This window comes from Enterobacter sp. SORGH_AS_0287, from assembly GCF_031453695.1.
In the GTDB taxonomy this organism is placed as follows: domain Bacteria; phylum Pseudomonadota; class Gammaproteobacteria; order Enterobacterales; family Enterobacteriaceae; genus Enterobacter; species Enterobacter ludwigii.
Window position 1 is genome coordinate 2181262 of sequence record NZ_JAVIZW010000001.1, and the last position, 57671, is coordinate 2238932.

Genomic DNA, 57671 nt, shown 5'->3' on the forward strand with positions numbered 1-57671 from the left:
CGTGATATCGCGGCGTTCCGCCTGCTGTCCAAAATGCCGACAATGGCAGCGATGTGTTACAAATACTCCATCGGCCAGCCGTTTGTTTATCCACGTAACGACCTCTCCTACGCCGGTAACTTCCTGCGCATGATGTTCTCCACACCGTGTGAAGAGTACGAAGTGAACCCGGTACTGGAACGTGCGATGGACCGTATTCTGATCCTGCACGCCGACCACGAACAGAACGCCTCCACCTCCACCGTCCGTACCGCAGGCTCCTCAGGCGCGAACCCGTTCGCCTGTATCGCTGCGGGTATCGCCTCCCTGTGGGGACCGGCGCACGGCGGCGCGAACGAAGCGGCACTGAAGATGCTGGAAGAGATCAGCTCCGTTGAGCACATTCCTGAATTCGTGCGTCGCGCGAAAGACAAGAATGACTCCTTCCGTCTGATGGGCTTCGGTCACCGTGTGTACAAAAACTACGACCCACGCGCTACCGTTATGCGTGAAACATGCCACGAAGTGCTGAAAGAGCTGGGTACAAAAGACGATCTGCTGGAAGTGGCGATGGAGCTTGAGCACATCGCGCTGAACGACCCGTACTTCATCGAGAAGAAACTCTACCCGAACGTCGATTTCTACTCTGGCATTATTCTGAAAGCGATGGGCATTCCGTCTTCCATGTTCACCGTGATCTTCGCCATGGCACGTACCGTTGGCTGGATTGCGCACTGGAACGAAATGCACAGCGAAGGCATGAAAATCGCCCGTCCTCGTCAGCTGTATACTGGCTACGAGCAGCGTGATTTTAAGTCTGACATCAAACGCTGATGTTAACGGGGTGTGGCCTGATGTCCTCACCCCATCCCTCTCTTACTCCGAGAGAGTGAAGACATTAAAAACGGTAACCCCCTGGGTTACCGTTTTCATTTTACTTCTGGCAGTGCGGACACCAGTAAAACGGTCTCGACGACAGCGTGGTTTTCGCAATTATCCCGCCGCACCGTTCACACGCCTTCCCTTCACGATGAAACACCTTAAAGCGGAACAATGCCCCATGGTGCCTGTTGTCATCCACCACGCCACGCGTGTTGTACGACAGGCGCGGGATATCCAGCAGTGCGTGGGATAACGCCTCCAGCTGTTCATCACTGAGTTGCGATGCCTTATGCTGCGCCGCCAGGCCCACCTCCCAGAGGATCTCCACCCGCAGGTAATTTCCTAATCCAGCCAGAAACGCCTGATCGAGCAACAGTCCGGAAAACTGTCGGTTACGAAACCGAGGTGACACCAGACGGGCTTTCACCTCACCCGGGGTCAGGCTCATATCCAGCACATCCGGCCCGACGCGCTGCAGGAACGGGTGAGTAAGCAGCTGCTCTGGCGTTAACAGTTCGATATCGGATGCGCTGTAGAGCAGAACCGCGTTGTCTGCCGTCTGGAGCCTGACGCGCAGCACGCGGGTTGTTTGCGGCTGCTCGTTTGCCTTCACCACGCGCCAAACGCCGTACAGCTGATTATGGCTATATAACGTCAGGTTATGGGAGAAATGCGTGAGCAGCGCTTTGCCGCGCGTTTCAATGTGCGTCACCGTCTGCCCCACCAGCTGGGCTTCAAACGGTTTCAGTTGAGGAAAAGCAAACCAGACATCCGTCAGCGGTTTGCCCTTTATCGCCGCCTCGAGGCTATCCGCTGCACGGCGGATCTCCGGGCCTTCAGGCATTTTTCTGTCCTTATCGTTATGTCATGCACTCACGAGAATACCCTGTTCCGCAAAGGCCGCCCGTAAGCGGCGTGCAAACTGCAGCGCATGCTCACCATCGCCGTGTAAACACACCGTATCCGCCTGGACTCTGGCCGTTGAACCATCAATTGCCTTTACCGACCCCTCACATACCATCGCCAGCGTTTGCGCCAGCGCCTGTGATTCATCGGTAATAAGCGCACCGGGCAGTGAACGGGGAACCAGGCTGCCGTCCGGCTGGTACCCTCTGTCAGCAAAAACTTCCTGACGGGTGGTTAACCCCAGCCGCTGTCCGGCGCGAATAAGCTCGCTCCCCGCCAGCCCCACCAGAATGAGCTGCGGGTTGCAGTCCCGCACCGCGCGGGCAATGGCATCCGCGAGAGCCGGATCTTTGGCCGCCTGATTGTAGAGCATGCCGTGGGGTTTCACATGGCGCAGCACGCCCTGCTGGGAACGCACAATCGCCTCCAGCGCGCCCGTTTGATAGAGCGTCTGGGCATACACCGTCTCAGGAGGGAGATCCATTGCCGTGCGGCCAAAATTATCCCTGTCAGGAAAACTGGGATGTGCCCCTATCGCCACGCCGTGCTTAATCGCATTACGCACGCTGACCAGCATGGTTTGCGCGTCACCCGCGTGAAACCCGCAGGCAATATTGACCGAAGAGACCAGCGTCATCAGTTCAGCATCGGCACTTCCGCCCTCACCCAGATCGGCGTTTAAATCAATCTTTGCCATCGAGCCTCCATGCCAGTTGTTCCAGATAACGCTGCTGATCCTGGCGTGCCTTCAGCGCCTCCTCCAGCGAACATTGCACAAAATGAATCGGCTGTCCGAGAGGAATTTGCGCCAGATGGTAGCGATCCGCTTCAATGATGCAGGCAATACGCGGGTATCCCCCCGTTGTTTGCGCATCGTTCATCAGCACGATCGGCTGACCGTTACCCGGTACCTGAATGACACCAGGTAATAAACCGTGTGAGAGCAATTCCCGATCTGTCGTACGGGTCAATGGCTGCCCCTGAAGGCGGTATCCCATACGGTTACTTTGCGGGCTGATCTTCCACGGCGAACGCCAGAACGTCTCCTGAGCGACTTCATCGAACTCCTGATATTCCGGCCCCGGTAAGGCACGGATCTGGTTGGTCCATAACAGCTGTTTTACCCCCAGGGCCGTCGAGAAGTGGCGCGTTGAGGGTTTAACCGCCAGACGATCGCCGTCACGCAGCAGACGCCCTTCATGACCGCCAATGCCGGCTTTCTGATCGGTGCTGGATGAACCCAGCACTTCTGGCACATCAATTCCTCCCGCAACCGCAAGATAGCTTCGCACGCCGTGCACAGGACGTTTGAGGGTCAGACGCTGCCCGGCTTTCGCCCGCAGCCGCCAGCCTGTCCAGACCGCTTTGCCATCCAGCTCGGCGTCACAGGCGGCCCCGGTTAAGGCAAACCAGGTCTCCTCGCCGAATTCAATCACACACTGGCCAAGCGTAATTTCGAGTGCCGCCGTGCTGCCAGGGTTGCCCACCAACACGTTTGCAATCTCCAGCGCAGGCCTGTCCAGCGCACCACAGTAGCTCACGCCCGACTGGCGCATGCCAAAGCGGCCGGCATCCTGCACGGACGTGTAAAGCCCGGCGCGAATCAGCGTTAACATACCCCCTCCTTCTGCGGGATAAAGCGCAGGGTATCGCCGGGACGAAGGAGTATGGGAACCTCCTGCCCTGGTTCAAATAACGGCCTGGACGTATGCCCGATAAGCTGCCAACCCCCCGGTGACGTCAGAGGATAAATGCCGGTCTGCTCACCCCCGATAGCCACCGTGCCCGCCGGCACGCTCAGGCGGGGTTCGGCGCGACGCGGCGTATGCAACTGCGGTGAGAGTCCCCCCAGATAGGGGAAGCCCGGCTGGAAACCTAAGAACCAGACCACGTAATCAACGCAGGCGTGCAATTCAACCACCTGCTTTTCCGTTAATCCGCAGTGTTCCGCCACCACGCCAAGATCGGGTCCATGCTCGCCGCCATACACCACCGGGATCTCAATTGTCCGGGAATCCGGCTCCAGCGCCTCGCTCTCTTCCCACCAGCGCTGCAAACGTTCAATAGCATCCAGCGCCAGCGTATGCGGATTACGCAGCACCACGGTGATGTTATTCATACCCGGAATCGCTTCAACCACTTCAGGCACATCGGCCAGGCGCTGCGTTAGCCGCCAGATACGCTTTTGCGTGGCAAGGGTCACTGGCGGTTCCAGCTCCAGAACCACTGCCGTTTCCCCCAGAAGATAACAACGCGCTCGCTGCACTCAGATACCTCTCATCAGGCCGGGTTAGGGATATCAATAAACGTGACATCCAGATCGGTATTTTCGGTCAGCCATTCACTGAGGGCGCGAATTCCGCCACGCTCGGTGGCATGGTGACCTGCCGCATAAAAATGCAGACCTTGCTCACGCGCCGAATGGACGGTCTGCTCGGACACTTCTCCAGTGATGAAGGCGTCGACACCAAAGCGTGCCGCGCTATCAATAAAGCCCTGACCACCACCAGTACACCAGGCAACCCGCTTCACCGTATCCGGACCGGTGTCACCGCACCAGAGCGGACGGCGTCCCAGACGCGCTTCAATCCAGGAAGCCAGCTCCAGGCCGGGCACCGGCATGGCCAGCTCTCCCCAGGGCACCAGCGGCTCAATTTCACCCATTACGGTAATCCCCAACAGCTGCGCGAGCTGTACGTTATTGCCCAGCTCCGGGTGCGCATCCAGCGGCAGATGGTAACCGTACAGGTTGATATCATTTGCCAGCAGCGTTTTCAGGCGGTTTCGCTTCATACCGCGAATGATCGGTGCTTCGTTTTTCCAGAAATAACCGTGATGGACAATAACGGCATCCGCTTCCTGACGGACAGCTTCGTCCAGCAGCGCCTGGCTTGCCGTCACGCCAGTGATAATTTTCTGCACCGTTTCGCGTCCTTCAACCTGGAGGCCGTTCGGGCCGTAATCGCTGAAGGAGGCGCTGTTCAGTTTTTCGTTAATCAGGCTTTCCAGTTCGCTGTTTTTCATCATCACTCTCTTAAGCTTTGCGGGCGGCCTCGTACGCCGCCAGCGTGGCGACACGCGCCTGTTTATGGTCAACAATCGGACGGGGATAATCGAGCTTCACGCCCTGTTTATCCGCCCATGCCCACGGGTCGTGGATCGCTTTTGCAGGGACACTGCTCAGCGCGGGCAACCAGCGGCGGATAAACTCACCGTCTGCATCAAATCTTTGTCCCTGCGTGGCAGGATTAAAAATACGGAAATAGGGCGCGGCGTCGGTTCCGGTGGACGCCGCCCACTGCCAGCCGCCGTTATTCGCCGCCAGATCGCCATCGATCAGCTGAGAAATAAAATACCGCTCCCCGACACGCCAGTCGATAAGCAGATCTTTCACCAGGAAGCTGGCAGTAATCATTCGCAGCCGGTTGTGCATCCATCCGGTTTCATTGAGCTGGCGCATCGCGGCATCAACAATCGGGAAGCCCGTTTCGCCTTTCTGCCAGGCCTGTAAGTGGCTCTCGTTGTGTTGCCATTTTACGTTATCAGTCCAGGGTATAAACGGACGATGCTTACATAAATCAGGGTGATACGTCATCAAATGGCGATAAAATTCGCGCCAGATAAGTTCGTTAAGCCAGACGGAGCCGGGCCCCCCGTCCAGTGCCTGCGGTTGTTCCGCCAGAAGACGATGCAGACACTGGCGCGGAGAGAGCACGCCCAGTGCCAGACAGGCCGATAAACGGCTGGTGCCCTCAGTCGCGGGAAAATCCCTGCGCGCGTCGTAATCGCCTGCGCCCGCTTTACAAAACTGGCGCAGCTTCGCGATAGCGTTTTTTTCGGTAGCCGGGAACAGAGTCTCATCAAACGCCTGTTGCGGATAGTCAAACTCCCGCTCGGGTATCTCCGTTATGGCGTCTCCCCTCACGGTGGGTGCAGCCACGCATTCCGGCAGTGCCTCCTTCAGTCTTTTAATGAAGGCATTTTTAAACGGCGTAAAGACTTTATACATCTCGTGGTTGCCGGTCATGACACTGCCCGGCGGCAGCATGACGCTGTCATCAAAACCCTGACACTCTACATCCTGCAGGATTTTCTCCAGCTGACGATCCCGCTGACGTTCATTGAATTCGTACTGATAGTTGTAAAAAAGGTGGGTGACATCGTACTGCTCACAGATTGCCTTCACAGCCTGGCATTGCGCGGAGAAGTCACTGACCTCTTTATAAATGAGCGGGATCCCTTTTTCGGCAAGCGAACACTGCAAGCCATTCAGATGTGAGCTGAGGTAAGCCGCCTGGCGTGGTGCCATAGCATGCTGCTGCCACTGCCCGGGGGTGGCGATAAACACCGCCAGCACGCGGGCTTCCGGGGAGCGGCAGGCAGCCGCAAGGGCGAGATTGTCATGTACGCGCAGGTCCGCGCGAAACCAAACCAGATGGGTGGGCATAAAACTCCTGGCAATTATCCATTATGTCCGTAAGGCCATGCCACTAAAGAGAAAATGCGGCTGGCTTTTATCTACTTTGCCATGAAGTGTAGACGCGATGAAATAAAAAAGGCCGCCCGGGGCGGCCTTAACGCTACGTATCTTGCGCCATCATGGTAAAAGCAATAAACACTGTCGGTTCATCACGTCTTACCACGAGTACGCTGGCGACAATGAACGCAATGCAAAAAGAGCGTTTCATCATGCGGTCCCTGCTGCTAACCGCTCCACCGTTCACCACCGGTGATAAGTCGGTGGACACACGCTCTGACGAGAGCCCAAAAACGGTCCAACGGACCGCGGACCCTGAGGAATAAAAAAAACCGCCACATTGCTGTAGGCGGTTTTTTTATTGCTGGTGTGTCGTCTTCGTATCAGTAAAAATCGCAGGTCGCTTTCTCGGCCTGATCCATCCACACCGGCTTCTCGCTGGTTTTGGCCCAGACGCGGTGCAAATAGCTATAAAAACGTGCGCGGTCTTTCCAGAAGAGCATCACCGGCAGGGCCAGCACGCCAGCCACTACGGCGAAAGTGCGACGCATGAAAACGATATGAGCCGGATACGCTTTATAAAGATCCATATTTTCTCCCCTATAGTTGGCCGGAAACATGCTCCGGAAAATTTGAAATCTGTGATCTGGCTAAAATAATACCGCTTTGTTTGTAATTTTACTACTCATCAGACCAGTTATTTTCATCCATTTAGTGAATATTTACATTTCCGCCGTAAGTAAGTTACAAAAAAGTTAACGATTTACTTACCAATAGTTAAATTGTGCCTTTTCCATTTTTATACTTTTTTTACACCCACCCTGCCGATTTTTGCGAAATCTTTGCGCCATAAATCCTACCGTTAACACAAATACAAATGTCACTCGGAGGTGGATTGTGAGTGCAGGTCTGATTACCGGCATCGTGCTGGTGTTCCTGTTATTGGGTTATCTGGTCTACGCCCTGATTAATGCGGAGGCCTTCTGATGGCTGCTCAGGCGTTTTTACTTATAGCCAGCTTTTTACTGGTCTTATTGGTGCTTGCCAGACCGCTGGGAACGGGGCTCGCGCGGCTGATCAACAACGTGTCCTTACCGGGTACGGGAAGTATCGAAAAAGGGATCTGGCGCGTACTGGGAATACGCGATCAGGAGATGAACTGGCGTCAGTATCTGGTCGCTATTCTGCTGCTGAATATCGTTGGGCTGGTCGCGCTCTTTGTCATGCTGATGTTGCAGGGTAGCCTGCCGCTGAACCCGCAACAGTTACCGGGCCTGTCCTGGCATCTTGCGCTGAATACGGCCGTCAGCTTTGTCACCAATACCAACTGGCAATCCTACGCCGGCGAAACCACGCTGAGCTACTTCAGCCAGATGGTGGGATTAACCGTACAAAATTTCCTCTCAGCAGCCAGCGGCATCGCGGTTGTCTTCGCGCTGACGCGTGCGTTTGCACGTCAGAATATGGGTACGCTGGGCAATGCCTGGGTTGATCTCACGCGCATTACTCTGTGGGTCTTACTTCCAATTGCTCTGCTCATCGCGCTGTTCTTTATTCAGCAAGGTACGCTGCAAAACCTGCTGCCTTACGCCCCTTATACCTCGCTTGAAGGGGCAAAACAGCTTCTGCCGATGGGGCCTGTGGCCTCACAGGAAGCCATTAAGATGCTCGGTACGAATGGTGGCGGTTTCTTCAATGCCAACTCATCGCATCCGTTTGAAAACCCAACGGCACTGACCAACGCAGTGCAAATGCTGGCGATCTTCCTGATCCCCGCAGCGCTGTGCTTTGCTTTTGGCGATGTGGTGAACGATCGTCGTCAGGGTCGCACCCTGCTCTGGACCATGTCGCTAATCTTTGTCGTCTGTGTTGCGCTGGTGATGTGGGCCGAATGGCAAGGTAACCCGCATTTCCTGACGCTGGGCGCTGACGGCACCATGAATATGGAAGGGAAAGAGAGCCGCTTTGGCATTCTCGCCAGTAGCCTTTATGCCGTGGTCACGACGGCGGCATCCTGCGGGGCGGTCAATGCTATGCACGACTCCTTCACGGCACTGGGCGGCATGATCCCGATGTGGCTGATGCAGATCGGTGAAGTGGTATTCGGCGGCGTAGGCTCGGGTCTTTACGGCATGCTGCTGTTTGTTCTGCTGGCGGTGTTCATTGCGGGTCTGATGATTGGTCGCACCCCGGAATATCTGGGCAAAAAAATCGATGTCCGTGAGATGAAGTTAACCGCGCTGGCGATTCTGGTCACCCCCGCCCTCGTGCTGGCGGGTACCGCACTGGCACTGATGACGGAGGCCGGACGCAGCGGCATCTTCAACCCTGGCATCCACGGCTTTAGCGAAGTGCTTTATGCCGTCTCTTCTGCTTCTAACAATAACGGTAGTGCCTTCGCAGGCTTAAGCGCTAACTCACCGTTCTGGAACTGTCTGCTGGCGTTCTGCATGTTCGTGGGCCGTTTCGGGGTCATTGTGCCGGTGCTGGCGATTGCCGGGTCGCTGGTGAGCAAAAAAATTCAACCGACCACCAGCGGGACGTTGCCGACCCACGGCGCGCTGTTTATCGGACTGCTGGCCGGTACCGTGCTGCTGGTCGGCGCCCTGACCTTTATCCCCGCCCTCGCGTTAGGCCCGGTCGCGGAATACCTCTCTTTACGCTGATTTTGCGGAGAATTTGTCATGAGTCGTAAACAAATGGCCCTGTTCGAACCGTCGTTAGTTCGACAGGCCCTCATGGATGCGGTGAAAAAGTTGAGCCCGCGCGTGCAGTGGCACAACCCGGTGATGTTTATCGTCTGGATAGGGAGTTTACTCACCACCGCGCTGGCGATTGCCATGGGAACGGGTCATCTGCAGGGGAATGCGATGTTCACCGGCGCTATCAGCCTGTGGCTGTGGTTCACCGTACTGTTTGCCAACTTTGCGGAAGCGCTGGCGGAAGGCCGCAGCAAAGCGCAGGCCAATAGCCTCAAAGGGGTGAAAAAGACCGCTTTTGCGCGCAAATTACGCGAACCGAAATACGGTGCCCAGATGGACCATGTCCCGGCAGATGAACTGCGTAAAGGTGACGTGGTGCTGGTCGAAGCCGGGGACATTATCCCCTGCGACGGTGAAGTCATCGAAGGCGGCGCGTCGGTAGATGAAAGTGCCATCACCGGGGAATCCGCTCCCGTCATACGTGAATCCGGGGGTGATTTCGCCTCCGTGACGGGCGGGACACGCATTCTCTCCGACTGGCTGGTGATCCAGTGTAGCGTCAACCCGGGTGAAACCTTCCTTGACCGTATGATTGCCATGGTGGAAGGCGCGCAGCGTCGTAAAACACCAAACGAAATTGCCCTGACCATCCTGCTGGTGGCGCTGACGATTGTCTTTTTGCTGGCAACCGCCACGTTGTGGCCATTCTCCGCTTACGGCGGTACCGCGGTCACCACCACCGTTCTGGTGGCGCTGCTGGTCTGCCTGATCCCGACTACCATCGGGGGGCTGCTGTCGGCCATCGGTGTGGCCGGTATGAGCCGTATGCTGGGCGCGAACGTCATCGCGACCAGCGGACGTGCGGTCGAAGCCGCAGGGGATGTGGACGTTCTGCTGCTGGATAAAACCGGGACAATTACCCTCGGTAACCGCCAGGCGTCAGAGTTCTTACCTGCCCCCGGCGTGGATGAAAAAACGCTGGCGGATGCGGCGCAACTCTCTTCCCTCGCCGATGAAACGCCGGAAGGCCGCAGTATCGTGATCCTCGCCAAGCAGCGCTTTAACCTGCGCCAGCGCGACGTTCAGAGTCTCCATGCGACTTTCGTCCCCTTCACGGCACAAACCCGAATGAGCGGCATCAACATTCAGGACCGCATGATCCGTAAAGGCTCCGTCGACGCAATTCGTCGCCACATTGAAGCCAATAATGGTCATTTCCCACCAGAAGTGGACAACCTGGTCGAGAGCGTGGCACGTCAGGGCGCGACGCCGCTGGTGGTGGCTGAAGGGGCACATGTGCTGGGGGTGATTTCGCTGAAGGATATCGTAAAAGGCGGGATTAAAGAGCGCTTTGCCCAGCTGCGGAAAATGGGGATCAAAACGGTGATGATCACCGGGGACAACCGTCTGACCGCCGCCGCGATTGCTGCCGAAGCGGGCGTGGATGATTTTCTCTCGGAGGCAACGCCTGAAGCCAAGCTGGCGTTAATTCGTCAGTATCAGGCGGAAGGCCGCCTGGTGGCGATGACGGGTGATGGCACCAACGATGCCCCTGCCCTTGCGCAGGCCGACGTGGCGGTGGCCATGAACTCCGGTACCCAGGCGGCGAAAGAGGCGGGCAACATGGTCGACCTCGACTCGAACCCGACCAAGCTGATTGAAGTTGTGCACATCGGTAAGCAGATGCTGATGACGCGCGGTTCACTGACAACGTTCAGTATCGCCAACGACGTCGCAAAATACTTTGCCATCATTCCCGCGGCGTTTGCGGCCACCTATCCGCAGCTTAATGCGCTGAACGTGATGCATCTGCACTCGCCAGCATCAGCCATTCTCAGTGCGGTTATTTTTAACGCCCTGATTATTGTCTTCCTGATCCCGCTGGCGCTCAAAGGGGTGAGCTATAAACCGCTGACCGCGGCCGCCATGCTGCGCCGCAACCTGTGGATTTACGGGCTGGGTGGGCTGATTGTCCCCTTCATCGGTATCAAGGTTATCGACCTGCTGTTGACGCTGTTTGGGCTGGTTTAAAAGGTGAATCAAATGACGATGTTACGTCCCGCTATACTTCTGTTTATTCTGTTGTCGCTTATTACCGGCGGGCTTTACCCGCTGGTGACCACCGCGCTGGGCCAGTGGTGGTTTAAGGATCAGGCCAACGGCTCGCTGATCATGCAAAACGGTGAAAACCGCGGTTCGCGTCTGATTGGACAGAATTTTACCGACGCCCGTTACTTCCAGGGACGCCCTTCCGCCACTGCCGAAAGCCCGTATAATCCGATGGCATCCGGTGGCAGTAACCTGGCCGGCAGCAACCCGGAGCTGGATAAAGCCATTGCCGAACGTGTAGCCGCCCTGCGCGCCGCAAATCCACAGGCCAGCCGGGAGGTGCCTGTGGAGCTGGTGACGGCCTCTGCAAGCGGGCTGGACTACAGCCTGACGCCGAAGGCGGTGGCATGGCAGATCCCCCGCGTCGCGGCGGCCCGTCAGCTGACGGTGGAACAGGTGAGCAAGCTGGTCGCAGAGCATACGCAAAAACCGCTGGTCAGCTTCATCGGCATGCCCGTGGTGAATATTGTTGAGCTGAATCTGGCGCTGGACGCGCTAAGGAAAAACTAAATGACCGACGAGCCCATGCGCCCGGATCCGGACAGGCTGCTCGAACAGACGGCTGAAGCCCATCGCGGCAAACTGAAAATCTTCTTCGGCGCCTGTGCTGGCGTCGGGAAAACCTTCGCCATGCTGACAGAAGCCCAGCGGCTTCGGGCGCAGGGGCTCGATATTCTTATCGGCGTGGTGGAAACCCACGGCCGGAAAGAGACGGCAGCACTGTTGAAGGGGCTGGCGACACAGCCGCCTCGCCGTATCAGCCATCGTGGGCGTCTGGTCACGGAGTTCGATCTCGACGCCGCCCTCGCCCGCAGGCCCGCGCTTATCCTGATGGACGAACTGGCACACAGTAATGCTTCAGGCTCGCGCCACCCCAAACGCTGGCAGGACGTTGAAGAGCTGCTTGAAGCAGGCATTGATGTTTTCACCACGGTAAATGTTCAGCATCTCGAAAGCCTGAACGACGTGGTCAGCGGCGTGACCGGGATTCAGGTTCGCGAAACCGTACCCGATCCCTTTTTCGACTCTGCGGACGAAGTGGTGCTGGTCGATCTGCCTCCAGACGATCTGCGCCAGCGACTACATGAAGGAAAAGTCTATATTGCAGGTCAGGCCGAACGCGCCATCGAACATTTCTTTCGCAAAGGCAACCTGATAGCCCTGCGCGAGCTGGCCCTGCGTCGCACGGCGGATCGCGTGGACGATCAGATGCGCGCCTGGCGTGACCTGCAAGGGCAGGAGCGCGTCTGGCATACGCGGGATGCCATTCTGCTGTGTGTGGGTCACGGCAGCGGCAATGAAAAGCTCGTCCGCACCGCAGCGCGCCTGGCGGCCAAGTTTGGCAGCGTCTGGCATGCGGTCTATGTCGAGACGCCGCAGCTTCACGCGCTGCCTGAAAACCAGCGCCGCGCGATCTTAAGTTCGCTGCGTCTGGCACAGGAGCTGGGCGCAGAAACCGCCACTCTCTCCGATCCCCAGGAAGATAAAGCCATTCTGCGCTACGCGCGTGAGCACAACCTCGGGAAAATTGTCATTGGCCGTCGTCAGCATCGTCGCTGGTTTAGCCGCGAATCCTTTGCTGACAAACTGGCCCGGCGTGCTCCCGACCTCGATCTGGTGATTGTCGCACTGGATGACAAACCCACCCCTTTACCCAACCGCGCACCGGACAGCCGCACTTTTAATGATAAATGGCGAATTCAGATCCGCGGCTGTCTTGTCGCCGTCGTGCTCTGCGCGCTGATCACCGTAATTGCCAGCCACTGGCTGATTGCCTTCGATGCGGCCAATCTGGTGATGATCTACCTGCTCGGCGTGGTCGTGGTGGCGCTCTTTTACGGGCGCTGGCCCTCAGTACTGGCGACGTTCATCAACGTCATCAGCTTCGATCTGTTCTTTATCGCGCCCCGCGGAACGCTCGCCGTTTCGGATGTGCAGTACATTCTCACCTTTGCCGTGATGCTTACCGTTGGGCTGGTGATCGGTAATCTGACGGCGGGTGTGCGCTATCAGGCCCGTATCGCGCGCTACCGCGAACAGCGCACACGGCATCTTTATGAGATGTCTAAATCGCTGGCGGTTGGCCGTACGCCGCTGGATATTGTGCAGACCAGCGAGCAGTTTATCCGCTCGACCTTTCACGCCAGCAACCTGATTTTACTCCCGGACGAACACGGGAAACTGCGCCCGCTGACCTCGGCCTCAGGCATGACGCCCTGGGATGAAGCCATTGCGCGCTGGAGCTTTGATAAAGGACTTCCTGCGGGTGCAGGGACGGACACCCTGCCCGGCGTACCGTATCAAATTCTGCCGCTGCGCAGTGCCGATAAAAATCAGGGGCTGGTGATCGTTGAACCTTCGAATCTGCGCCAGCTGATGATCCCCGAACAGCAGCGATTGCTGGAGACATTTACCCTGCTGGTGGCAAGCGCGCTGGAACGGCTGGCGCTTACCGCCAGCGAAGAACAGGCCCGTCTGGCAAGCGAGCGCGAGAGCATTCGTAACTCATTGCTGGCCGCCCTCTCCCACGACCTTCGCACCCCACTCACCGTGCTGTTTGGCCAGTCAGAAATTTTGACGCTGGATTTGGCAGCGGAAGGCTCGAAACATGCGTTGCAGGCCAGCGAGATCCGCCAGCATGTGCTGAACACCACACGCCTGGTAAATAATCTGCTTGATATGGCGCGTATTCAGTCGGGCGGATTTAACCTCAAAAAAGAGTGGCTCACGCTCGAAGAGGTGGTGGGTAGCGCTTTGAAAATGCTGGAGCCGGGCCTCGGTGGGCGCCATATTGCGCTGAACATGCCCGAACCGCTGACGTTAATTCACGTTGATGGCCCGCTGTTTGAACGCGTGCTGATCAATCTGCTGGAAAATGCCGGCAAATACGCAGGAGCAAACGCCCGGATTGGGGTGGATGCCACGGTGGAAGATCACACGCTACGGCTTGACGTCTGGGATACCGGGCCGGGTATCCCTGCCGGACAGGAGTTCGCTATTTTCGAGAAATTTGCCCGCGGTAATAAAGAGTCGGCCATTCCCGGCGTGGGTCTGGGTCTGGCGATTTGCCAGGCGATTATTGACGTTCATGGCGGTACCATTTCGGCGGAGAATCGCCCGGAAGGCGGCGCACGTTTTTGTGTTAAACTTCCTCTGGAAGCCCCGCCAGAACTTAATGAATTACCAGAGGATTTGTGATCAACGTTCTGATTGTTGAAGATGAGATCGCCATTAGCCGGTTTCTGCGTGCTGCGCTGGAAGGCGATGGCCTGCGCGTTCATGACGCCGGCACGCTCCAGCGGGGTTTGATTGAAGCGGCCACGCGCAAACCTGATCTGGTGATCCTCGATCTCGGCCTGCCGGATGGCGACGGCATCGATTTTATTCGTGAGGTTCGACAGTGGAGTCAGATGCCCATTCTGGTGCTGTCAGCCCGTACCGAAGAGTCGGATAAAATCGCGGCGCTGGATGCCGGAGCGGATGACTATCTGATTAAGCCTTTTGGTATTGGCGAACTGCAGGCTCGCCTTCGTGTCGCGCTGCGTCGTCACAGCGCCACCACCCCTGCCGACCCAACATACACGTTTGGTGATATTCGGGTTGATCTGGCAGCACGGCGCATTGTTCGCGGTGAAGAGGAAATCCATCTCACCCCCATCGAGTTTCGGCTACTCGCCGTTTTGCTCAATAATCACGGTAAGGTACTCACCCAGCGCCAGCTGTTGAGTCAGGTGTGGGGGCCAAACGCCGTGGAACATAGTCACTATTTACGCATATATATGGGACACCTTCGACAAAAACTGGAAGTTGACCCCGCGCGTCCTCGTCATTTATTAACTGAAACCGGTATCGGTTATCGGTTCATGCTTTGAATAACTATTCAGTTTATTTTTAAATAAACACCTACCCTCCTATAAAATACGCGCGAAAATAATCTCCGGGTTATTTTTTGGTGTATTTATGTCCATTCAGCACATTCATAACACAATCCGTTAACGCAACATCAACATATCAGCATTTTGATCTGCGATATTCACCAAAAGCGAATATTTATTTCTGATTTGATCGGTTAACGGTGATCTGTTTCACAGTTAATCGCTTTTTCCAGGATAAAATGTCCATGCTTTCAATTACTGAAAGGAAATGAAACATGGAAAACAATAATCGTTTAATGCCCCATATAAGGCGGACAACTCATATCATGATGTTTGCCCACCGAAACTGTTTTGACTTTCATATCTTTAATGCCCGGTAGTCCTTCGACTTCTGGCGCACCCGCTTACAGGTCATCCTGAAAAACCCTATTTTACAGGCCCTTGCCTGTGAACCCGTGCGCTCATTCATCTTAATTCAGGCTCATCCGCGACCGGGCGGACTGAATTCTATTCAGCAAAAAACGCATTACTGATTTTTTTAATCAGCGGCCTCCTTTTGCTGTTTTCCGGCATATTATCGATTTCTTTTCTGCAAGAAATCGAGGGACTGTTATTACCTAAAATAAAGAGAGAAAGATGAAAAGTTTAAAAATTGCAGCCAGCCGCGCCTGCCCTGATTGCTTTACCACTCACCGTGAACTGGTGGATATCAACGCCACGGATTATATTGATGTTGCCGCCATTGTTCTGGCCGTCAGCGATATTTTCACTGGTCGTATAGAAGAAATAGAAGCAACCGGATTTGGCATTCCTGTGTTTGTCGCGACGCATAAAGAAGAAATTATCCCGGCAGAGTATTTATCGCGGATCCACGGCGTATTCGAAGCATCAGACACCAGCAACGACTTCCACGGACGCCAACTGGAAGCAGCCGCGCAGAAGTATGAAACCCAACTGCGTCCGCCGTTTTTCCGGGCTCTGGTCGACTATGTCAAACAGGGTAACAGTGCCTTCGACTGTCCGGGTCACCAGGGCGGGCAATTCTTCCGCCGTCACCCTGCCGGCAATCAATTTGTCGATTTCTTTGGCGAAACCCTTTTCCGCTCAGACCTGTGCAACGCCGACGTGGCGATGGGCGATCTGCTGATCCACGAAGGGGCACCCTGCATTGCGCAGCAGCATGCGGCGAAAGTCTTTAATGCCGATAAAACCTACTTCGTGCTGAACGGAACCTCATCGTCCAACAAAGTGGTGCTCAACGCCCTTCTCACTCCGGGCGACCTGGTCCTGTTCGATCGCAACAACCATAAATCCAACCACCACGGAGCACTTCTTCAGGCGGGCGCAACGCCGGTCTATCTGGAAACCGCACGTAACCCGTACGGCTTTATTGGCGGCATCGACGCCCACTGCTTCGAGGAGAATTATCTGCGTGAGCTGGTATCCGAAGTGGCGCCGGGCCGTGCCCGCGACGCGCGTCCGTTCCGCCTGGCGGTGATCCAGCTGGGTACCTACGATGGCACCATCTATAACGCTCGCCAGGTCGTGGATAACATCGGCCATCTGTGCGACTACATCCTGTTTGACTCTGCCTGGGTGGGTTACGAGCAGTTTATTCCGATGATGGCCGATTGCTCTCCGCTGCTGCTGGAACTGAATGAAAACGATCCGGGGATCCTGGTTCACCCAGTCAGTCCATAAACAGCAGGCCGGTTTCTCGCAGACCTCGCAAATCCACAAGAAGGACAGCCACATCAAAGGCCAGCAGCGCTATGTTCCGCATAAGCGGCTGAATAATGCCTTCATGATGCACGCGTCCACCAGCCCGTTCTATCCGCTGTTTGCTGCACTGGACATCAACGCCCGCATGCATGAGGGACAGAGCGGTCGCAACATGTGGATGGACTGCGTGGTGACCGGTATCGAAGCCCGTAAGCTGATCCTGCAGAACTGCCAGTATCTTCGCCCGTTCGTGCCGGAACTGGTTGATGGCCGTCCGTGGGAAAGCTGGGACACCGCTGAGATTGCCACGGACCTGCGCTTCTTCCACTTCGTGCCCGGTGAACACTGGCACGCCTTCGAAGGCTATGCCGAACATCAGTATTTTATCGACCCGTGCAAACTGCTGCTGACCACGCCGGGTATTAACGCCCGGACCGGTGAGTACGAGGATTTCGGCGTCCCCGCCACTATTCTCGCCAACTTCCTGCGTGAAAACGGCATCGTGCCGGAAAAATGCGATCTCAACTCCATCCTGTTCCTGCTCACGCCTGCCGAGGATATGGGCAAACTGCAGCAACTGGTCGCGCAACTGGTACGCTTCGAAAAACTGCTCGAGACGGATGCCCCCCTCAAAGAGGTACTGCCTTCTGTCTGTAAACAGTATCCGGAGCGCTATGCAGATTACACCCTGCGCCAGATTTGCCAGGAAATGCATGAGCTGTACGCCCGCCACAACGTGAAGCAGCTGCAAAAAGAGATGTTCCGCAAGTCTCACTTCCCGCGCGTCATGATGAACCCGCAAGAGGCGAACTATGCCTACCTGCGGGGTGAGGTCGAGCTGGTCTCGCTGCGCGATGCGGAAGGTCGCATTGCCGCCGAAGGTGCCCTTCCTTATCCACCGGGGGTGTTGTGCGTTGTGCCGGGTGAAGTCTGGGGCGGTTCCGTGCTGCGCTACTTTGCTGCGCTGGAAGAGGGTATCAACCTTTTACCGGGCTTCGCGCCGGAACTGCAGGGCGTTTACGTTGAGGAGTGTGACGGTCGTAAGCAGGTTCGTTGTAACGTCATCAAACACGCTGCCGCTCAGCCATCGCTGCTGAAAGGAGAAAAATTATGAGCAAGTCCAATAAAATGGGCGTGGTACAGCTGACCATTCTCACCATGGTAAACATGATGGGGTCCGGGATCATCATGTTGCCCACCAAGCTTGCGGAAGTAGGAACCATTTCGATTATCTCCTGGATGGTGACCGCCGTGGGGTCAATGGCACTGGCCTGGGCATTCGCCAAGTGCGGTATGTTCAGCCGCAAGCCCGGCGGGATGGGCGGCTACGCCGAATATGCCTTTGGCAAATCCGGTAACTTCATGGCCAACTACACCTACGGCGTCTCTTTGCTGATCGCTAACGTGGCGATTGCCATTTCCGCCGTGGGTTACGGTACGGAGCTATTCGGTGTGGCGCTGACCCCGGTGCAAATCGGGCTGGCGACCATCGGCGTGCTGTGGATCTGCACCGTGGCAAACTTTGGCGGCGCGCGCATTACCGGACAGATCAGCAGTATTACCGTCTGGGGGGTCATTATCCCGGTGGTTGGGCTGTGCATCATCGGCTGGTTCTGGTTTAGCCCCACGCTGTACGTCAACTCCTGGAACCCACACCATGTTCCGTTCTTCACCGCAGTGGGCTCTTCCATCGCCATGACGCTGTGGGCCTTCCTGGGGCTGGAATCTGCGTGTGCTAACGCCGAAGTGGTGGAAAACCCGGAGAAGAACGTACCGATTGCCGTGCTTGGCGGTACGCTGGGCGCAGCAGCCATTTACATTGTCTCAACCAACGTGATTGCAGGGATTGTACCGAACATGGATCTTGCCAGTTCCACGGCACCGTTCGGTCTGGCCTTTGCGCAGATGTTTACGCCGGGTGTCGGGAAAGTGATCATGGGGCTGATGGTGATGTCCTGCTGCGGCTCGCTCCTCGGCTGGCAGTTCACCATCGCTCAGGTCTTTAAATCATCCGCTGACGAAGGGTATTTCCCGAAAATCTTCTCCCGGGTCAGCAAAGCAGAAGCACCGGTTCAGGGCATGCTGGCGATTGTTATCTTCCAGAGTGGGTTATCTTTGATGACCATCAGCCCGTCGCTGAACAGCCAGTTCAACGTGCTGGTCAACCTGGCAGTAGTGACCAATATCATTCCATATATTCTGTCGATGGCGGCGCTGGTCATCATTCAGAAGGTGGCGAAGGTGGACGCAGGCAAAGCGAGGGTGGCGAATATTGTGGCGCTGATTGGGGCAATTTACAGCTTCTATGCGCTCTACTCTTCCGGCCAGGAAGCCATGCTGTATGGTGCGATGGTGACCTTTATGGGCTGGACGCTGTACGGTCTGGTATCACCACGGTTTGAATTGAAAAATAAACACAGTTAATGCAAAAGCAAAACGGCAACCCTGGGGTTGCCGTTTTGACTGCATCATGAGGGCATCAGCCCACCGCGATTTACGCGTTTTTCAGCACTTCGCTGACAATCTCTACCGCTTCTTTCTCAATCAGCTTACGGTGTTCGTCACCGAGGAAGCTCTCACAATAGATTTTGTACGCATCTTCCGTACCGGATGGACGCGCGGCAAACCAGCCGTTTTCGGTCATCACTTTCAGACCACCGATAGAGGCACCGTTACCCGGGGCCGCCGTCAGACGGGCCGTGATAGGGTCACCGGCCAGCGTGCTGGCACTGACCATCTCCGGAGAGAGTTTAGACAGCGCCGCTTTCTGCGCGGAGGTCGCGCCAGCCTGAATACGGTTATAGCTTGGCGCGCCAAAGCGTGCCGCCAGCTCGTTATAGTGTTCCTGCGGATTTTTACCGGTGACAGCGGTGATTTCCGCCGCCAGCAGGCACATGATGATCCCGTCTTTATCGGTAGACCATGGCGTGCCGTCGAAACGCAGGAAGGATGCGCCCGCGCTCTCTTCACCGCCAAAACCGAAGCTGCCGTCGTGCAGACCGTCAACAAACCATTTGAAGCCTACCGGTACTTCCACCAGCTTACGGCCCAGCGCCTCAACCACGCGGTCAATCATCGCCGAGGAGACCAGCGTTTTACCTACAGCCACCTCTTTGCCCCACTGCGGACGATGCTGGAACAGGTAGTTGATGGCAACCGCAAGATAATGGTTCGGGTTCATCAGCCCTGCCGGGGTGACAATACCGTGGCGGTCATAATCCGGGTCGTTGGCAAACGCCAGGTCAAATTTATCACGCAGCGCCAGCAGGCCCGCCATCGCACACTCGGAAGAGCAGTCCATACGGATTGCGCCGTCTTTATCCAGGTGCATAAAGCGGAAGGTCTGATCAACGTGATCGTTAACGATGGTCAGGTTCAGCTTGTAATGCTCTGCGATGCGTTTCCAGTATTCGATACCGGAGCCGCCGAGAGGGTCAACGCCCAGCTTCAGACCGGCTTTCTGGATGGCCGCCATATCGACGATATCCGCCAGACCTTCCACAAATGGCTGTACCAGATCCTGCTCTTTCACATGGCCGGATGCCATGGCCGCATCCAGAGAGAGGCGTTTCACCCCTTTCAGGCCATCCGCCAGCAGCGCATTGGCACGATCTTCAACCACTTTCGTGACGTTCGTGTCTGCCGGTCCACCGTTAGGCGGGTTGTATTTGATCCCACCGTCTTCCGGCGGGTTGTGTGATGGAGTAATCACAATCCCGTCAGCCAGCGCGCCGCCTTTTTTGTTGTGGACAAGGATCGCGTTAGAGACCGCAGGGGTCGGCGTGAAGCCGTTATTTTCCTGAACAATGACGTCAACGCCATTCGCCGTCAGCACTTCCAGCACGGAAATGAACGCCGGTTCAGACAGAGCATGGGTATCTTTTCCCACATAGCACGGACCGGTAACGCCGTTTTTAGCGCGCTCTTCCGCGATGGCCTGAGCAATAGCCAGAATGTGCGGTTCGTTAAAGCTATGGCGCGCCGCGCTACCACGGTGGCCAGATGTACCAAACTTCACTGCGTGTTCTGCGTTGCCCACGACCGGTTTCAGCACGTAATACTGCGCGGTCAGCTGAGCGACGTTAATCAAATCGCTTTGTTGTGCAGGTTGGCCTGCACGGCTGTGATTTGCCATTACCGGGTCCTTCTGATGCAAGGGTTAAATTGTACCGCAAACCTTTTCAATCAATTCCGCCGGGAACTGCATGGACTGCATGATGTGTTCAACCATGCTGCACTTGCGGCCCGTATTGGTATTGGTGATGACCCAGTACGGCGTGCCCGGGACATGTTTAGGTTTGGTTTGGTTGCCATTTTGCAGCAGCGTTTGCTCATCGCCCGCGAAATAGACGCGGGTACGACCGTGCAGCGACTCGGTCGCTTCAGCAAACGCTTTGTTATCCAGTGAATAGAGTGTAGACAGCACCAGCATGAAGCGGTTAACCGCTTTTTTCTGCTCGGCGTACTCATCAGAGAGCAGCAACTCGCGCATCGCACGTACTTTGTCTTTCACTTGCGCGACGGCAGGTTTTGCTTGTGCAACAACGTTTTGTTGAGACACGACATCTTTAGTGACTGGGGTAGCAGGCTGTGAGGCGGCGGAAATTTTAAGCATGCGCCGTAAAATGTCGGACGCACTCTCCCCGATATGCCGCGTCTGGCTGGCAATATACTGATAGAGTTCGTCATCAACTTCGATTGTTTTCATCTTAATCCAGTGCGATATCTTATCTGAATACAAGTCGTTGGGATTATAAAGTTAAATTCCAACAGCGGATAGCGTCAAACCAGGTTGGCGGCAAAAGTCAGATTAAACTGGAACCTTGCAGCCGGGCGGCAGAATGGTCAACATGATACCCTAACCTGACATACGTAAAAAAAGAACTTTGCCATGAAATTGAATACCCGAGCGCAAACTGCACAATCGCCGAACAATAATTCTCCCATCGTACTGGTTCACGGGCTTTTTGGCAGCCTGGATAACCTGGGGGTGCTGGCGCGCGATCTGGTTACCGATCACGATATTTTGCAGGTCGATATGCGAAATCACGGTCTTTCCGGGCGTTCAGAGGAGATGACCTACGCGGCAATGGCCCAGGATCTGCTCGATACGCTTGATGCCAACCATCTTCAGAAGGTGACGCTCATCGGGCATTCTATGGGCGGCAAGGCGGTAATGGCCCTGACGGCGCTGGCACCGGACAGAATCAACGGTCTGGTCGTGATCGACGTTGCCCCGGTGGATTACGACGTGCGTCGTCATGACGACATTTTTGCTGCCATCAATGCGGTGACAGAGGCTGGGGTTTCAACCCGCCAACAGGCCACAGCCGTCATGCGCGAATATCTTAATGAAGAAGGCGTTATTCAGTTTCTGCTGAAGTCGTTTGTCGACGGCCAGTGGCGTTTCAACGTGCCGGTACTCTGGGCGCAGTACAACAACATCGTCGGCTGGGATACGGTGCCCGCCTGGCAACACCCTACCCTCTTTATTCGCGGCGGTAACTCCCCTTATGTCACCGACGCCTACCGCGACACCTTGCTGGCGCAATTCCCGCAGGCGCGCGCCCATGTCATCGCCGGTGCCGGACACTGGGTTCACGCGGAAAAACCTGACGCCGTGTTACGCGCCATCCGCCGCTATCTCTCTGATACTGCGAATTGATTAAAAAGAGAGCGACTGGAAGGTTGCGGGCTTCCAGTCGTTGGCGTGCCGTTTTTGGTGATGTATGATGGCGCGCTCATCGCCCGGGCAATAGCAGGGCGGCTTGTTTCCCCCGAAGTCTCAGAATCATGGCCAAAGAACAAACGGACCGTACGACACTAGATCTGTTCGCGAATGAGCGTCGACCGGGACGACCGAAAACGAATCCGCTTTCGCGCGATGAACAGCTGCGTATTAATAAACGCAACCAGCTTAAACGCGATAAAAATCGTGGGCTTAAGCGTGTCGAACTGAAGCTCAATGCCGACGCCGTCGATGCGCTTAACGAACTGGCTGAAGCGCGTAATATCAGCCGTAGCGAGCTCATTGAAGAGATGTTGATCGCCCAGCTTGAGACGTTGCGCCGCCAGGCATAAGTCTGAAAATCCCCTTTCTTACCCTTTTCATGTAGCACAGAGTGCAGTCCTGCGCGATAGCTGTTTCCGCGGGGTTGCCAGTTCTGCTATTATTGCCCTTATCCGTGGACAAATTGCGCCACCATACCATTAAGTTTCAAGAGGTTATTTTACTCATGGCAATCATCGGCATTTTCTTCGGCAGTGATACCGGCAATACCGAAAATATCGCAAAAAACATTCAAAAACAGCTCGGTAAAGACGTTGCCGATGTGCATGACATCGCCAAGAGCAGCAAAGAAGATCTCGAAGGCTATGACATCCTGTTGCTGGGTATCCCAACCTGGTACTACGGTGAAGCCCAGTGTGACTGGGATGATTTCTTCCCGACGCTGGAAGAAGTGGACTTCAACGGCAAGCTGGTCGCCCTGTTTGGCTGCGGCGATCAGGAAGACTACGCTGAGTACTTCTGTGACGCGCTGGGCACTATCCGCGATATCATTGAACCGAATGGTGCAGTTATCGTAGGCCACTGGCCGACTGCAGGTTATCACTTCGAAGCGTCTAAAGGCCTGGCCGATGACGACCACTTCGTGGGTCTGGCGATCGACGAAGACCGTCAGCCAGAACTGACCGCAGAGCGCGTTGAGAAGTGGGTGAAGCAGATCCGCGAAGAACTGCACCTGGACGATATTCTTAACGCCTGATTGTTATTGTGGCGCAACCCCGGTTGCGCCCAGGAACCGGGTCAAACGATTAAATTAATCGCTACAATCTTTTAACTTTTTCGCCCAGACCTGTACAATGTCTCCCAGGTAAAATGGGGTGCCATTGAGTAAGTTTGTCGGTGATACCACGTTTTTATAAGCATACTTTGCCTGAGACTTGCAGTTTTCATTTAGCCATGGCAGTTCTATAATGAGACGCATTATTCCAGGTGCATTTTCTGTCACTTCCTCCAGAAGTGAATCGTTTAGCAACAGGACAGATTCCGCATGACTGACAACAATACCGCATTAAAGAAGGCTGGCCTGAAAGTTACGCTTCCTCGGTTAAAAATCCTTGAAGTGCTTCAGGGTCCAGACAATCACCATGTCAGTGCGGAAGACCTTTACAAGCGTCTTATCGACATGGGTGAAGAGATTGGGCTGGCAACCGTCTATCGCGTGCTGAACCAGTTTGATGACGCGGGCATTGTTACCCGTCATAATTTCGAAGGCGGTAAATCTGTATTCGAACTGACCCAGCAGCAGCACCACGATCACCTGATCTGCCTGGATTGTGGCAAGGTCATTGAATTTAGCGATGATTCCATCGAAGCACGTCAGCGTGAAATCGCTGCTCGTCATGGTATCCGCCTGACCAACCATAGCCTGTATCTGTATGGTCACTGTGCTGAAGGTGATTGCCGCGAAGACGATCACGCACACGACGCCAAATAAGTCGAACTTTCATACTCTGAGCCAGCCGCAAGGTTGGCTTTTTTTTGCCTGTCACCCGGCGAAAAAAAGCCCGGTAAGCACAGCGCCACCGGGCCTTAACACACTTAATTAATTTCCGTTGTTACTGCGTATTTCCTTCCAGATCTGGTCGCAACGCTTCGCCACTTCCTGATCGTTACCGGTTTTACGCGCCTGAATGCAGGCCTGATAGTCCATCACGCGAACATTTTCCTGCGTCGCAAACTGCTCATGCGCCTTCTCTTTCTTCAGCACATTCAGCACGCTCTGGCAGGCTTCAATTTTCTCCGGTGAGCCTTCAGCGGTGTTAATGCAGGCGCTGTAAGCCTCCTTCAGGCGAGAATCTTCTTTCGGTGCCGGGTCCTGGGCGCAAGCCACCAGCCCCGAGGCCAGCAACGCGACGATTACCATTTTTTTCATCATGTGCAGTCTCCATTCCGGCGGGACGGAACCCGCCGGAGCGTTCATCAGAAGATAGTGAATGGTGCGATAACCATGAATTTCACGTCACGTTCATCCTGGAAGATGTTGCCGTAACCGCCCGCGTAGCTTGGAATATCAGAGTGGTTGTCATACTGCGTGAAGTGCAGCTTGAACATCGTGCCTTTCGCACGTCCGTCCTGCACGGTATAGATGGCATCCAGGCTGTAAGAGGACTCTTTCAGACGGTAGTTCGGATCGTAGTACGCATCCGGTGTGGCCATGTCGCCCGGTTTGGCGTCCCAGGCATACGCGTAGGAGGCGCCCACCGCCCAGCCCGGCAGGTTCCAGTTTTTCAGGTCATACATTGCGCCGAAGAAGACCGCTTTTTCGCCATCGGCGTTGAAGTCAGAGCGGTTATCCCACCAGATATCCAGACGACCGTTGGAAGATGCGTAAGTCGGGGTCATACGCTGCAGGAAGTAGCCCTGCTGCCCTTCCGCCTTCACCCATGTCCCTTCCAGACGCAAATCCACCTGCCCCACTTTGTAGCCAAAGGTCAGCGCCTGCAGCCAGGCCGTGCCGTCATAAATATCGTTGACGCCACCATCGCTGACTTTGTCTCGCGTGCCGTAGAACTGGTAACTGGTACTCAACGGACTCCCTGCGATATCAAACTTGTAGCTGGCTTTGGCAAAATACTGATCGATATAACCTTCAGCCTGACCAAAGGCGGCTTCTAACACAAGGTCGTTTTTAAAATCGTACTTCGCACCCAGCGAGTGGAGGTAATCCACTTTGGTCTTTTTATCGTTCTGGTAAAACTTATCCATTTCGATATGCCACGGGGCTTTGTATTCGTTGGTCCACATATAGGAGAAACTCAACGCACCCGCATCACCGTAGTCAAAGTTAGCGCCGGCTTCAGCGCCCTGGTAAGTACCAGGCATAAAACTCCAGTGTGGCGCTAACAGGGTTTGGCCAGTTGGCTGAATATATCCGCCGCGCGCCCAGACTGGACCATATTTGAATTTTGCAGCGGCTTTATACAGGCTGATACCGCTTTTATCGCCGGACCAGTCTTCTTTATAGGCCTTATTGCTGGACGAGAAGGCAATTTCGTTCGGGTGTCCGCTGTCGCCATTTTCCGCCATTTCGATTGCCGTGAATGCGGCAATATCCAGGCCGAACATATCGGCGGCATAGCCTGACTGGAAGTCGAGGTTGGCATTCCAGGTAGAGTGAGAAAGGTTGGTTTTGTATTTGTCTTCGGTAACGTCTTTACGGTCACGTTCACGCTGCCAGTAATAAATACCGCCCGTGAGGGTAGAATCTTCGATGAAACCTGCTGCCTTAGCCTCTGGCGCAATCACCAGGCCTGACATTGCTGTCACACCGGCGATAGCCAGCGCCAGCGCACTACGTTTGCCACTGAACGTACGCATAGATTATTCCTCTTTGACGAATTAAAACGCCTGAACGGCGAAAAATATAAAAGACCAAAAGGTCAGGGGTAGTCAGAAATACCCTCGAATTAACTACCGCCTTTAGGTTATTTTTCGCGACGCGAATTATCAATGCTTTTCCGTGGGCAAAAGTCAGGATTATGACGAAGTGCACATAATTAGTAGTGCTTTGTAACATTTAGCGGGAGACGAGATTTGGCGGGGCAAGTCATTAAATTTAAGTCAGTAATTGTGTAAATTACTGGTTATTTTCAGGCCTTCACTATTTTCAGAAATATACAAACTTTTTTTAGAAAAATAAGTAGCACCACATTGACCTGAATATTGCGCAGACATTATTTTTGCTCGCGCTTAACGATATGATCATTCAATAAAAAAACGCCGCATTACGCGGCGTTTGTCTCTCATTGACCAGAGCAGCGTTATTATTCGCCGACTTTAGTCCAGGTATCACGCAGACCAACGGTACGGTTAAACACCGGTTTTTCCGAGGTACTGTGACGGCTGTCGAGGCAGAAGTAGCCTTCACGTTCGAACTGGAACGCTTTGCCCGCTTCAGCGGCTTTCAGAGACGGCTCAGCATAACCCTGCTTGATGACCAGAGATTCCGGGTTGATTGTCGCCAGGAAGTCTTCTGCTGCACCTGGGTTAGGCACGCTGAACAGACGATCGTACAGGCGAATTTCAACCGGCAGCGCATGTGTTGCACTTACCCAGTGGATCACGCCTTTCACTTTGCGGCCATCTGCCGGATCTTTGCTCAGGGTTTCAGCGTCGTAAGAGCAGAAGATGGTGGTGATATTCCCTTCCGCATCTTTCTCAACACGCTCAGCTTTGATCACGTATGCGTTACGCAGACGCACCTCTTTACCCAGCACCAGACGCTTGTACTGCTTGTTCGCTTCTTCGCGGAAGTCAGCACGATCGATCCAGATTTCACCGCTGAACGGCACGTCACGGGTCCCCATTTCCGGTTTGTTCGGATGGTTAGGCATGGAGACCATTTCGCTCGCGCCCTGCGGGTAGTTTTCGATAACCAGTTTTACCGGATCGATGACGGCCATTGCGCGCGGCGCGTTGTCGTTCAGATCTTCACGGATGCAGGATTCCAGAGAGGCGATCTCAATGGTGTTATCCTGCTTGGTCACGCCGATGCGCTTACAGAACTCGCGAATAGACGCGGCAGTATAACCACGGCGACGCAGACCCGAGATGGTTGGCATACGCGGATCGTCCCAGCCCTCAACGTGCTTGTCGGTTACCAGCAGGTTCAGCTTACGCTTGGACATCACCGTGTATTCCAGATTCAGACGAGAGAATTCGTACTGACGCGGATGCACCGGGATCGTGATGTTATCCAGAACCCAGTCGTACAGACGGCGGTTGTCCTGGAACTCCAGCGTACACAGGGAGTGCGTAATGCCTTCCAGCGCATCGCTGATGCAGTGGGTAAAGTCGTACATCGGGTAAATGCACCACTTGTTACCGGTCTGATGGTGTTCAGCGAACTTGATACGGTACAGAACCGGATCGCGCATCACGATGAACGGAGATGCCATGTCGATTTTGGCACGCAGGCACGCTTTACCTTCCTCGAAGCCACCCGCACGCATTTTTTCAAACAGCGCCAGGTTCTCCTCAACGCTGCGATCGCGGAACGGGCTGTTTTTACCCGGCGCGGTCAGCGTGCCGCGGTATTCGCGGATCTCGTCAGCAGACAGCTCGTCGACATACGCCAGACCTTTATTGATAAGCTCGACCGCATAGGCGTACAGCTGATCAAAATAGTCAGAGGAGTAGCAGATATCGCCAGACCAGTTGAAGCCCAGCCATTGCACGTCATTCTTAATAGACTCAACGTATTCGATGTCTTCTTTTACTGGGTTGGTGTCATCGAAACGCAGGTTGCACTGTCCCTGGTAGTCTTGCGCGATGCCAAAGTTCAGGCAGATCGATTTTGCATGACCAATATGCAGGTAGCCGTTTGGCTCCGGCGGGAAACGGGTATGAACTGTGGTGTGCTTACCACTGGCCAGATCTTCATCGATGATCTGACGAATAAAGTTACTCGGGCGGGCTTCAGCCTCACTCATCGTGGATTCCTCAAAGCGTAAACAACGTATAACGGCATATGATCTTATAAGCCGGACGTAGTGACAACCCTTAAAACGTCTCTGAAGAAAATAATGGGGGCAATTGCTGCAAAAAAAAGCGGCGGAGGAAAACCCCCGCCGCTTAAGGCATGACTCTACTCAGGAGCGATTACTTGCCTTTAATCTCATACAGTGGCGTCTGGCCCGCAACGACCTGACCTTTCGCCTGAATCACCAGGCCGCTGAAGTCGTCGATATTGCTGCAAACGACCGGGCTAATCATGGAGCGCGCGTTAGCGTTCAGGTAATCCAGATCCATTTCCAGAATCGGCTGACCTGCCACCACGTCGGCCCCCTCTTCCACCAGGCGAGTAAAGCCCTGACCGTTCAGCGCGACGGTATCGATACCCATATGGACAACGATCTCCGCGCCCTTTTCAGTTTCGAGGCAGAACGCATGGTTGGTGTTGAAGATTTTAACGATGGTCCCGGCAGCCGGTGACACCACGGTTTTGTCCGTTGGTTTCACCGCCACACCGTCACCGACAGCTTTGCTGGCAAACGCTTCGTCAGGCACCTGCTCAATCGCAACCACTTCACCGGTAATCGGTGAAACCAGCGCGGCAATGGTCGTTGCGTTAGGGACGGCCTGCGGTTTTGCCACCGGGGCTTCCGTCACTGGCGCGCTGTTCGCTGCAGAAGCCGCGATCGGTCCACGGGCAACCACTTTCTTCATTTCATCGCCAATCGATTCCGCTTTCGCACCCACGATAACCTGGATGGTCTGCTTGTTCAGTTTCACCACGCCGGATGCGCCAAGGCGTTTACACATGGCATCGTTAACGCGCGCAGAATCACCTACCGTCAGGCGCAGACGGGTAATACATGCATCGATAGCTTTCAGGTTATCCGTACCGCCTACTGCGGCAATATAATTGGTTGCCAGCTGGGTCAGCCCTTCTTCGGTATTGCTGTTAGCTTCGCCAGTAACGATGTCGTCTTTCGTATCTTCGCGGCCTGGTGTTTTCAGGTTAAACATACGAATGACTGCGCTAAACAGAACGAAGTAGATAACGAAGAACACCAGACCCATTGCGACCAGCATCCAGACGTTCTTGCTCGCCGCGGGCAGGTTGTACATCAACACGTAGTCGATCGCGCCGGCGGAGAAGGAGAAGCCCGCATGGATACCCAGCAGCGTTGCAACAAACAGGCTAATACCCGTCAGCACAGCGTGCATGAGGTACAGCAGCGGAGCCAGGAACATGAACAGGAATTCCAGCGGCTCAGTAACACCGGTCAGGAACGCGGTGATGGCAACTGACAGCAGCATCCCGCCAACCATTGGACGACGCGCTTTCGGTGCGGCCAGGTACATAGCCAGCGCCGCGCCCGGCAGACCAAACATCATGATAGGGAAGAAGCCCGACATGAACATGCCCGCGGTGCCGTCACCTGCATAGAAGCGGTTGATATCCCCGTGGAATACCGCGCCCGCGGCGTTGGTAAACTCACCAATCTGGAACCAGGCAATGGTGTTCAGCACCTGATGCAGGCCGGTTGGGATCAACAGACGGTTGATGAAACCGAAGATACCCGCACCCACTGCGCCAGCGGAAACAATCCACTCACCGCCCGCATGGATAGCGTGCTGCACCGGTGGCCAGATGTAGCCGAAGATCGCGGCCAGAATCAGACAGAAGAAGCCTGTCGCAATCGGCACAAAACGTTTTCCACCGAAGAAGCTCAGGAAGTCTGGCAGTTTGATCCCCGCCCAACGGTTATAAACAGCCCCGCCGACCAGACCGGTAATGATACCTGCCAGAACGCCCATGTTAATTTCTGGGTTTATCGTCACCATCGCTTTCGTCAGGATGAAGTAACCGACAGCCCCGGCCAGCGCCGCTGCACCCGCGCTGTCTTTTGACCAGCTGGATGCCACACCGATGGCGAAAATCAGCGCCAGATTGTCAAAAATCGCGCCACCCGCTTGCGCGATAAATGGCACATTAAGCAGATCGGGTTGCCCGAATCGCAGCAGCAGTGCTGCAACCGGTAGCACGGCGATAGGGAGCTGCAAAGCCCTACCGAGGCGCTGGAAAAAACCTAAAATATTCATCCTATTCCCCCTACGAGACCCTTATTAAGGCTCGTGCATAAACTATGTTTTTATTGTGTCGACAACGATAAATACAGTTGATGATTCACTGGCATTGTGAGTGTGTGAAAAATTAATTCGTATCGCAAATTAAACACGTATTTTTTGTGATTTTTGTCACCAAATATCGTTAATAACCCTCCCTTTCTCTGGCTAACAGTGAAAACTTATTTTATCATTCAAAAAATCAAGACGGATTGATCCGGCCTGAAAGGTTCCAGGTTACGCTTAGTTCAGGTTCCGATAGCCATCCGCCCACTCTTCTACTTTAACTCTTGAGGTGAACAATGAGACTGATTCCCCTGGCAACTGCTGAACAAGTCGGTAAATGGGCCGCCCGTCATATCGTTAACCGTATTAACGCGTTCAAACCCACCGCCGATCGTCCTTTCGTTCTCGGCCTTCCTACCGGCGGCACGCCGCTGACCGCGTATAAAGCCCTGGTTGAGATGCATAAAGCAGGCCAGGTTAGCTTTAAACATGTTGTGACCTTCAACATGGATGAGTATGTCGGCTTACCCAAGGATCATCCGGAAAGCTACCATAGCTTTATGCACCGTAATTTCTTTGATCACGTTGATATTCCGGCTGAAAACATTAACCTGCTGAATGGAAACGCGCCTGATATTGACGCAGAATGCCGTCAGTATGAAGAAAAAATCCGTTCCTACGGTAAAATCCACCTGTTCATGGGTGGCGTGGGCAACGATGGCCATATCGCGTTCAACGAACCGGCCTCTTCTCTGGCTTCCCGTACGCGTATTAAAACCCTGACCCATGACACGCGCGTGGCAAACTCCCGCTTCTTTGACGGTGATGTTAACCAGGTTCCAAAATACGCCCTGACCGTAGGCGTAGGCACCCTGCTGGATGCCGAAGAAGTGATGATTCTGGTTCTGGGCGGCGTGAAAGCGCAGGCGCTCCAGGCTGCCGTTGAAGGCAACGTTAACCACATGTGGACCATCAGCTGCCTGCAGCTGCATCCAAAATCAGTCATCGTGTGCGACGAACCGTCCACGATGGAGCTGAAAGTGAAAACGCTGAAATACTTCAACGAGTTAGAAGCTGAGAACATCAAAGGTCTGTAATTGAATAACCGCCTCTTCATCTAGAGGCGGCCGCTTTTTTTAACCGGGGGTCGTTATGTACGCTTTAACCCACGGTCGGATTTATACCGGCCATGATATTCTGGATGACCATGCGATTGTTATCGCCAATGGCCTGATTGAACGTGTTTGCCCGCTGGCAGAGCTGCCGCCGGGGATTGAACAGCGCTCACTCAATGGAGCAGTAATCTCCCCCGGTTTCATCGACGTACAGCTGAACGGCTGCGGCGGTGTGCAATTTAATGATACCGCGGAGGCGGTGACGGTCGACACGCTGGAAATCATGCAGAAAGCCAACGAGAAATCGGGCTGCACCAGCTATCTGCCAACCCTCATCACCAGCAGTGATGATCTCATGAAACAGGGTATCCGCGTGATGCGCGACTACCTGGCAAAACACCCTAATCAGGCGCTGGGTCTGCATCTTGAAGGACCGTGGCTGAACATCGTGAAAAAAGGGACGCATAACCCGGATTACGTGCGTAAACCTGACGCTGAGCTGGTCGACTACCTGTGTGCCAACGCCGATGTGATCACCAAAGTGACGCTGGCTCCTGAAATCGCGGGACCTGACGTTATCAGCAAACTGGCCGCCGCCGGGATTGTCGTTTCAGCGGGCCATTCAAACGCAACGCAAAAAGAAGCGAAAGCAGGTTTCCGCGCCGGCATTACCTTTGCGACGCACCTGTACAACGCGATGCCGTATATCACCGGTCGTGAACCTGGGCTGGTCGGGGCAATTCTCGATGAGCAGGACGTTTACTGCGGCATTATTGCTGACGGCTTGCACGTCGATTACACCAACATTCGCAACGCCAAGCGCCTGAAAGGTGACAAACTCTGTCTGGTAACCGATGCCACCGCACCGGCAGGGGCAAATATTGAGCAGTTCATTTTTGCCGGTAAAACAATATACTACCGCAATGGACTGTGTGTTGATGAGAACGGTACGCTGAGCGGTTCCTCCCTGACGATGATTGAAGGGGTGCGTAACCTGGTTGAACATTGCGGGATTGCGCTTGATGAAGTCCTGCGTATGGCGACCCTTTATCCTGCGCGCGCGATGGGCGTAGATAAACAGCTTGGCGGAATTGCACCAGGTATGGTTGCAAACCTGACGGCATTCACACACGATTATAAAATTATCAAGACCATCGTTAATGGTAACGAGGTCGTCACTGAGTAAGTAAAAGTATGACACCAGGCGGACAAGCTCAAATCGGTAATGTCGATCTCGTTAAACAACTTAACAGCGCGGCGGTTTATCGTCTGATTGACCAACACGGGCCAATCTCGCGCATTCAGATAGCCGAACAAAGCCAGCTTGCTCCCGCCAGCGTGACAAAAATTACCCGACAGCTCATTGAGCGCGGACTGATCAAAGAAGTCGATCAGCAGGCCTCCACCGGAGGCCGCCGCGCCATCTCCATTATTACCGAAACCCGCAATTTTCAGGCGATCGGCGTCCGTCTTGGTCGTCATGACACCACCCTTACACTCTATGATCTGAGCAGCAAAGCCATCGCGGAAGAACACTACCCGCTTCCGGAGCGCACTCAGGAGACGCTGGAACACGCGCTGCTGAATACCATTGAACACTTTATCGAGAACTGTCAGCGCAAAATCCGTGAACTGATTGCGATCTCGGTGATCCTGCCAGGCCTGGTGGACCCCGAAAGCGGCGTGATCCGCTATATGCCCCATATAAAGGTTGAGAACTGGGGGCTGGTAGATGCGCTGGAAAAACGCTTTAAAGTGACCTGTTTCGTGGGGCACGACATTCGCTCTCTGGCCCTGGCAGAGCACTACTTTGGTGCGAGCCAGGATTGTGAAGATTCGATTCTGGTGCGCGTACACCGGGGGACAGGGGCAGGCATCATCTCTAACGGCCGCATTTTTATTGGCCGCAACGGTAACGTCGGTGAGATTGGTCATATTCAGGTAGAGCCGCTTGGCGAACGCTGCCACTGCGGAAACTTTGGCTGTCTGGAGACGATTGCCGCCAACACGGCGATTGAACAGCGGGTGCGCCACCTGCTTGAACAGGGTTACCAGAGCCGCGTCACGCTGGACGATTGCAAGATAGGGACTATCTGCAAAGCCGCCAACAAAGGCGACGCGCTGGCCTGTGAAGTTATTGAGCAGGTGGGTCGCCATCTGGGTAAAACCATCGCCATCGCCATCAACCTGTTTAACCCGCAAAAAGTGGTGATCGCCGGTGAGATTGTGGAGGCCGAGAAGGTCCTGCTGCCCGCCATTGAAGGCTGCATTAACACTCAGGCGCTGAAAGCCTTCCGCCAGAACCTTCCCGTCGTTCGTTCTAAGCTTGACCATCGCTCAGCAATAGGCGCATTTGCGCTGGTTAAACGCGCCATGCTCAACGGTATTCTGTTGCAACATTTGCTGGAAAGTTGATCGGGTCTTATAGTAACGCCTTCTTTTTTTGATGTCGGAATGTCCATGACCATTAAGAATGTAATTTGTGATATCGACGGCGTGCTGATGCACGACAACGTTGCTGTACCAGGTGCTGCGGAGTTTCTTCACCGCATCATCGACAAAGGAATGCCTCTGGTTCTTCTCACGAACTACCCTTCTCAGACCGGTCAGGACCTGGCAAACCGCTTTGCCACAGCAGGCGTCAACGTGCCGGACAGCGTGTTTTATACCTCTGCCATGGCCACCGCTGATTTCCTCAAGCGCCAGGAAGGAAAAAAGGCCTACGTGGTGGGTGAAGGGGCGCTGATCCACGAGTTATATAAGGCAGGGTTTACCATCACAGATGTGAACCCGGACTTTGTGATCGTTGGCGAAACGCGCTCCTATAACTGGGAGATGATGCACAAAGCCTCCTACTTTGTTGCCAACGGTGCGCGTTTTATTGCCACCAACCCGGATACCCACGGCCGTGGATTTTACCCTGCCTGCGGCGCGCTGTGTGCCGGTATCGAAAAGATCTCTGGCCGGAAACCGTTCTACGTGGGCAAGCCCAGCCCGTGGATCATCCGTGCCGCGCTGAACAAGATGCAGGCACACTCTGAGGAAACGGTGATTGTCGGCGACAACCTGCGCACCGATATCCTGGCCGGATTCCAGGCGGGCCTGGAAACCATTCTGGTGCTTTCCGGTGTCTCCACGCTCGACGATATTGACGCCATGCCCTTCCGACCGAGCTGGATTTATCCCTCCGTCGAAGAAATTGATATTATCTGATCCCAAACCACGCCTCAGCGCGTGGTTTTTTATTTTCACGCCCGATAAACAAACCCACACCTAACAAAACAGCCGATTTATTGCATAATCATCAATAAAAGCGTTCATGAAGTGCTCGTTTTTCACTATTCGGCAATCAGCATTGCACTATTTCCGTTTTATCCCGTAAAACCCTTGCGCGCCCTCCCCCTTTGCGGCATTTTCATAAGCAAGCAACATTACAAAGCAACAGGGTTAACGGAGAAGGTTATGTGTTCAATTTTTGGCGTACTGGATATTAAAACTGACGCAGGCGAACTGCGTAAAAAGGCACTCGAATTGTCCCGCCTGATGCGCCATCGCGGCCCGGACTGGTCCGGCGTTTACGCCAGCGATAAAGCCATCCTGGCACACGAACGTCTGTCCATTGTTGACGTCAACGCCGGTGCGCAGCCGCTGTATAACGAGAAAAAAACACACGCGCTGGCTGTTAACGGTGAAATCTATAACCATCAGGCGCTGCGCGCCGAGTACGGCGACCGTTACGCCTTCCAGACCGGTTCTGACTGTGAAGTGATCCTGGCGCTGTATCAGGAGAAAGGCCCGGAATTCCTCGATGATCTGCAGGGTATGTTTGCCTTCGCCCTGTACGACAGCGAAAAAGATGCCTATCTGATTGGCCGCGACCATATTGGTATTATCCCGCTGTATATGGGTCACGATGAACACGGCAACTTTTATGTCGCCTCAGAAATGAAAGCCCTGGTACCGGTTTGCCGCACCATTAAAGAGTTCCCGGCAGGAAGTTACCTGTGGAGTAAAGACGGCGAGATCCGTCAGTACTATCAGCGCGACTGGTTCGACTATGATGCGGTTAAAGACAACGTGACTGATAAAGCCGAACTGCGTCAGGCGCTGGAAGATTCTGTTAAAAGCCACCTGATGTCAGATGTGCCTTACGGCGTACTGCTCTCCGGCGGGCTGGACTCGTCCGTGATCTCCGCGATCACCAAGAAATTCGCCGCGCGTCGTGTTGAAGATCAGGAACGTTCAGAAGCCTGGTGGCCGCAGCTGCACTCCTTTGCTGTGGGCCTGGAAGGCGCACCGGATCTGAAAGCCGCGCAGGAAGTGGCAAACCATCTCGGTACCGTGCACCATGAGATCCACTTCACCGTGCAGGAAGGCCTGGATGCGATCCGCGATGTTATCTATCACATCGAAACCTACGATGTGACCACCATTCGCGCTTCCACGCCGATGTACCTGATGTCGCGTAAGATCAAAGCGATGGGCATTAAGATGGTGCTCTCCGGTGAAGGGTCTGACGAAGTGTTTGGCGGCTACCTCTATTTCCACAAAGCGCCGAACGCAAAAGAGCTGCACGAAGAGACAGTACGTAAACTGCAGGCGCTGCATATGTTTGACTGCGCACGCGCCAACAAAGCGATGTCTGCCTGGGGTGTGGAAGCCCGTGTTCCCTTCCTGGATAAGAAATTCCTCGACGTGGCAATGCGCATCAACCCGCAGGACAAAATGTGCGGCAACGGCAAAATGGAGAAACATATCCTGCGTGAATGTTTCGAATCCTACCTGCCGGCGAGCGTGGCATGGCGTCAGAAAGAGCAGTTCTCTGACGGTGTCGGGTATAGCTGGATCGACACCCTGAAAGAGGTGGCGGCAAAACAGGTTTCCGATCAGCAACTGGAAACCGCGAGCTTCCGCTTCCCGTACAACACACCAGGCTCCAAAGAAGCGTATCTGTACCGTGAAATCTTTGAAGAGTTGTTCCCGGTGCCGAGTGCGGCGGAGTGTGTTCCGGGCGGCCCGTCCGTTGCCTGTTCTTCGGCTAAAGCCATTGAATGGGATGAATCTTTCAAGTCAATGAACGATCCATCAGGACGTGCGGTAGGCGTACACCAGTCTGCCTATAAGTAATCGAAAAGCATCCAATCAGGCCCTGCGGGGCCTGATTTTTTTTGCCCCCTATTTCACTCCCCAAAAACGATAAATAACCAATAATTGCCGAATATTCGGTCACGCTGTTCGCAACCTAACCAAACAGTCACATTCCGGCTATTTTCGTTGAAAAAGGTGTTGACGCTGCAAGGGTCTATACGCATAATGCGCCCCGCAACGCCGATAAGGTAACGCGAAAAAAAGATGGCTACGTAGCTCAGTTGGTTAGAGCACATCACTCATAATGATGGGGTCACAGGTTCGAATCCCGTCGTAGCCACCATCTTTTTTGCGGGAGTGGCGAAATTGGTAGACGCACCAGATTTAGGTTCTGGCGCCGCAAGGTGTGCGAGTTCAAGTCTCGCCTCCCGCACCATTCCCAGGTAAGCGTTGCACGGATGGGGTATCGCCAAGCGGTAAGGCACCGGTTTTTGATACCGGCATTCCCTGGTTCGAATCCAGGTACCCCAGCCATATTTCTTCGATTTTGCGGTTCTCCGCGGTATTGGGGTATCGCCAAGCGGTAAGGCACCGGTTTTTGATACCGGCATTCCCTGGTTCGAATCCAGGTACCCCAGCCATCGAAGATTGCAGTACTGGCTACGTAGCTCAGTTGGTTAGAGCACATCACTCATAATGATGGGGTCACAGGTTCGAATCCCGTCGTAGCCACCAAATTAGTCATCTGTCGAATGATTCGGTAGACGAGAAAAAATTGTTGGGGTATCGCCAAGCGGTAAGGCACCGGATTCTGATTCCGGCATTCCGAGGTTCGAATCCTCGTACCCCAGCCAATTTAAAAAGTCGTTAAGCACATTGTTTAACGCAATTGGGGTGTCGCCAAGCGGTAAGGCTCTGGTTTCTGATACCAGCATTCCGGGGTTCGAATCCCTGCACCCCAGCCACTTAGTAACAAAAAAGCCCGCTCTGCGGGCTTTTTTGTTTTTGTTGGATTATGTACCGCATCCGAAAGCCCTCTCCCGCAGGAGAAGGCCCCAGATTAAAGGCCTAATGCGTACTTCAGCGCCTGACGCTTCAGCCCACCGGCACGTTCCGCCGCCATCAAACCAATGTTACGCAGAATGCGCACCGGACCAAGATCGTTACTGAACCCGGCGTAAAACAGATCCATCCCCGACTGCATGATAAAGTTATCCGCCATACGTCGCGTCTGGTAACGTTTCAGTACCGGATGGCTGGCCCAGGCCTCCGCGTGAGCGCGCGCATTGCCCAGCACATCCAGTAAAGCCTCAACGTCACGGTATCCCAGGTTCACGCCCTGCCCCGCCAGCGGGTGAATGGTGTGTGCCGCATCCCCCACCAGCGCCAGCCCTGCACGGGCATACTGCAATGCATGGCGACGGGTAAGCGGAAACGCCCCGGCGGCAACCGGCATGACGTTGCCCAGACGGCGTGGGAAGTGCTGATGGATCTCTCGCTGCAGCTGCTCCATTGACAGCCCCTGCAACTGACGAATGCGCGCCGGTTTGTCATACCACACCAGCGACGCCCAGCGATCAAACAACGGTAAAAAGGCATGCGGGCCATTCGGGGTAAAGTGCTGCCAGGTGCTCTCACCCGGGTCATTCTCACACTGCACGGTGATCAACATGCACGCCTGCTGGTACTGCCAGGCATGAACGCCAATTCCCGCCATTTGCCTGACCTGTGAGTTGGCACCATCCGCTCCGACAACAAGCCTCGCGGCCAGATCATCACCCTTATCCAGCTCAAGCAAATACCCGCCTTCGTGGGGATGCAGTGCTTTAAGTGACGCCGGGACGCGCAGCGCCACTTTCGGATGCGCCTCCAGGGCTTGCCAGAGCGCCAGCTGGAGGACCGTGTTTTCCACCATATAGCCCAGGCGGGGCAGCTTCAGTTCAGCGGCATCAAACGCGACATGCGCATTCTCCCACTCCCAGGTTTCGAGACGGCTGTAAGGGTGCGCGCGCATCCCGAGCACGGCATCCCAGACGCCCAGCCCGCGCAGCAGATCGACAGAGGCGGCGCTGATAGCTGAAATTCGCACATCCGGCTTTGCCGTCGGGTCAAACGCAACAGGGGCAGCCTGCTCGATAACCGTCACCTCAAATCCCTGCTGCGCCAGCCCCAGCGCGAGTGCGCCGCCGACCATACCGCCGCCGACAACGGCAATTTCGGTTTGTTGGTGAGTCATGGTCAATTATCCTTAATGGTATATACCTTAAGTTTACCGGATTTTTTCGGTCTTGAGGTTGACAACCTTCATACTGGTCACAACCGCAGCAAAGCATTACAATACGCGCCCTGCATTCCTGAGCATGAGCAAGTCGATGACAAAAAAACTCCATATAAAAACCTGGGGCTGTCAGATGAACGAATACGATTCATCCAAGATGGCCGATCTGCTGGATGCCACGCACGGGTATCAACTAACTGACAACGCGAACGAAGCGGACGTGTTGCTGCTCAATACCTGTTCGATCCGTGAGAAGGCGCAGGAGAAGGTGTTCCATCAACTGGGCCGCTGGAAGCTTATCAAACGCAAAAGACCCGATGTGATCATTGGCGTGGGTGGGTGTGTGGCCTCGCAGGAAGGCAAACTGATCCGCCAGCGTGCTCACTATGTTGATATTATTTTTGGCCCGCAGACGCTGCACCGCCTGCCGGAGATGATCAACGCCGTTCGCGAGAATCGCCGCCCGGTGGTTGACGTAAGCTTCCCGGAAATCGAAAAATTTGACCGTCTGCCAGAACCACGCGCGGATGGTCCAACAGCCTACGTCTCCATTATGGAAGGCTGTAACAAGTACTGCACCTATTGTGTCGTACCGTATACCCGCGGCGAAGAAGTGAGCCGTCCGACCGACGACATTCTGTTTGAAGTGGCGCAACTGGCGGCACAGGGTGTGCGTGAAATTCATCTGCTGGGCCAGAACGTCAACGCCTGGCGCGGTGAGAACTACGACGGTACCACCGGCAGCTTTGCAGAACTGCTGCGCCTGGTGGCCGCTATCGACGGCATCGACCGCCTTCGCTTCACCACCAGCCACCCAATGGAATTTACCGATGACATCATTGATGTGTATCGCGATACGCCAGAGCTGGTGAGCTTCCTGCATTTGCCGATTCAGTGTGGTTCCGACCGCGTGCTGAACCTGATGGGACGTCCACATACGGTACTGGAGTACAAATCCATCATCCGCAAGCTGCGTGAAGCCCGCCCTGATATCCAGATTAGCTCCGACTTTATCGTTGGCTTCCCGGGCGAAACCACGGATGACTTTGAGCGCACGATGAAGCTCATTGGCGAAGTGAATTTTGACGTCAGCTACAGCTTTATCTTCTCAGCGCGTCCAGGTACTCCTGCGGCCGATATGGTCGACGATGTGCCGGAAGAAGAGAAAAAGCAGCGTCTGTATATTCTGCAGGAGCGTATCAACCAGCAGGCCAACGCCTGGAGCCGTCGTATGGTCGGCACCGTCCAGCGTATTCTGGTAGAAGGCACCTCCCGTAAGAGCATTATGGAGCTGTCAGGACGCACCGAAAATAACCGCGTCGTGAACTTTGAAGGCACGCCAGACATGGTCGGTAAATTTGTGGACGTGGAGATTGTCGACGTGCTGACCAACTCCCTGCGCGCAAAAGTGGTCCGTACCGAAGACGAAATGGGTCTGCGCATCGCACAGTCGCCGGAATCCGTCATGTCCCGCACCCGCAAAGAAAGCGACGCTGGCGTCGGTATTTACCAGCCATAACGCCATCCGGCCTGCCGTTTCGGCAGGCCTTGTATTTCCTCTCATCGCCCCCAATATCTTCCGCAACGCTTGCGCCTTTATTCTATGGCGTGAATAATTTCGGTAATGACCGTTTTATTACGCCAGGTGGCACCGGGTCAGTTAATCAATCAAAGAGGAACAGTTTGAACATAGATACGCGTGAAATTAGCCTTGAGCCAGCAGACAACGCTCGCCTGCTGAGCCTGTGCGGGCCGTTTGATGACAACATCAAACAACTGGAGCGACGTCTGGGTATCGAAATCAATCGTCGCGATAATCATTTCAAACTCACCGGACGCCCTCTCTGCGTCAACGCCGCTGCGGATATTCTGCGTAGCCTGTATGTGGATACCGCCCCAATGCGCGGTGAAATACAGGATATCGAGCCAGAACAGATCCACCTCGCGATCAAAGAGGCGCGCGTGCTTGAGCAAAGCGCAGAAAGCGTGCCGGACTATGGCAAGGCCATCAATATTAAGACCAAACGTGGCGTCATTAAGCCGCGTACGCCAAACCAGGCGCAGTACATCGCCAACATTCTCGACCATGACATCACCTTCGGTGTGGGCCCGGCGGGTACGGGTAAAACCTATCTGGCCGTTGCCGCGGCGGTTGATGCACTCGAACGCCAGGAGATTCGTCGCATCCTGCTGACCCGTCCGGCGGTGGAAGCGGGTGAAAAACTGGGCTTCCTGCCAGGCGATCTGAGCCAGAAGGTTGACCCTTACCTTCGTCCGTTATACGACGCGCTGTTCGAGATGCTCGGCTTTGAGAAAGTGGAGAAGCTGATTGAGCGTAACGTGATTGAAGTTGCCCCGCTCGCCTATATGCGCGGCCGTACGCTGAATGATGCATTCATTATTCTCGATGAAAGCCAGAACACCACCATCGAACAGATGAAAATGTTCCTGACACGTATCGGCTTTAACTCAAAAGCGGTCATTACCGGTGACGTCACGCAGATTGACCTGCCGCGCAGCACCAAATCGGGTCTGCGCCATGCCATTGAAGTGCTGGCCGACGTCGACGAAATCAGCTTTAACTTCTTCCACAGCGAAGACGTGGTCCGTCACCCGGTTGTGGCGCGCATCGTTAACGCTTATGAAGCATGGGAAGAAGCAGATCAGAAGCGTAAGGCCGAACTGGCCGCAGAACGTAAGCGCGAAGCGCAGGAGCAAGAACAAAAATGAGTCAGGTGATCCTCGATTTACAACTGGCATGTGACGATAATTCCGGCTTGCCAGAAGAGGCGCAGTTTCAGACATGGCTGGATGCGGTTATCCCCCAGTTTCAGGAAGAATCAGAAGTCACGATTCGTCTGGTGGATGAAGCCGAAAGCCATGAGCTTAACCTGACCTACCGCGGGAAAGATAAGCCGACCAACGTGCTCTCTTTCCCCTTCGAAGCCCCACCGGGAATTGAGATGCCGCTGCTGGGCGATCTGATCATCTGCCGCCAGGTCGTGGAACAGGAAGCTAAAGAGCAGCAAAAACCGCTGGAAGCGCACTGGGCGCATATGGTGGTACACGGTAGCCTGCATCTGCTCGGCTACGACCATATTGAAGATGACGAAGCGGAAGAGATGGAGTCCCTCGAGACAGAGATAATGCTTGCTCTGGGCTATGAGGATCCGTACATTGCCGAGAAAGAATAGTCAGTCGACCGACTGACTAACATGCCGCCGCGTAGGAAAATAGCGCGGCGGTAAACGTTGAACTAACAAGAGAACCCTTAACAAACGCCATGAGCGACGACAATTCACACAGTAGCGACACGACAAACACCAAAAAGGGATTTTTCTCCCTCATTCTGAACCAGCTTTTCCACGGCGAACCTAAAAACCGTGACGAACTGCTGGAGCTGATTCGTGATTCCGGGCAAAACGACCTTATCGATGAAGATACGCGCGAAATGCTCGAAGGGGTAATGGACATCGCCGACCAGCGCGTTCGCGACATCATGATCCCCCGCTCGCAGATGATCACCCTGAAACGTAACCAGCCTCTGGACGAGTGCCTCGATGTGATCATCGAATCCGCACACTCGCGTTTCCCGGTCATCAGCGAAGATAAAGATCACATTGAAGGGATTTTGATGGCGAAAGATCTGCTGCCGTTTATGCGCAGCGATGCCGAAGCCTTCAGCATGGAAAAAGTGTTACGCCAGGCCGTGGTTGTGCCGGAAAGTAAACGTGTGGATCGGATGCTGAAAGAGTTTCGCTCTCAGCGCTACCACATGGCGATTGTTATTGATGAATTTGGTGGCGTTTCCGGTCTCGTCACGATCGAAGATATCCTTGAGCTGATCGTGGGCGAAATCGAAGATGAGTATGACGAAGAAGAGGATATCGACTTCCGTCAGCTTAGCCGTCACACCTGGACCGTTCGCGCGCTGGCCTCGATTGAGGACTTTAACGACGCCTTTAGTACCCATTTCAGCGATGAAGAGGTCGATACTATTGGCGGGCTGGTGATGCAGGCCTTTGGCCACCTTCCGGCACGCGGCGAGACCGTTGACATCGACGGTTACCAGTTCAAAGTGGCAATGGCCGACAGCCGACGTATTATACAGGTTCATGTCAGAACGCCGGACGACTCACCGGTGCCAAAACTGGAAGATTAATGTAAATGGCATTTGCCCCATTACTTGAACGCCAGCGCGTACGTCTGCTGCTGGCGCTGTTACTCGGAGCCAGCGGAACGCTGGCTTTTTCTCCTTACGATATCTGGCCTGCAGCCATTCTCTCCCTGATGGGACTTCAGGGTTTAACCCTGAATCGTCGTCCCGTCCAGGCGGCAGCGATTGGCTACTTCTGGGGACTGGGGCTGTTTGGCTCCGGCATCAACTGGGTCTATGTCAGCATCGCTCAGTTTGGCGGTATGCCAGGACCCGTTAACGTCTTCCTCGTGGTACTGCTGGCCGCTTATCTCTCGCTCTATACCGGTCTGTTCGCGGGTATCCTTTCTCGCCTGTGGCCAAAAACCACCTGGCTGCGCGTTGCCATTGCTGCGCCGGTTGTCTGGCAAATTACCGAGTTCCTTCGCGGCTGGGTACTGACTGGCTTCCCGTGGCTGCAGTTCGGTTACAGTCAGATTGATGGCCCGCTAAAGGGGCTTGCTCCGGTAATGGGCGTTGAAGCGATTAACTTCCTGTTGATGGTGGTGAGCGGACTGCTGATCCTGGCGCTTGTCACACATAACTGGAAGACGCTGGTCGTGGCGCTGGTGTTGGTTGCCCTGCCTTTCCCACTGCGTTATATCCAGTGGTACAGCCTGGTGCCAGAGCGCACTACACAGATTTCAATGGTGCAGGGGAATATCCCTCAGTCAATGAAATGGGACGAGAAAGAGCTGCTGAACACGCTGAAGATCTACGCTAACGCCACCGAGGCGGTCATGGGTAAATCGCAGCTGATCATCTGGCCAGAGTCGGCGATTCCGGATCTGGAAATTAACCAGCAGCCGTTCCTGAACATGATGAACGATCTACTGCTGGCTCGCGGCAGTACGCTGGTTACCGGGATTGTCGATGCGCGTCTGAATCAGCAGAACCGCTACGACACCTACAACACCATCATTACGCTGGGTAAAGACAGCGAATACAGCTACAACTCCACTGACCGGTATAACAAGAATCACCTGGTACCGTTTGGCGAATTTGTACCGCTGGAGTCCATTCTGCGCCCGTTAGCACCGTTCTTTGACCTGCCGATGTCCTCATTCAGCCGTGGCCCGTACGTTCAGCCCCAGCTGCATGCGCACGGTTTTGCCCTGACGGCGGCCATCTGCTACGAAATTATCCTCGGCGAGCAGGTGCGCGATAACTTCCGTCCGGACACTGACTTCCTGCTGACTATCTCCAACGATGCCTGGTTTGGTAAGTCGATTGGCCCGTGGCAGCATTTCCAGATGGCGCGGATGCGCTCCCTGGAGCTGGCGCGCCCGCTGCTGCGTAGCACCAACAATGGCATTACCGCCGTGATTGGCCCGCAGGGCGAAATCCAGGCCATGATCCCGCAGTTCACCCGTGAAGTGCTGACGACCAACGTCACGCCTGCGACGGGCCTGACGCCTTATGCCCGCACCGGCAACTGGCCGCTGTGGATCCTGACCGCGCTGTTCGGATTTGGCGCGGTGCTGATGAGCTTGCGTCAGCGTCGTCGATAATTTCCCCTCCCTTCCCCTCTCCCGTTGGGAGAGGGCATTTCTGGCACGTCTCTTGCTTTATTTCCCCACGTAAACGCAGTTTGGCTTAACGTGCAACTTCGTCGCACCAGCGTAGATCACCGGTAGCACCGAAACGGTGCAACGAGAGATATTTGCCTCTGATTGGTGCGGCGCGCTTCGCAAAAATAAACAATAACGCAGCAAAATCTTTACATTAAGCCAGACTAAATGTTAACAAGCTTGCATAACACTGCACTCGCATAGCGCGAGATATAACAACATCACAATGGGTATCAATGCGTCACTGGCGCTGATAAGAAAGGAGTTGGGTATGCAATTACGTAAACTGGCCACAGCAATGCTGGTTATGGGGATGTCGGCAAGCGTCGTTCACGCTGAAGATGCTCCGGCTGCCGGGAGCACTCTCGACAAGATTGCCAAAAACGGCGTGATCGTGGTCGGCCACCGTGAATCTTCTGTCCCGTTCTCTTACTACGACAACACGCAAAAAGTCGTGGGCTATTCACAGGATTACTCCAACGCTATCGTTGAAGCTGTGAAGAAAAAGCTGAACAAACCTGACCTGCAGGTGAAGCTGATTCCAATCACTTCACAAAACCGTATTCCACTGCTGCAAAACGGCACGTTCGATTTTGAGTGCGGTTCCACCACCAACAACCTTGAACGTCAGAAACAGGCTGCCTTCTCTGACACCATCTTCGTCGTGGGCACCCGCCTGCTGACCAAGAAAGGCGGCGAGATCAAAGACTTTGCGGACCTGAAAGGCAAAGCCGTCGTTGTTACCTCCGGTACCACTTCCGAAGTGTTGCTGCACAAGCTGAACGACGAGAAGAAAATGGATATGCGCATCATCAGCGCGAAAGATCATGGCGACTCTTTCCGTACCCTGGAAAGTGGCCGTGCTGTGGCGTTTATGATGGATGATGCCCTGCTGGCAGGCGAACGTGCAAAAGCGAAGAAACCAGACAACTGGGATATCGTCGGCACGGCGCAATCTAAAGAAGCGTACGGTTGTATGCTACGTAAAGACGATCCGCAGTTCAAGAAGCTGATCGATGACACCATCGCTCAGGTTCAGACCTCCGGTGAAGCGGAAAAATGGTTCGATAAATGGTTCAAGAACCCGATTCCACCCAAAAATCTTAACATGAACTTCGAACTGTCTGACGACATGAAAGCGCTGTTCAAATCACCAAACGACAAGGCTCTTAACTAATTAGAACAACAGGGGCGGGATCTCCTGCCCTCTCGATTGTCGGGAAGCATGGACAGACTATACGTTGAGTGGTCGTTCCCCACTCAGCGCGAAAAATGAGCTTCTCACCAATCTTCGAGGGTAGCGCTGCTACCCTTTTTTTTCTGGAGTTTATTATGTCAATAGACTGGAACTGGGGCATATTCCTGCAACAAGCCCCGTTCGGCAACACCACCTATCTTGGCTGGCTGTGGAGCGGTTTTCAGGTTACCGTCGCCTTATCGATCACGGCGTGGATTATCGCGTTTCTTGTCGGTTCACTGTTCGGTATTTTGCGCACCGTACCTAACCGTTTTCTCTCATCTCTCGGCACCCTGTATGTGGAACTGTTCCGTAACGTTCCGCTGATTGTGCAATTTTTCACCTGGTATCTGGTCGTCCCGGAACTGCTGCCGGAAAATATTGGCATGTGGTTTAAGTCGGAACTGGATCCGAACGTGCAGTTCTTTGTCTCTTCCATGCTCTGCCTGGGGCTCTTCACCGCCGCGCGCGTTTGCGAGCAGGTGCGTGCCGCCATTCAGTCACTGCCGCGCGGACAAAAAAATGCTGGCCTGGCGATGGGCCTGACGCTGCCACAAACTTACCGCTACGTACTGCTGCCTAACGCTTACCGCGTCATTGTTCCACCAATGACGTCTGAGATGATGAACCTGGTGAAAAACTCGGCCATCGCCTCGACCATCGGTCTGGTGGATATGGCCGCACAGGCGGGCAAGCTGCTGGATTATTCCGCCCACGCGTGGGAATCCTTCACGGCGATCACACTCGCCTATGTTCTGATTAACACTTTCATCATGCTGGTGATGAACCTGGTTGAACGCAAAATCCGCCTGCCGGGCAATCTGGGGGGCAAATAATGTACGAATTTGACTGGAGTTCTATCGTTCCATCCATGCCTTACCTGCTGGATGGCCTGCTGATCACCTTAAAAATCACCGTGATTGCTATTGTGGTGGGTATCGTCTGGGGCACCCTGCTGGCGGTCATGCGCCTGTCGGCCTTTAAACCGTTCGCCTGGTTTGCCACAGCCTACGTTAACGTTTTCCGCTCCATCCCCCTGGTGATGGTACTGCTGTGGTTTTACCTGATTGTTCCCGGCTTTCTGCAAAACGTGCTGGGGCTGTCGCCGAAAACCGATATCCGCCTGATCTCCGCGATGGTCGCGTTCTCAATGTTTGAGGCTGCTTACTATTCAGAGATTATCCGAGCGGGTATTCAGAGTATTTCCCGTGGGCAGTCCAGCGCCGCGCTGGCGCTGGGGATGACGCACTGGCAATCCATGCAGCTCATTATTCTGCCGCAGGCGTTTCGCGCCATGGTTCCCCTCCTGCTGACCCAGGGCATCGTACTGTTCCAGGATACCTCTCTGGTCTACGTATTGAGCCTGGCAGACTTCTTCCGTACCGCGTCTACCATCGGTGAACGTGACGGTACGCAGGTCGAAATGGTGCTCTTCGCGGGTGGAGTCTATTTTGTGATTAGTTTAAGCGCGTCGCTGTTGGTCAGCTGGCTGAAGAAAAGGACTGTATAATGATTTCCCTGAAAAATGTTTCTAAATGGTATGGGCACTTTCAGGTGCTGACCGACTGCTCAACCGAAGTGAAAAAAGGTGACGTGGTGGTGGTATGTGGGCCATCCGGCTCCGGTAAATCCACGCTGATCAAAACCGTTAACGGCCTGGAGCCGGTGCAGCAAGGAGAGATCCTCGTCAATGGCACCAAAGTCAATGACAGGAAAACCAACCTTGCTCAACTGCGTTCCCACGTCGGCATGGTGTTCCAGCACTTTGAGCTGTTTCCGCACCTCTCCATTATCGAGAACCTGACGCTGGCGCAGGTAAAAGTGCTGAAACGCGATAAAAAGCTCGCGCGCGATAAAGGTCTGAAGCTGCTGGAACGCGTGGGGCTCTCTGCGCATGCTGATAAATTCCCGGCGCAGCTCTCTGGCGGTCAGCAGCAGCGTGTGGCTATTGCCCGCGCCCTGTGTATGGATCCGGTCGCCATGCTGTTTGATGAACCGACTTCCGCTCTCGATCCCGAGATGATCAACGAAGTGCTGGACGTAATGGTTGAGCTGGCGCACGAAGGGATGACGATGATGGTGGTGACCCACGAAATGGGCTTTGCCCGCAAAGTGGCGAACCGCGTGATCTTCATGGACGAAGGGAAGATTGTTGAAGACTCGCCGAAAGAAGAGTTCTTCGCCAATCCTAAATCCGAGCGAGCAAAAGACTTCCTCGCCAAAATCCTGCACTAATCTCCCCGGTGCGCAATTTGCGGATTGCGCACTGCTTCACGCTTTAGCTCTCTTCTTCTCGTCGGCGTCACATTGCAGCGTTAACCTTGTCACAAAATAATGCTACGTATGGAGCACGCTATGGCACAACCTATCCTTCTCGATTGCGACCCGGGTCATGATGACGCGATCGCCCTCGTCCTTGCACTTGCCTCCCCTGAACTGGACGTCAAAGCCGTCACGTCCTCTGCCGGAAACCAGACCCCGGAGAAAACGCTGCGTAACGTCCTGCGTATGCTGACGTTGCTCAAACGCACCGATATTCCGGTCGCCGGTGGTGCCGTCAAACCGCTCATGCGCGATCTGATCATTGCCGACAACGTGCACGGTGAAAGTGGGCTGGATGGCCCGGCACTGCCCGAACCGGGGTTTGAAGCGCAACCCTGCACCGCCGTAGAGCTGATGGCGAAAGTGCTGCGTGAAAGCGCGGAACCGGTCACGCTGGTGGCCACCGGCCCGCAAACCAACGTTGCGCTGCTGCTGAACAGCCATCCGGAATTGCACAGTAAAATCGCCCGAATCGTGATCATGGGCGGCGCAATGGGACTCGGGAACTGGACGCCAGCGGCGGAATTCAACATTTTTGTCGATCCGGAAGCCGCAGAGATTGTCTTCCAGTCTGGCCTGCCGATTGTCATGGCCGGCCTGGACGTCACCCTTCGCGCACAAATAATGGCGCACGACATCGCGCGCTTTCGTGCCATTGGCAACCCGGTGGCGACAACCGTCGCAGAGTTGCTGGACTTCTTTATGGCGTATCACAAAGCCGAGAAATGGGGTTTTCACGGCGCGCCGCTGCACGATCCGTGCACCATTGCCTGGCTGCTCAAACCGGAGATGTTTACCACGGTAGAACGGTGGGTAGGCGTGGAAACCCAGGGGAAATACACTCAGGGTATGACGGTGGTGGACTACTATTCGCTGACGGGCAATCAACCCAATACCACGCTGATGGTGGATATCGACCGTGAAGCGTTCGTGGATTTGCTGGCGGAAAGACTCAACTATTACAGCCAGGCCCGGTAAGCGATGGCCACCGGGCATGGTAGACTGCTCTGTGGCCTGATGCCCTCCCTCTGACCTGAAGGCAGAGGGCGGCTTTTACTTAGGGCTCAAACGGCCGACGCTGGAACTGATCGTGTCCACACTTTGGACACAGCGGCAACACATCCGGCGTATAGACTGCAATGTGGTGATGGCATTTCTCGCACACCAGATTCCCCAGTCCGACCACTTCTCCGCTGTGATAGACCCCGTGGTGGTTGAGGTCCTGAAAGACTTCACGCCACTCCAGCTGCGTTTTATCGGTGATATCCGCCAGCTCCTGCCACAGGCTTTCTTTAATTACCCGCATAAAAACGCTGTCGGTAACCTCGTTCTGACTCTCTTCGTAGCTTCGCGCAAACTCTTCCAGGTCGCGTCGTACGGCGCGCGTCACCTCTTCCACTTCGGTTCGCGTTAACTCACCCGTTTGCGTCACGCGGGCCCGCGCCTGTTCCACCAGCGCATCGATATCACGCTCGCCGTTACGCAGCCGTTCCGTCAGTGTTGTCACCAGTTCTCGGTAAAATTGAGCAACCTTGTTCATCATTTTGCCTCCCGGGTAAGTAACTGACTCTAATAATAGACCTTATTTCGCCACCGCTTTGCCAGGTGAACCACAGACCCGACAAATTCCTCACGCGTGCATTTGTGCGAAAGGCTGTTTTGGCGCGGGCGTTTGGGCTATGCTATGCGGATCTGAATTACCACATCCATTGGCTACATTTGTAGCTGTATTGAAAACAGGACCACTGGCTGCCATGCAAGAGCAATACCGCCCGGAAGAGATAGAATCAAAAGTCCAGCAACACTGGGACGAGAAGCGCACCTTTGAAGTAACCGAAGACGAGAGCAAAGAGAAGTATTACTGCCTGTCGATGCTTCCCTATCCTTCTGGTCGACTACACATGGGCCACGTGCGTAACTACACCATTGGTGATGTGATTGCCCGCTACCAGCGTATGCTCGGCAAAAACGTCCTGCAGCCAATCGGCTGGGATGCGTTTGGTCTGCCTGCAGAAGGCGCGGCGGTCAAAAACAACACGGCACCTGCCCCGTGGACGTACGACAACATCGCGTACATGAAAAACCAGCTCAAAATGCTGGGCTTTGGCTATGACTGGAGCCGCGAGCTGGCGACCTGCACCCCGGAATACTACCGCTGGGAGCAGAAATTCTTCACCGAGCTGTACAAAAAAGGCCTGGTGTACAAGAAGACCTCTGCCGTTAACTGGTGCCCGAACGACCAGACCGTACTGGCGAACGAGCAGGTTATCGACGGCTGCTGCTGGCGTTGTGATACCAAAGTTGAGCGTAAAGAGATCCCGCAGTGGTTTATCAAAATCACCGCCTACGCTGACGAGCTGCTAAACGATCTGGATAATCTGGAGCACTGGCCTGATACCGTCAAGACCATGCAGCGTAACTGGATCGGCCGTTCAGAAGGCGTGGAGATCACCTTCAACGTTGAGAACGACGATCGGACCCTGACCGTCTACACTACCCGTCCGGACACCTTCATGGGTGCGACCTATCTGGCCGTGGCCGCTGGTCACCCGCTGGCGCAGAAAGCCGCGGAAAACAACCCGGAACTGGCGGCCTTCATCGACGAGTGCCGCAACACCAAAGTGGCCGAAGCCGACATGGCGACGATGGAGAAGAAAGGCGTTGATACCGGCTTTAAGGCTATCCATCCACTGACGGGCGAAGCAATCCCTGTCTGGGCAGCCAACTTCGTGCTGATGGAGTACGGCACAGGCGCCGTCATGGCCGTTCCAGGCCACGATCAGCGTGACTACGAATTTGCCACCAAATATGGCCTGACCATCAAGCCTGTCATCCTCGCGGCTGACGGTTCTGAGCCAGACCTCTCCGCACAAGCCCTGACCGAAAAAGGCACCCTGTTCAACTCGGGTGAATTCAGCGGTCTGAGCTTTGAAGATGGCTTCAACGCGATTGCCGACAAGTTAGCGTCGCTGGGCGTCGGTGAGCGTAAAGTCAACTACCGCCTGCGCGACTGGGGTGTCTCTCGCCAGCGCTACTGGGGAGCACCTATCCCAATGGTGACGCTGGAAGATGGTACCGTGATGCCAACGCCAGAAGATCAACTCCCGGTGATCCTGCCGGAAGATGTGATCATGGACGGTATCACCAGCCCAATCAAAGCCGATCCTGAGTGGGCAAAAACGACCGTTAACGGCCAGCCAGCGCTGCGTGAAACTGACACCTTTGATACCTTTATGGAATCGTCATGGTACTACGCGCGTTACACCTGCCCGCAGTATCAGGAAGGCATGCTGGATTCCGATGCAGCAAACTACTGGCTGCCTGTGGACATCTACATCGGTGGTATTGAACACGCCATCATGCACCTGCTCTACTTCCGCTTCTTCCACAAGCTGATGCGCGACGCAGGCATGGTCAACTCTGACGAACCAGCAAAACAGCTGCTGTGTCAGGGAATGGTGCTGGCCGATGCCTTCTACTACGTCGGGGCGAACGGCGAGCGTAACTGGGTGTCTCCGGTTGACGCGATCGTTGAGCGCGACGAGAAAGGTCGTATCGTGAAGGCGAAAGACGCCGAAGGTCATGAACTGGTTTATACCGGCATGAGCAAGATGTCGAAGTCTAAAAACAACGGCATCGACCCTCAGGTGATGGTTGAGCGTTACGGCGCAGATACCGTGCGTCTGTTTATGATGTTTGCCTCTCCGGCTGACATGACCCTGGAATGGCAGGAATCGGGCGTTGAAGGGGCTAACCGCTTCCTGAAGCGTGTCTGGAAACTGGTTTACGAGCACACCTCTCAGGGTGATGCTCCGGCAGTGAACGTCGCGGCACTGACTGAAGATCAGCAGGCGCTGCGTCGTGATGTTCATAAAACGATTGCAAAAGTGACCGATGATATTGGTCGTCGTCAGACCTTCAATACCGCAATTGCGGCTATTATGGAACTGATGAACAAGCTGGCAAAAGCCCCGCAGGGCGGCGAGCAGGATCGTGCCTTAATGCGTGAAGCGCTGCTGGCCGTCGTTCGCATGTTGAACCCGTTCACCCCGCACGTCAGCTTCACCCTCTGGCAGGAGCTGAAAGGCGAAGGCGATATCGACAACGCACCGTGGCCAGTGGCTGACGAATCCGCGATGGTGGAAAACACCACGCTGGTTGTGGTCCAGGTTAACGGCAAAGTTCGCGGTAAAATTACCGTGGCGGTCGATGCTACCGAAGAACAGGTTCGCGAACGCGCAGGCCAGGAACATCTGGTTGCGAAATATCTTGAGGGCGTTACCGTACGTAAAGTGATCTACGTACCGGGTAAATTGCTGAATCTGGTCGTTGGCTAAGCGCGGGAGGAAACGTGCGACAACTGGCAACAATACTCTTATCTCTGGCGGTGCTTGTCACCGCTGGTTGTGGCTGGCATCTGCGCAATACCACGGCAGTGCCTGCTGAAATGAAAACGATGATTTTCGACTCATCGGATCCGAATGGTCCACTCAGCCGGGCAATTCGAAACCAGCTGCGTCTTAACGATGTTGAGTTGATTGAGAAAGGGACGTTACGTCAGGATGTTCCATCCCTGCGCGTTCTGGGCTCAACCTTAGCCAAAGACACGGCGTCCATTTTCCAGGACGGCCGTACCGCAGAGTATCAGATGGTCCTGTCGGTTAATGCCGCCGTTCTGATCCCGGGTAAAGACATCTACCCAATCAGCACGAAAGTGTACCGTTCGTTCTTCGATAACCCGCAGACGGCTCTGGCAAAAGACGCCGAGCAGCAGATTATCATTAACGAAATGTACGATAAGGCCGCAGAGCAGCTGATCCGTAAGCTGCCGGGCGTTGCCGCGTCAACGAAACAGGGTTCTGACATCATCGAAAAACCGGATGCCACCACGCCTCCTGTTTCTGCCTCCATGGGTAACTGATGATCAGGCTGTATCCTGAACAACTCCGCGCGCAGCTCAATGAAGGGCTGCGCGCGGCGTATCTGCTTCTCGGAAACGATCCGCTATTGCTTCAGGAAAGCCTGGATGCCGTCCGACAGGCGGCGGCCGCGCAGGGCTTTGATGAACACCACACCGTCCAGTTGGATAACAACACCGACTGGAATGCCCTCTTCTCGCTTTGCCAGGCGATGAGCCTCTTTGCATCGCGCCAGACCATCCAGATCCTGCTGCCGGAGAATGGCCCTAACGCGGCCATCAATGAACAGCTGGCAACGCTGGTCAGTCTGCTGCACAGCGATCTGCTGTTTATTGTGCGCGGCAACAAGCTCACCAAAGCGCAGGAAAACGCGGCCTGGTTTACCCAGCTCGCGGCCAATGCGGTTATGGTGACCTGTCAGACGCCTGAGCAAGCCCATCTGCCAAAATGGGTCGCGACAAGAGCGAAGCAAAACAATCTTCAGCTGGACGACGCCGCAAACCAGCTTCTCTGCTACTGCTATGAAGGTAACCTGCTGGCACTGGCTCAGGCGCTGGACAGGCTCTCCCTGCTCTGGCCAGACGGTAAGCTGACACTGCCACGCGTGGAGCAGGCCGTTAACGATGCCGCGCACTTTACGCCCTTCCACTGGGTGGATGCACTGCTGGCAGCGAAAAGCAAACGCGCCCTGCATATATTGCAACAGCTGCGCCTGGAAGGTAGCGAACCGGTTATTTTGCTGCGCACCCTTCAGCGTGAATTATTACTGCTGATTACGCTCAAGCGTCAGTCTGCACATACGCCATTACGTTCGCTGTTTGATAAACATAGGGTGTGGCAAAACCGTCGGGCGATGACCACCGAGGCCATCAACCGCCTGAGTCATGAACAGCTGCGTCAGGCCGTGCAGCTTCTGATGCGCGCTGAGCTTACGTTGAAACAAGATTATGGTCAGTCGGTCTGGGCGGAGCTGGAAAGTCTCTCTCTGCTGCTCTGCCATAAGGCGCTGGCAGACGTATTTATCGATGGATAGTATGCATTCTTTACAGGCCCTGTACGGTGGCACCTTCGATCCGGTCCATTACGGACATCTGAAGCCGGTTGAAATTCTGGCGAATCTGATCGGCCTTCAGCGCGTAATCATCATGCCCAATAATGTGCCGCCACACCGTCCGCAACCTGAGGCGAGCAGCGAGCAGAGAAAAGAGATGCTCGCTCTGGCCATCGCGGATAAACCGCTTTTTAGCCTTGATGAGCGAGAACTGCGCCGCGACACACCGTCCTGGACGTCGCAAACGCTGCAGGAGTGGCGAGCGGAGCAAGGGCCGGACACGCCGCTGGCCTTTATTATTGGTCAGGACTCCCTGCTCAATTTTCCCACCTGGCACCAGTATGAAACGATCCTGGAAAACAGCCACCTGCTTGTCTGTCGCCGTCCGGGCTATCCGCTGACCATGCGAAAAGAGCAGTATCAGCAGTGGCTTGAGGCGCATCTCACAGACAATATTGAAGACTTGCACAACCAGCCTGCCGGGAAGATTTATCTGGCAGAGACGCCGTGGTTCGATATTTCTGCGACCCTCATTCGCGAGCGTCTGCAGCAGGGATTAGCCTGTGACGATCTGCTGCCATCAGCTGTGCTGGACTACATTCACGCGCATGGGTTGTATCAGAAAAGCGCAGACGCATAGCGGGGGCGCATGAAAAAGCGGCGTAATGATTATCCTGCCTTGACAGGTTAAGCCATACTGTTATCCTCCGCTGCCAGACTTTCCCGCCGATCATTGCTTTACAGAAATTGTTTTACAAAAATGGCGATGCAATCTCAGGCGGAGGGTGGGATGATACCCGCCTTCAAAAGCCCGGCCGGAGACATTTGTCCCGACACTGGCGTCAGTTCAGGTATACTGTCTGGCCACGAATTCATAGTTATACAATCTCATTCACCCCAGGGGGAAAACTTGCAGGGTAAAGCACTCCAGGATTTTGTTATCGACAAAATTGATGACCTGAAAGGTCAGGACATCATCGCTATCGACGTTAAGGGTAAATCCAGCATCACCGACTGCATGATTATCTGCACCGGTACTTCAACGCGTCATGTTGTTTCGATTGCCGACCACGTTGTTCAGGAATCGCGTGCAGCAGGCCTGTTACCGCTTGGCGTTGAAGGCGAAGCGACCGCTGACTGGGTGGTTGTCGATCTCGGCGATGTGATTGTCCATGTCATGCAGGAAGAGAGCCGTCGCCTGTATGAACTGGAAAAACTCTGGGGTTAATGCGTGAAGTTGCAACTGGTCGCCGTCGGCACCAAAATGCCGGACTGGGTACAAACCGGTTTTACTGAATATCTGCGTCGTTTTCCAAAAGACATGCCGTTCGAACTGGTGGAAATTCCCGCCGGGAAACGCGGCAAGAACGCCGATATCAAACGTATTCTCGATAAAGAGGGAGAGCTGATGCTGGCTGCCGCAGGCAAAAACCGCATCGTCACCCTCGATATTCCAGGTAAACCCTGGGATACGCCGCAGCTGGCGCACGAACTGGAGCGCTGGAAGCAGGATGGCCGTGACGTCAGTCTGTTGATTGGCGGGCCTGAAGGGTTATCTCCTGCCTGCAAAGCGGCGGCAGAACAAAGTTGGTCTCTCTCCGCGCTGACGCTTCCCCACCCGCTCGTTCGGGTACTGGTGGCAGAAAGCCTGTATCGCGCGTGGAGCATTACTACCAACCACCCATATCACCGCGAGTAGTGACTGACCAGGGTAGATTAAGCAGCGGATGAAACTACAGAATTCTTTTCGCGACTATACGGCTGAGTCCGCGCTGTTTGTGCGCCGGGCGCTGGTCGCCTTTACGGGGATTTTGCTGCTTACCGGCGTGCTGATCGCCAACCTCTATAATCTGCAAATTGTCCGCTTTACCGATTATCAGACGCGTTCAAACGAAAACCGTATCAAGCTGGTGCCCATCGCGCCCAGCCGCGGCATTATCTACGACCGTAACGGCACTCCGCTGGCGTTAAACCGCACCATTTATCAAATCGAAATGATGCCGGAAAAAGTCGATAATGTGCAGGATACGCTTGAAGCGCTAAAAGGCGTTGTCGATCTGACCGACGATGATATCGCCGCGTTCAAAAAAGAGCGTGCCCGCTCCCACCGTTTCACCTCAATCCCGGTTAAAACGAACCTGACGGAAGTCCAGGTGGCCCGCTTTGCCGTGAACCAGTATCGTTTTCCCGGCGTGGAAGTGAAAGGTTACAAGCGTCGCTACTACCCTTACGGTTCCGCGCTGACGCATGTCATTGGTTACGTTTCCAAGATCAACGATAAAGACGTTGAACGCCTCGATAAAGACGGCAAACTGGCGAACTACGCAGCGACGCACGATATCGGTAAGCTGGGGATCGAACGCTACTACGAAGATGTCCTGCACGGGCAGACCGGCTATGAAGAGGTTGAAGTTAACAACCGTGGCCGCGTCATTCGCCAGCTCAAAGAAGTGCCACCGCAGGCGGGGCATGACGTCTACCTGACGCTCGACCTCAAGCTGCAGCAGTATATTGAAACCTTACTGGCGGGCAGCCGTGCTGCCGTTGTCGTCACCGATCCGCGTTCCGGCGGCATTCTGGCGATGGTGTCCATGCCAAGCTACGACCCGAACCTCTTTGTCGATGGTATATCCAGCAAAGATTATTCCGGTCTGCTCAATGACCCGAATACGCCGCTGGTGAACCGCGCCACACAAGGGGTTTACCCGCCAGCGTCAACGGTAAAACCGTACGTGGCGGTCTCTGCGCTGAGCGCGGGCGTCATCAACCGCAATACCAGTCTGTTTGACCCGGGCTGGTGGCAATTACCAGGCTCTGAAAAACGCTATCGCGACTGGAAAAAATGGGGCCATGGTCACCTCAACGTTACCAAATCGCTGGAAGAGTCTGCGGATACCTTCTTCTACCAGGTTGCGTATGATATGGGCATTGACCGCCTGTCAGAGTGGATGAGCAAATTCGGCTATGGACATTACACCGGCGTTGACCTTTCAGAAGAACGTTCCGGTAACATGCCAACCCGTGAGTGGAAGCTGAAGCGCTTTAAGAAGCCGTGGTATCAGGGTGATACCATTCCGGTGGGTATCGGTCAGGGCTACTGGACGGCGACCCCGATTCAGATGAACAAAGCGATGATGATCCTCATCAACGATGGCGTAGTGAAAGTTCCGCACCTGCTGCAAAGTACGGTTGAAGACGGCAAAAAAGTGCCGTGGATCCAGCCGCATGAAGCCCCAGTGGGTGACATTCATTCCGGTTACTGGGAAATTGCCAAAGACGGTATGTACGGCGTGGCGAACCGCCCGAACGGGACCGCACATAAGTATTTCGCCGGCACACCGTATAAAGTGGCCGCCAAATCGGGTACTGCGCAGGTCTTCGGTCTGAAAGCCAATGAAACCTATAACGCGCACCGCATTGCTGAACGTCTGCGTGACCATAAGCTGATGACGGCCTTTGCCCCTTATGATAACCCGCAGGTTGCGGTGGCGATGATTCTGGAAAACGGCGGCGCAGGTCCGGCCGTGGGGACCATCATGCGCCAGATCCTCGACCACATTATGCTGGGTGATAACAACACCGAACTGCCGGCAGA

Annotated in this window: 50 protein-coding genes, 7 tRNA genes and 1 pseudogene (2 of these 58 only partly in view); 43 read left to right on the forward strand and 15 right to left on the reverse strand. The window is 54.7% G+C overall.

Annotated features, from left to right (window positions below; translation table 11 throughout):
* Nucleotides 1-813, forward strand: partial view of a citrate synthase gene (locus QE396_RS10370; RefSeq protein WP_014169167.1) — the 3' portion only. Its footprint begins 471 nt before the window's first position; 813 of the gene's 1284 nt are visible here — the last part of the coding sequence; the start codon falls outside the window, past its left edge; the stop codon is at nt 811-813.
* Between the two features lie 100 nt (nt 814-913).
* Here QE396_RS10370 and nei read toward each other — a convergent pair whose 3' ends face one another.
* The 7 genes from nei to QE396_RS10405 all read right to left on the reverse strand — a co-directional run bounded on the left by nei (nt 914) and on the right by QE396_RS10405 (nt 6834).
* Complete coding sequence (nei, locus tag QE396_RS10375; protein WP_020884968.1) at nt 914-1705, reverse strand: endonuclease VIII; 792 nt, start codon at nt 1703-1705, stop codon at nt 914-916.
* A 21-nt stretch (nt 1706-1726) separates the two neighbouring features.
* The gene (gene pxpA, locus QE396_RS10380; RefSeq protein ID WP_020884969.1) at nt 1727-2464 is read right to left on the reverse strand and encodes a 5-oxoprolinase subunit PxpA; all 738 of its coding nucleotides are present in this window, start codon (nt 2462-2464) and stop codon (nt 1727-1729) included.
* Nucleotides 2451-3383, reverse strand: coding sequence for a 5-oxoprolinase subunit PxpC (gene pxpC, locus QE396_RS10385; protein WP_020884970.1), 933 nt, complete (start codon nt 3381-3383; stop codon nt 2451-2453). Before pxpC ends, pxpA begins: the two co-directional genes overlap by 14 nt.
* The gene (gene pxpB, locus QE396_RS10390) at nt 3377-4033 is read right to left on the reverse strand and encodes a 5-oxoprolinase subunit PxpB (protein ID WP_014169163.1); all 657 of its coding nucleotides are present in this window, start codon (nt 4031-4033) and stop codon (nt 3377-3379) included. Before pxpB ends, pxpC begins: the two co-directional genes overlap by 7 nt.
* A gap of 14 nt (nt 4034-4047) precedes the next feature.
* On the reverse strand, nt 4048-4791 hold the full coding sequence (locus tag QE396_RS10395; RefSeq protein WP_020884971.1) for a type 2 GTP cyclohydrolase I: 744 nt from the start codon (nt 4789-4791) through the stop codon (nt 4048-4050).
* Nucleotides 4792-4801: 10 nt separating this feature from the next.
* Nucleotides 4802-6214, reverse strand: coding sequence for a deoxyribodipyrimidine photo-lyase (phrB, locus tag QE396_RS10400; RefSeq protein WP_309950940.1), 1413 nt, complete (start codon nt 6212-6214; stop codon nt 4802-4804).
* A gap of 413 nt (nt 6215-6627) precedes the next feature.
* On the reverse strand, nt 6628-6834 hold the full coding sequence (locus QE396_RS10405) for a YbfA family protein (protein ID WP_014883027.1): 207 nt from the start codon (nt 6832-6834) through the stop codon (nt 6628-6630).
* Nucleotides 6835-7141: 307 nt separating this feature from the next.
* On the opposite strand from QE396_RS10405, the gene kdpF reads away from it, so the two are divergent.
* The 9 genes and pseudogenes from kdpF to potE all read left to right on the forward strand — a co-directional run bounded on the left by kdpF (nt 7142) and on the right by potE (nt 19076).
* Entirely contained in the window at nt 7142-7231 is a 90-nt protein-coding gene (gene kdpF / locus QE396_RS10410) for a K(+)-transporting ATPase subunit F (protein ID WP_015386886.1), read from the forward strand.
* Nucleotides 7231-8910: a potassium-transporting ATPase subunit KdpA gene (gene kdpA / locus QE396_RS10415; RefSeq protein ID WP_020884973.1), complete on the forward strand. Its 1680-nt coding sequence runs from the start codon at nt 7231-7233 to the stop codon at nt 8908-8910. Before kdpF ends, kdpA begins: the two co-directional genes overlap by 1 nt.
* A gap of 18 nt (nt 8911-8928) precedes the next feature.
* Nucleotides 8929-10977 (forward strand): potassium-transporting ATPase subunit KdpB, encoded by a 2049-nt coding sequence (kdpB, locus tag QE396_RS10420; RefSeq protein ID WP_014169157.1) that lies wholly within the window; start codon nt 8929-8931, stop codon nt 10975-10977.
* Between the two features lie 12 nt (nt 10978-10989).
* Nucleotides 10990-11565, forward strand: coding sequence for a potassium-transporting ATPase subunit KdpC (gene kdpC, locus QE396_RS10425; RefSeq protein ID WP_020884974.1), 576 nt, complete (start codon nt 10990-10992; stop codon nt 11563-11565).
* Nucleotides 11566-14253, forward strand: a complete 2688-nt coding sequence (kdpD, locus tag QE396_RS10430; RefSeq protein ID WP_014169155.1) for a two-component system sensor histidine kinase KdpD — start codon at nt 11566-11568, stop codon at nt 14251-14253.
* Nucleotides 14250-14927 (forward strand): two-component system response regulator KdpE, encoded by a 678-nt coding sequence (gene kdpE / locus QE396_RS10435; protein ID WP_014169154.1) that lies wholly within the window; start codon nt 14250-14252, stop codon nt 14925-14927. The genes kdpD and kdpE overlap by 4 nt, the downstream gene beginning before the upstream one ends.
* A 278-nt stretch (nt 14928-15205) precedes the next feature.
* Entirely contained in the window at nt 15206-15310 is a 105-nt protein-coding gene (gene speFL, locus QE396_RS10440; protein ID WP_106503839.1) for a leader peptide SpeFL, read from the forward strand.
* Between the two features lie 256 nt (nt 15311-15566).
* A pseudogene (gene speF / locus QE396_RS10445) lies at nt 15567-17766 on the forward strand (ornithine decarboxylase SpeF).
* Complete coding sequence (gene potE, locus QE396_RS10450; RefSeq protein WP_014169152.1) at nt 17763-19076, forward strand: putrescine-ornithine antiporter; 1314 nt, start codon at nt 17763-17765, stop codon at nt 19074-19076. Before speF ends, potE begins: the two are co-directional and overlap by 4 nt.
* 70 nt (nt 19077-19146) lie before the next feature.
* Here the strand turns inward: potE and pgm are convergent, their stop codons facing one another.
* The gene (gene pgm / locus QE396_RS10455) at nt 19147-20787 is read right to left on the reverse strand and encodes a phosphoglucomutase (alpha-D-glucose-1,6-bisphosphate-dependent) (protein ID WP_020884976.1); all 1641 of its coding nucleotides are present in this window, start codon (nt 20785-20787) and stop codon (nt 19147-19149) included.
* A 24-nt stretch (nt 20788-20811) separates the two neighbouring features.
* Nucleotides 20812-21360 (reverse strand): replication initiation negative regulator SeqA, encoded by a 549-nt coding sequence (gene seqA / locus QE396_RS10460; protein WP_020884977.1) that lies wholly within the window; start codon nt 21358-21360, stop codon nt 20812-20814.
* Between the two features lie 183 nt (nt 21361-21543).
* On the opposite strand from seqA, the gene ybfF reads away from it, so the two are divergent.
* The 4 genes from ybfF to fur all read left to right on the forward strand — a co-directional run bounded on the left by ybfF (nt 21544) and on the right by fur (nt 24154).
* On the forward strand, nt 21544-22317 hold the full coding sequence (gene ybfF / locus QE396_RS10465) for an esterase (RefSeq protein WP_020884978.1): 774 nt from the start codon (nt 21544-21546) through the stop codon (nt 22315-22317).
* 128 nt (nt 22318-22445) lie between these two features.
* Nucleotides 22446-22733: a LexA regulated protein gene (ybfE, locus tag QE396_RS10470; protein ID WP_014169148.1), complete on the forward strand. Its 288-nt coding sequence runs from the start codon at nt 22446-22448 to the stop codon at nt 22731-22733.
* Between the two features lie 155 nt (nt 22734-22888).
* Entirely contained in the window at nt 22889-23419 is a 531-nt protein-coding gene (gene fldA / locus QE396_RS10475; protein WP_008501067.1) for a flavodoxin FldA, read from the forward strand.
* Nucleotides 23420-23707: 288 nt separating this feature from the next.
* Complete coding sequence (gene fur / locus QE396_RS10480; RefSeq protein WP_014169146.1) at nt 23708-24154, forward strand: ferric iron uptake transcriptional regulator; 447 nt, start codon at nt 23708-23710, stop codon at nt 24152-24154.
* A gap of 108 nt (nt 24155-24262) precedes the next feature.
* Here fur and chiQ read toward each other — a convergent pair whose 3' ends face one another.
* The 4 genes from chiQ to nagE all read right to left on the reverse strand — a co-directional run bounded on the left by chiQ (nt 24263) and on the right by nagE (nt 30270).
* Nucleotides 24263-24592: a ChiQ/YbfN family lipoprotein gene (gene chiQ, locus QE396_RS10485; protein ID WP_025204664.1), complete on the reverse strand. Its 330-nt coding sequence runs from the start codon at nt 24590-24592 to the stop codon at nt 24263-24265.
* A 47-nt stretch (nt 24593-24639) separates the two neighbouring features.
* Entirely contained in the window at nt 24640-26037 is a 1398-nt protein-coding gene (gene chiP, locus QE396_RS10490; RefSeq protein ID WP_020884980.1) for a chitoporin ChiP, read from the reverse strand.
* Nucleotides 26038-26483: 446 nt separating this feature from the next.
* Nucleotides 26484-28151, reverse strand: coding sequence for a glutamine--tRNA ligase (gene glnS, locus QE396_RS10495; protein ID WP_040016939.1), 1668 nt, complete (start codon nt 28149-28151; stop codon nt 26484-26486).
* A gap of 169 nt (nt 28152-28320) precedes the next feature.
* Complete coding sequence (gene nagE, locus QE396_RS10500; RefSeq protein WP_032677692.1) at nt 28321-30270, reverse strand: PTS N-acetyl glucosamine transporter subunit IIABC; 1950 nt, start codon at nt 30268-30270, stop codon at nt 28321-28323.
* A gap of 326 nt (nt 30271-30596) precedes the next feature.
* Between nagE and nagB the strand changes: the two genes are divergently transcribed.
* The 12 genes from nagB to QE396_RS10560 all read left to right on the forward strand — a co-directional run bounded on the left by nagB (nt 30597) and on the right by QE396_RS10560 (nt 37468).
* A complete protein-coding gene (nagB, locus tag QE396_RS10505; RefSeq protein WP_008501061.1) occupies nt 30597-31397 on the forward strand; it encodes a glucosamine-6-phosphate deaminase in 801 nt (266 codons plus the stop codon).
* A gap of 55 nt (nt 31398-31452) precedes the next feature.
* Complete coding sequence (gene nagA, locus QE396_RS10510; RefSeq protein WP_014169141.1) at nt 31453-32601, forward strand: N-acetylglucosamine-6-phosphate deacetylase; 1149 nt, start codon at nt 31453-31455, stop codon at nt 32599-32601.
* An 8-nt stretch (nt 32602-32609) separates the two neighbouring features.
* Complete coding sequence (locus tag QE396_RS10515) at nt 32610-33830, forward strand: N-acetylglucosamine repressor (RefSeq protein ID WP_047366143.1); 1221 nt, start codon at nt 32610-32612, stop codon at nt 33828-33830.
* Between the two features lie 45 nt (nt 33831-33875).
* Nucleotides 33876-34628 (forward strand): ribonucleotide monophosphatase NagD, encoded by a 753-nt coding sequence (nagD, locus tag QE396_RS10520; RefSeq protein ID WP_020884984.1) that lies wholly within the window; start codon nt 33876-33878, stop codon nt 34626-34628.
* A gap of 249 nt (nt 34629-34877) precedes the next feature.
* Nucleotides 34878-36542 (forward strand): asparagine synthase B, encoded by a 1665-nt coding sequence (asnB, locus tag QE396_RS10525; RefSeq protein WP_010428626.1) that lies wholly within the window; start codon nt 34878-34880, stop codon nt 36540-36542.
* Nucleotides 36543-36769: 227 nt separating this feature from the next.
* Nucleotides 36770-36846: transfer RNA gene (locus tag QE396_RS10530), tRNA-Met, on the forward strand.
* Between the two features lie 8 nt (nt 36847-36854).
* Nucleotides 36855-36939 (forward strand) — tRNA-Leu (locus tag QE396_RS10535).
* Nucleotides 36940-36962: 23 nt separating this feature from the next.
* A tRNA-Gln gene (locus tag QE396_RS10540) sits at nt 36963-37037 on the forward strand.
* Between the two features lie 32 nt (nt 37038-37069).
* Nucleotides 37070-37144, forward strand: a tRNA-Gln gene (locus QE396_RS10545).
* Between the two features lie 17 nt (nt 37145-37161).
* A tRNA-Met gene (locus QE396_RS10550) sits at nt 37162-37238 on the forward strand.
* A 44-nt stretch (nt 37239-37282) separates the two neighbouring features.
* A tRNA-Gln gene (locus QE396_RS10555) sits at nt 37283-37357 on the forward strand.
* A gap of 36 nt (nt 37358-37393) precedes the next feature.
* Nucleotides 37394-37468, forward strand: a tRNA-Gln gene (locus tag QE396_RS10560).
* Between the two features lie 95 nt (nt 37469-37563).
* Here the strand turns inward: QE396_RS10560 and ubiF are convergent.
* Nucleotides 37564-38739 carry a 3-demethoxyubiquinol 3-hydroxylase gene (ubiF, locus tag QE396_RS10565; protein WP_047366144.1) on the reverse strand — a complete coding sequence of 392 codons (1176 nt, stop codon included), beginning with the start codon at nt 38737-38739 and terminating at the stop codon, nt 37564-37566.
* A gap of 136 nt (nt 38740-38875) precedes the next feature.
* On the opposite strand from ubiF, the gene miaB reads away from it, so the two are divergent.
* From miaB to rihA, 10 genes are all read left to right on the forward strand, one after another.
* Entirely contained in the window at nt 38876-40300 is a 1425-nt protein-coding gene (gene miaB / locus QE396_RS10570) for a tRNA (N6-isopentenyl adenosine(37)-C2)-methylthiotransferase MiaB (protein WP_020884986.1), read from the forward strand.
* A gap of 164 nt (nt 40301-40464) precedes the next feature.
* Nucleotides 40465-41511, forward strand: coding sequence for a PhoH family protein (locus QE396_RS10575; RefSeq protein WP_020884987.1), 1047 nt, complete (start codon nt 40465-40467; stop codon nt 41509-41511).
* A complete protein-coding gene (gene ybeY / locus QE396_RS10580) occupies nt 41508-41975 on the forward strand; it encodes an rRNA maturation RNase YbeY (RefSeq protein WP_014169133.1) in 468 nt (155 codons plus the stop codon). The genes QE396_RS10575 and ybeY overlap by 4 nt, the downstream gene beginning before the upstream one ends.
* Before the next feature lie 89 nt (nt 41976-42064).
* On the forward strand, nt 42065-42943 hold the full coding sequence (gene corC / locus QE396_RS10585) for a CNNM family magnesium/cobalt transport protein CorC (protein ID WP_020884989.1): 879 nt from the start codon (nt 42065-42067) through the stop codon (nt 42941-42943).
* 5 nt (nt 42944-42948) lie between these two features.
* The gene (lnt, locus tag QE396_RS10590) at nt 42949-44487 is read left to right on the forward strand and encodes an apolipoprotein N-acyltransferase (RefSeq protein WP_047366145.1); all 1539 of its coding nucleotides are present in this window, start codon (nt 42949-42951) and stop codon (nt 44485-44487) included.
* 331 nt (nt 44488-44818) lie between these two features.
* Nucleotides 44819-45724 carry an amino acid ABC transporter substrate-binding protein gene (locus QE396_RS10595; RefSeq protein WP_020884991.1) on the forward strand — a complete coding sequence of 302 codons (906 nt, stop codon included), beginning with the start codon at nt 44819-44821 and terminating at the stop codon, nt 45722-45724.
* A 155-nt stretch (nt 45725-45879) separates the two neighbouring features.
* On the forward strand, nt 45880-46620 hold the full coding sequence (locus QE396_RS10600; protein WP_020884992.1) for an amino acid ABC transporter permease: 741 nt from the start codon (nt 45880-45882) through the stop codon (nt 46618-46620).
* Nucleotides 46620-47294: a glutamate/aspartate ABC transporter permease GltK gene (gene gltK / locus QE396_RS10605; RefSeq protein ID WP_014169128.1), complete on the forward strand. Its 675-nt coding sequence runs from the start codon at nt 46620-46622 to the stop codon at nt 47292-47294. Before QE396_RS10600 ends, gltK begins: the two co-directional genes overlap by 1 nt.
* Nucleotides 47294-48019 carry an amino acid ABC transporter ATP-binding protein gene (locus tag QE396_RS10610; RefSeq protein WP_014169127.1) on the forward strand — a complete coding sequence of 242 codons (726 nt, stop codon included), beginning with the start codon at nt 47294-47296 and terminating at the stop codon, nt 48017-48019. Before gltK ends, QE396_RS10610 begins: the two co-directional genes overlap by 1 nt.
* A 120-nt stretch (nt 48020-48139) precedes the next feature.
* The gene (gene rihA / locus QE396_RS10615; RefSeq protein ID WP_309950959.1) at nt 48140-49084 is read left to right on the forward strand and encodes a pyrimidine-specific ribonucleoside hydrolase RihA; all 945 of its coding nucleotides are present in this window, start codon (nt 48140-48142) and stop codon (nt 49082-49084) included.
* A gap of 79 nt (nt 49085-49163) precedes the next feature.
* Here the strand turns inward: rihA and QE396_RS10620 are convergent, their stop codons facing one another.
* On the reverse strand, nt 49164-49646 hold the full coding sequence (locus QE396_RS10620) for a zinc ribbon-containing protein (protein WP_025204671.1): 483 nt from the start codon (nt 49644-49646) through the stop codon (nt 49164-49166).
* Between the two features lie 214 nt (nt 49647-49860).
* On the opposite strand from QE396_RS10620, the gene leuS reads away from it, so the two are divergent.
* From leuS to mrdA, 7 genes are all read left to right on the forward strand, one after another.
* Nucleotides 49861-52443 carry a leucine--tRNA ligase gene (gene leuS, locus QE396_RS10625; protein WP_048339331.1) on the forward strand — a complete coding sequence of 861 codons (2583 nt, stop codon included), beginning with the start codon at nt 49861-49863 and terminating at the stop codon, nt 52441-52443.
* A gap of 14 nt (nt 52444-52457) precedes the next feature.
* On the forward strand, nt 52458-53027 hold the full coding sequence (lptE, locus tag QE396_RS10630; RefSeq protein ID WP_020884995.1) for an LPS assembly lipoprotein LptE: 570 nt from the start codon (nt 52458-52460) through the stop codon (nt 53025-53027).
* Nucleotides 53027-54058, forward strand: coding sequence for a DNA polymerase III subunit delta (gene holA, locus QE396_RS10635; protein ID WP_040016926.1), 1032 nt, complete (start codon nt 53027-53029; stop codon nt 54056-54058). Before lptE ends, holA begins: the two co-directional genes overlap by 1 nt.
* Nucleotides 54051-54716, forward strand: coding sequence for a nicotinate-nucleotide adenylyltransferase (gene nadD / locus QE396_RS10640; protein WP_032670621.1), 666 nt, complete (start codon nt 54051-54053; stop codon nt 54714-54716). The genes holA and nadD overlap by 8 nt, the downstream gene beginning before the upstream one ends.
* 270 nt (nt 54717-54986) lie before the next feature.
* On the forward strand, nt 54987-55304 hold the full coding sequence (gene rsfS / locus QE396_RS10645) for a ribosome silencing factor (RefSeq protein WP_003858696.1): 318 nt from the start codon (nt 54987-54989) through the stop codon (nt 55302-55304).
* Nucleotides 55305-55307: 3 nt separating this feature from the next.
* Complete coding sequence (gene rlmH, locus QE396_RS10650; protein WP_003858701.1) at nt 55308-55775, forward strand: 23S rRNA (pseudouridine(1915)-N(3))-methyltransferase RlmH; 468 nt, start codon at nt 55308-55310, stop codon at nt 55773-55775.
* A 28-nt stretch (nt 55776-55803) separates the two neighbouring features.
* Nucleotides 55804-57671 carry the 5' portion of a peptidoglycan DD-transpeptidase MrdA gene (gene mrdA, locus QE396_RS10655; protein ID WP_014169119.1) on the forward strand. 34 nt of this gene lie beyond the right edge of the window, so 1868 of the gene's 1902 nt are visible here — the first part of the coding sequence; its start codon is at nt 55804-55806; its stop codon lies beyond the right edge, outside the window.

Bases quoted from the DNA above. Each gene is read 5' to 3' on its own strand.
- ubiF (WP_047366144.1), bottom strand. From the start codon at position 38,739: ATGACTCACCAACAAACCGAAATTGCCGTTGTCGGCGGCGGTATGGTC.
- phrB (WP_309950940.1), bottom strand. From the start codon at position 6,214: ATGCCCACCCATCTGGTTTGGTTTCGCGCGGACCTGCGCGTACATGAC.
- asnB (WP_010428626.1), top strand. From the start codon at position 34,878: ATGTGTTCAATTTTTGGCGTACTGGATATTAAAACTGACGCAGGCGAA.
- potE (WP_014169152.1), top strand. From the start codon at position 17,763: ATGAGCAAGTCCAATAAAATGGGCGTGGTACAGCTGACCATTCTCACC.
- ybeY (WP_014169133.1), top strand. From the start codon at position 41,508: ATGAGTCAGGTGATCCTCGATTTACAACTGGCATGTGACGATAATTCC.
- gltK (WP_014169128.1), top strand. From the start codon at position 46,620: ATGTACGAATTTGACTGGAGTTCTATCGTTCCATCCATGCCTTACCTG.
- pgm (WP_020884976.1), bottom strand. From the start codon at position 20,787: ATGGCAAATCACAGCCGTGCAGGCCAACCTGCACAACAAAGCGATTTG.
- QE396_RS10595 (WP_020884991.1), top strand. From the start codon at position 44,819: ATGCAATTACGTAAACTGGCCACAGCAATGCTGGTTATGGGGATGTCG.
- chiP (WP_020884980.1), bottom strand. From the start codon at position 26,037: ATGCGTACGTTCAGTGGCAAACGTAGTGCGCTGGCGCTGGCTATCGCC.
- ybfE (WP_014169148.1), top strand. From the start codon at position 22,446: ATGGCCAAAGAACAAACGGACCGTACGACACTAGATCTGTTCGCGAAT.
- leuS (WP_048339331.1), top strand. From the start codon at position 49,861: ATGCAAGAGCAATACCGCCCGGAAGAGATAGAATCAAAAGTCCAGCAA.
- seqA (WP_020884977.1), bottom strand. From the start codon at position 21,360: ATGAAAACAATCGAAGTTGATGACGAACTCTATCAGTATATTGCCAGC.
- kdpD (WP_014169155.1), top strand. From the start codon at position 11,566: ATGACCGACGAGCCCATGCGCCCGGATCCGGACAGGCTGCTCGAACAG.
- ybfF (WP_020884978.1), top strand. From the start codon at position 21,544: ATGAAATTGAATACCCGAGCGCAAACTGCACAATCGCCGAACAATAAT.
- QE396_RS10395 (WP_020884971.1), bottom strand. From the start codon at position 4,791: ATGAAAAACAGCGAACTGGAAAGCCTGATTAACGAAAAACTGAACAGC.
- QE396_RS10405 (WP_014883027.1), bottom strand. From the start codon at position 6,834: ATGGATCTTTATAAAGCGTATCCGGCTCATATCGTTTTCATGCGTCGC.
- kdpC (WP_020884974.1), top strand. From the start codon at position 10,990: ATGACGATGTTACGTCCCGCTATACTTCTGTTTATTCTGTTGTCGCTT.
- pxpC (WP_020884970.1), bottom strand. From the start codon at position 3,383: ATGTTAACGCTGATTCGCGCCGGGCTTTACACGTCCGTGCAGGATGCC.
- speFL (WP_106503839.1), top strand. From the start codon at position 15,206: ATGGAAAACAATAATCGTTTAATGCCCCATATAAGGCGGACAACTCAT.
- nadD (WP_032670621.1), top strand. From the start codon at position 54,051: ATGGATAGTATGCATTCTTTACAGGCCCTGTACGGTGGCACCTTCGAT.
- QE396_RS10620 (WP_025204671.1), bottom strand. From the start codon at position 49,646: ATGAACAAGGTTGCTCAATTTTACCGAGAACTGGTGACAACACTGACG.
- nei (WP_020884968.1), bottom strand. From the start codon at position 1,705: ATGCCTGAAGGCCCGGAGATCCGCCGTGCAGCGGATAGCCTCGAGGCG.
- QE396_RS10600 (WP_020884992.1), top strand. From the start codon at position 45,880: ATGTCAATAGACTGGAACTGGGGCATATTCCTGCAACAAGCCCCGTTC.
- holA (WP_040016926.1), top strand. From the start codon at position 53,027: ATGATCAGGCTGTATCCTGAACAACTCCGCGCGCAGCTCAATGAAGGG.
- pxpA (WP_020884969.1), bottom strand. From the start codon at position 2,464: ATGGCAAAGATTGATTTAAACGCCGATCTGGGTGAGGGCGGAAGTGCC.
- corC (WP_020884989.1), top strand. From the start codon at position 42,065: ATGAGCGACGACAATTCACACAGTAGCGACACGACAAACACCAAAAAG.
- glnS (WP_040016939.1), bottom strand. From the start codon at position 28,151: ATGAGTGAGGCTGAAGCCCGCCCGAGTAACTTTATTCGTCAGATCATC.
- nagA (WP_014169141.1), top strand. From the start codon at position 31,453: ATGTACGCTTTAACCCACGGTCGGATTTATACCGGCCATGATATTCTG.
- kdpB (WP_014169157.1), top strand. From the start codon at position 8,929: ATGAGTCGTAAACAAATGGCCCTGTTCGAACCGTCGTTAGTTCGACAG.
- lnt (WP_047366145.1), top strand. From the start codon at position 42,949: ATGGCATTTGCCCCATTACTTGAACGCCAGCGCGTACGTCTGCTGCTG.
- kdpA (WP_020884973.1), top strand. From the start codon at position 7,231: ATGGCTGCTCAGGCGTTTTTACTTATAGCCAGCTTTTTACTGGTCTTA.
- fur (WP_014169146.1), top strand. From the start codon at position 23,708: ATGACTGACAACAATACCGCATTAAAGAAGGCTGGCCTGAAAGTTACG.
- QE396_RS10610 (WP_014169127.1), top strand. From the start codon at position 47,294: ATGATTTCCCTGAAAAATGTTTCTAAATGGTATGGGCACTTTCAGGTG.
- fldA (WP_008501067.1), top strand. From the start codon at position 22,889: ATGGCAATCATCGGCATTTTCTTCGGCAGTGATACCGGCAATACCGAA.
- QE396_RS10515 (WP_047366143.1), top strand. From the start codon at position 32,610: ATGACACCAGGCGGACAAGCTCAAATCGGTAATGTCGATCTCGTTAAA.
- nagE (WP_032677692.1), bottom strand. From the start codon at position 30,270: ATGAATATTTTAGGTTTTTTCCAGCGCCTCGGTAGGGCTTTGCAGCTC.
- miaB (WP_020884986.1), top strand. From the start codon at position 38,876: ATGACAAAAAAACTCCATATAAAAACCTGGGGCTGTCAGATGAACGAA.
- rihA (WP_309950959.1), top strand. From the start codon at position 48,140: ATGGCACAACCTATCCTTCTCGATTGCGACCCGGGTCATGATGACGCG.
- nagD (WP_020884984.1), top strand. From the start codon at position 33,876: ATGACCATTAAGAATGTAATTTGTGATATCGACGGCGTGCTGATGCAC.
- nagB (WP_008501061.1), top strand. From the start codon at position 30,597: ATGAGACTGATTCCCCTGGCAACTGCTGAACAAGTCGGTAAATGGGCC.
- chiQ (WP_025204664.1), bottom strand. From the start codon at position 24,592: ATGAAAAAAATGGTAATCGTCGCGTTGCTGGCCTCGGGGCTGGTGGCT.